We start from the raw sequence: 57,671 nt of genomic DNA, 5'->3' as shown, positions 1-57,671 counted from the left end.
TCATCGCCTGACGACATGGCGGCACTCCGGCGGCGAAACAGGTGCGGCAAGGCTGGCACCTCAGGCTTGGTTGAGGTCAAGCCGCATCCGCGGGCGCCGGCCTGGCCGGCGCCCGCGGGGCCGCCTCAGGCCACCGATTCGCTGCCCGGCGACACCGCCGCGCGCCAGGGGAACAGCAGGCCGGATACCACCTGCCAGGACACCGCCAGCGCGCCGAAGATGAACACCACGTCGCCGACGGTGCGTATCCAGCGCAGTGTTTGCAGAATGTCCTGCTGCATAAAGGCTTCGCTGCGGGCATACCACATGCCCTCGCTGACACTGGCGTGGAACTGGATCAGGCCGATCGGCAACAGGCTGGTGAACACCATCAGCACCAGGCCGCCATTGAGCAGCCAGAAACCGCTGCGCATCAGACGGTCATTGAATTGCAGTTGCGGGCGAATGTATCGCAGCACCAGCAGCACGAACCCCAGCGCCAGGAAACCGTACACACCGAACAGCGCGGAGTGGGCATGCACCGGCGTGGTATTCAGGCCCTGGATGTAATACAGCGAGATCGGCGGGTTGATCATGAAGCCGAACACGCCGGCGCCCAGCATGTTCCAGAACGCCACAGCGACAAAGCAGGCCAGCGGCCATTTCACCTGCGCCATCCAGGCGGCCCGCTCACGCAGCACACTGTGTTGCCAGGCTTCGTAGCCCAGCACCACCAGCGGCACCACTTCCAGCGCACTGAAGGTCGCGCCCACCGCCATCACCGGCGTGGTGGTGCCGGCAAAATACAGGTGGTGGAAGGTGCCGGGCACACCGCCGAGCAGGAACAGCGACGCCGATGCCAGGCTCGCCCCGGTGGCCACCGTGCGCGATACCAGCCCCATGTTGTAGAAAATGAAGGCCAGGGCCGTGGTGGCGAACACCTCGAAGAAACCTTCCACCCACAGATGCACGATCCACCAGCGCCAGTACTCCATGATCGACAGATGCGTGCGCTCGCCATAAAAGAAACCGGCGCCGTAGAACAGCCCGATCGCCACCACCGACGCCGTCAGCAGGGCCAGCAGGTGCTTGTCGCCGGGCTGGCGCATGGCCGGCACGATACCGCGCAGCATCAGCACCAGCCAGAACGCCACGCCGGTGAACTTGCCGATCTGCCAGAGACGGCCCAGGTCCACATATTCGTACCCCTGATGGCCGAGCCAGAAGTTCAGGTGCGGCGGCATGATCTGCGCGATGGCGAGGTAGTTGCCGATAAAGGAACCCACCACCACGACCACCAGCGCCCAGAACAGCACGTCCACGCCGAGTTTCTGGTATTTCGGGTCCTTGCCGCCGTTGATGATCGGTGCCAGGAACAGGCCGGCGGCCAGGAAGCCGGTGGCGATCCAGAACAGTGCGCTCTGGATATGCCAGGTGCGCAGCAGTGAATAGGGAAAATACGTGGACAGGTTAAAACCATAGAAGTGCTGCCCTTCGATGGTGTAGTGCGCTACCGCGCCGCCCAGAAAAACCTGGAAGGTAAACAGCGCCACCACCAGAAACAGGTACTTGCCGAGTGCGCGCTGGGAAGGCGTCAGCGACACCAGCGACAGCGGGTCTTGCGCCGGTGCCGGCGGATCCGCTTCGTCATGCCGGCGCAGGAACGCCCAGCCGAAAATCAGAAAACCGATGCCCGCCACCAGCAACACCACGCTGATGATCGACCAGACCACGTTTTCGGCGGTGGGTACGTTGTCGATCAATGGCTCGTGCGGCCAGTTGTTGGTGTAGGTGGCGCCGCTGTCCGGGCGCTCGGTGCCCGCGGCCCAGGCCGTCCAGAAGAAAAACTGCGTCAGCGCCTGCCGGCGGCTTTCGCTGGGCAGGGTGTTTTCTTTCATGGCGTAGCTTTGCCGCGTGCCGCGCAATTCGGGTGCGTTGCCGAACAGGTCGGCGTAATAGGCGGCCGTTTGCGCCATGGCCTGGGCGCGGCGTCCGGACACCACCAGCGTGCCGGTGGCCGCGTCATAGGTATTGGTCCGGTAGGCATCGCGCACCGCCTGCCGCAATATCACCTGCTGCTCGCTGTTCAATGCCTCATAGGGCTGGCCGTAGCGTTCCACGGCGGCCAGGTCCAGCCAGTGGACCAGTTCGCGGTGCAGCCAGTCGGCGCTCCAGTCCGGTGCCTGATAGGCGCCGTGCCCCCAGACCGAACCCAGTTGCATGCCGCCGGTGGATTGCCAGGCGCTCTGGCCGGACAGGATATCGTCCCGCGTCATCAGCAAGGTGCCGTCCCCGGTCACGACCCGCTCGGGAATCGGTGGAGCCTGGCGATATACCTCGGTACCGAAGTAGCCAAGCAGCGCGAACGTGACCGCCAGCACGGCAATCAGCGTCCACCAGAGTGTGCGGTAGTGGGCCATGATCGGGTCCTCTTTTGTTGATCCATGAACAGTGTTTCGGCAAGCGCCAGGAAGGCACAGAGAAAATACCCCCATAAACATGCATTATCAATACATGTTTTATTGCCGACCTCGCTTTTCACTGCTGCATGCACTCATCCGGGGTTGGTATTTCCAGTAAAGATGCATATAAAATGCATCTATCCATTAACCAGCATGCCGAAATGACACCGAGGCACCTTGTCATGGATCATGTTTTCCGTTCTTTGGCGCAATCGGTCACGACCCTTTTCGCGTTCCCGTTCCGCATCTTCTTTGTCTCCACCGCGCTGGCGGCCGCGGCGCTGGTGCCGCTGTGGTTATGGTGGCTGCTCGGTGGCGGCGGCGCGCCGGCCCTGCCGGCGCTGCTCTGGCATCAGCACGAGATGACGGTGGGCTTTCTCAATGCGGCGATCGCGGGTTTCCTGCTGACCGCCGTCTGCAACTGGACCGGCACGCCGCCGGTGGCCGGGCGCGCGCTGCTGGGCCTGTGGGCGTTGTGGCTCGGCGCCCGCCTGGGCCTGCTGTCCGGCCCCGCCTGGTACGGCGTGGCGGTGGCGATGGATCTCGCCTTTCTGCCGCTGGTGGCCCTGATCGTGGCACGGCGGGTATGGCGGGCACGGCAGCCCCGGCAGGCGTTGCCGATTGCCGTGCTGCTGGCGCTCTGGGGTCTGGATGCGGCTTTTCATGCCACCGGCGACGCGCGTTTTCTGCATGGGCTGGTGCTGCTCGCCGCCGTGCTGATCCTGGTCATCGGCGGGCGCATCACTCCGGCCTTCACCGCTAACTGGCTGCGTCAGCATGGCGACAGCCCGGACCGGGTGCGGCGCTACCTTCCGCTGGACATCGCCGGCCTGGGCGCGGGTGTGGCGGTGGTGGTGCTGGAGCTGACCGGCCAGGGCGGCCCGGCGGCCGGCGCCGTGGGGCTGCTGGCCGCGCTGGTGACGGGCGTGCGGCTGGCCGGCTGGGCCGGCTGGCGGGTGCGTCGGGAACCGCTGCTGTGGATCCTGCACCTGGGCCATGCCTGGCTGGTGCTCGGCTACATGCTGTGGGCTCTGGGCCGGCTTGGCGCGCCGGTGGCGCCCACGGCCTGGGTCCACGCGCTGGGCGCCGGTGCCATGGGCAGCATGATCCTCGGCGTCATCACACGGGTGTCGATGGGCCACACCGGCCGGCCGCTGCGCCTGCTGCCCGGCATGCTGTGGGGTTATCTGGCGATACTGGCCGCGGGCCTGCTGCGCGTGCTGGCGGGGCTGGGCGCGGTGCCCTGGCAGGGCAGCCTGTGGCTGGCGGCGGCGCTGTGGGTGCTGGCGTGGAGTGTGTTCCTGGTGCGCTATGTGCCGGTGCTCGCGGCGCCGCGTGCGGACGGGCGGCCCGGCTGAGGCGGGTTATTTCGCCGGCCGGGGCGTGGCGTCGGTGACCACCGGCAGCAGGTCGCGGCGCAGGGTGCGCTTGCGGCTGATCAGGTCGGCCAGGGTGTAGCTGTCGAGCACGTCGAGAAACGCCTCCAGCGCTTCGCTGAATGCCGTGCGCAACACACAGTGCGGCGTCAGCACGCAGGCATTGCGATCGCCAAAACATTCCACCAGGCTCATGCTCGCTTCCGTGTGGCGGATCACTTCACCGACATTGATCTCTGCCGGCTTGCGCGCCAGGCGCAGACCGCCGTGCTTGCCGCGCAGTGTTTCCACGTAACCCAACTGGCCGAGCTGGTGCACCACTTTGACGATGTGGTTGCGGGAAATACCGTAGCTTTCCGAGATGGCGCTGATGGTGCTGAGTTCTTCGGCCTGTATACCCAGGTAGATCAGCACGCGCAGGGAATAATCGCTGTATTGCGTCAGTTTCATGGCACCAGGCCCGTAGCGTGACCGGAAGGCGACAGTATAGCGGCACCGCCGGACGCTGGCGCGCCAACTACACGAGATGCGACAGCACAAACGCCGTGACGAATCCCGTTGCCGTGATCAGGCCCGCCGCGTTGTGCGTTGCATCAAACGCCTCGGGAATCATGGTGTCGGCGATCATCGCCAGCATGGCGCCCGCCGCCACCCCCTGCGCCACCGCCACATATTCCGGCGGCGCCGTATCGAACAGCGCATAACCCGCCAGCGACCCCATGCCGCACAGCAGCGCGATCACACTCCACAGGCCGAACACATACCGCTTCGACAGGCCGGAGCGTTTCATGCCCACCGCGCTGGACATGCCCTCCGGCACATTGGACAGGAAAATCGCGGCGACAATCGGCAGCGACACCGAGCCGCCATCCAGCAGGCTCAGGCCAATCACCATCGATTCCGGAATACCGTCAAAGACTGACCCCAGCGCGATGGCCAGCGCCGCCGCCCCTCCGGCACCAGCAACCCCGGCGGACCGCTTGCGATGTCGCGCACCGCTGGCGGCCAGCATCAGGGTACCGGCCGTGAATGCCACCGCACCCGCAAGAAAACCCGTCACCGACGGCAGCAACCCGCCACTGTGCAGCGCCTCCTCCATCAGTTCAAAGGCGATGGCGGACACCAGCACACCGGAACCGAACGCCATGACAGCAGCGGTGATCCTTGCCGAAGGCGAGGCAAACCAGCCCAGCAGCGCCCCCACCAGCAGAGAGCTGCCGGCCAGCAGGCCCCAGAGCAGTGCGGGAAGCATGTCCATGGGCTCTCCCTTGCACAGAAAAGTGGTTATACCCTCAACAATCCCCGAAATCCCCTTACCGCATAATACGACTGCGCGCCATTATGATAGACAAACACCGTGTCATAACGGCGGTCACAGAACAGCGCTCCGCCCTGTTTGCGTATCGCCTCGGGCGTCTGGATCCAGCTGGATGTCTTCGTGTCAAATTCGCCCAGCTTTTGCAGCGCCCGGTACTGCACCTCGGTGAGGAGCTCAACGCCCATGGCGGATGCCATATCCATGGCGTTGTTTTTCGGCTTGTGTTCCTTCCTGGTATCCATCGCTTCACGGTCGTAGCAGATGCTGCGCCGTCCCTTCGGGGTTTCGGCAGAACAATCGCAGAACAGGTATTCATCTGTCTTTTTGTCATAACCGATCACATCCGGCTCGCCGCCGGTGGATTCCATTTCATTGAGCGACACGAGCTTTTTTTCATTGCCTTTGAGCTTCGCTTCAATCTTTTCCCACTGAAGGCCTTTGTGCCGGCCCTTGTTTTTCTCGAAACGGGATGCCAGGACCGCCAGCAATGCTGTTTTTTGTTGTGCGTTCATGTCATTGCCTCATGATCATCGTTGCCACCGCCCTCGCGGCACATAGCAAAAGCCCGGCATCGCCGGGCTTTCGTTCACGCTGTGTCTTTCCAGATAAGGTCCAGTTCCCTGGCCGCCTTTACATCGTCCAGCCTTCGCACCGGCTGGGTATAGGGCGCACCTTTTAACAGGTCCGGATTCTCCTTTGCCTCGGCCAGGATCTTCACCATGGCGTCGACAAATTCATCCAGCGCTTCTTTGGTTTCGGTTTCCGTCGGCTCGATCAGGAAGCACTCCGGCACCAGCAGCGGGAAGTAGGTGGTGGGCGCGTGCTGGTTGTAGTCCAGCAGGCGCTTGGCGATATCCATCGCCGAGACGCCCAGTTCTTTCGCTTCTTTGGCGAAGGTGAGAATGAACTCGTGGCTGGCGCGGCGCTTGGGGTAGGCCGGTGTGCAACCGATGGCTTCCAGGCGCTTGAGCAGGTAGTTGGCCGCCAGGGTGGAGTATTCGCCGACGCGGATCATGCCTTCGCGGCCCAGCACGCGGGCGTAGAAGTAGGCGCGCAGCAGCACACCGGCATTGCCCATGAAGGCGGACAGGTGGCCGATGCTTTGTGGCAGGTCGTTCTGGTCCAGCCAGCGATACGTGTTGCCGTCTTTGCCAACGATCGGTGTCGGCAGGAACGGCGTCAGACGCTCGCTGACACCCACCGGGCCGGCACCGGGACCACCGCCGCCGTGCGGCGTGGCGAAGGTCTTGTGCAGGTTCATGTGGATGACGTCGAAGCCCATGTCGCCCGGCCGCACTTTGCCGAGAATCGCATTCAGGTTGGCGCCATCGTAATACAGCAGGCCGCCGGCTTCGTGCACGGTTTTCGCGATGGCGTCGATCTGTCGCTCGAACACACCGCAGGTGGACGGGTTGGTCATCATCAGGCCGGCGGTCTGCGGGCCGCAGGCGGCCTTGAGCGCTTCCAGGTCCACGTCGCCGTCTTTGTTCACCGGCACTTCGCGCACTTTGTAGCCGCACATGACCGCGGTGGCGGGGTTGGTGCCGTGGGCCGCTTCCGGGATCAGGATTTCGGTGCGGGCATCGTCGTTGCGGGCTTCGTGGTAGGCGCGGATCATCGCCACACCGGCGAACTCGCCCTGGGCGCCGGCCATCGGCGTGAGGGACACGCCTTTCATGCCGGTCACTTCTTTCAGGAATTCCTGCAGCTCGAACATGCAGGCCAGGAAACCCTGGCTGTGGCTTTCCGGGGCCAGCGGGTGGCGGCCGAGAAAGCCTGGCAGCATCGCCGCGCGGTTGGCGCCACGCGGGTTGTATTTCATGGTGCAGGAGCCGAGCGGGTAGAACTGCTTGTCGATGGCGAAGTTGCGCGTCGACAGATTGGTGTAGTGGCGCACCACCTGCAATTCGGACACTTCCGGCAGGCCCGGCTTCTGTTGGCGGCGCAGCGCGGCGGGAATGTCCGCCAGCGCCTCGGCGGGCAGGGCTTTCGGCGATTGGGCGCTGGCACGGCGGCCGGGGCGCGACAATTCGTAGATCAGTTGATGATTCAGTGTCTCGCTCATGCCAGCACCTCCTTCAGTGCCGCCGCGTAGGCATCAAGATCGGCCTCGACGCGGGTTTCGGTGGCGCAGATCAGCACACAGTCGGCCAGCTCGGGGTAATCCTGGCCGAGATCGTAACCGCCGAGAATATTGCGCTGCGCCAGCGCGGCCAGCACGTCGGCGGCCTTGCGCGGCAGGCGCAGCACCGCTTCGTGAAACACCGGCGCGCTGAAGACTTCGCTCACACCGTTGACCGCCGTCAGCTTGCTGACCAGCGCGCGTGTGTTGGCGTGGCAGTGCGCGGCGACGGCCTCCAGGCCATCCGGCCCGAGCAGCGAGGCGTAAATGGTGGCGGCGGTCATCGCCAGCCCCTGGTTGGTGCAGATGTTCGAGGTCGCCTTGGAGCGGCGGATATGCTGCTCACGCGCCTGCAAGGTGAGCGTAAAGCCCGGCTTGCCTTCCAGGTCGACGGTGCGGCCGATGATGCGCCCCGGCATCTGGCGGATGTGTTGCTGTTTGCAGCACATGAAACCGAAGTAAGGGCCGCCGGAGGACAACGGCACACCCAGCGGCTGGCCCTCGCCGACGACGATATCGGCACCCTGCGTGCCCCACTCGCCCGGCGGCGCCAGCAATGCCAGCGAGGTCGGGTTGGTGACGGCGATCACCAGCAGATTGTTGGCGTGCGCCCAGTCGGTCAGCGCATGCACATCTTCCAGTGCGCCGAAGAAGTTCGGTTGCTGGATCACCAGCGCGGCAAAATCTTCTCCCGCAAACGGCGCCAGGGCCTCGACGGCGGTCAGGCCGGCGGCGCTGTCGAACGGCACGGACACCAGCTCGACATTCTGGTTGGAGCAGATGGCGTCGGTGGCCTGGCGGTAACGCGGGTGCACGGTCTGCGGCACCAGCACACGGCTGGATTTTGATTTGCGGTTGGCCCGCAACGCCATCAGCACCGCTTCGGACAGGCCGGACGCGCCGTCGTACACGGAGGCATTGCTGGCGTCCATGCCGGTCAGGCGCGCCATCAGCGTCTGGTATTCGTAGATGGTCTGCAGCGTGCCCTGGCTCGCCTCGGCCTGGTACGGCGTGTAGGCGGTGTAGTATTCGCCGCGCGTGGCGATTTCCCATACCGCCGCCGGAATGTGGTGCTCGTAGGCACCGGCGCCGATAAAGCACAGTGCGCCGGCATCCTGGCGGGCGCGGGCGGCCATCAGGGCGGTGGCTTCCATTTCCGACAGGCCGTCGGGCAGGGCTTCGAGCTTGCCGGCCTTCAGGTGGGCGGGAATTTCATCGAACAGGTCCTCGATACTGTTGGCGCCAATGGCAGCCAGCATCGCCTGGACATCGTCCTCGGTATGGGGAATGTACGGCATATCGCTGTCTTCGCTGGGGTTCGGGGCTCACCCGCGCGAGGGCGGGTGAGCGGGCGGGCAATGCAGATCAGTCTTCGCTTTCAAGCTGCTCGCGGTATTCATCGGCGCTGAGCAGTTCATCCAGGTCGGCCTTGTCGTTGATGCGCAGGCGGAACAGCCAGCCGTCACCGTAGGGGTCCTGGTTGACCAGTTCCGGGGTGTCTTCCAGGGCGTCGTTGACGGCGACGATTTCGCCGGACACCGGGGCATAGATGTCAGAGGCCGCTTTGACGGATTCCACCACGCCGGCTTCGTCGCCGGTTTCCAGCTTCTGGCCCACTTCCGGCAGTTCCACGAACACCAGATCGCCCATGGCGTCCTGGGCGTGGTCACTGATACCCACATACGCGGTGCCGTCATCCTCAAGACGGATCCACTCGTGGCTGGCGGCGTAACGCAACTCCGGACGAATATCGCTCATGGCTGTTGTCCCTTGTAATCCCTGATGTTGATTAAACGGCTCGCAGCAGTTGCACAACTACTGCTGTGTGTAGACGGTCTTGCCATTGCGCACGAACGGCGGCCGCACGATCTGGACCGGCAGCCGTTTGTTGCGAATTTCCACCTCTGCCATGCCGGTGCTGCCGGCCGGCACACGGGCCAGTGCGATGGAGACGCCCAGGGTCGGCGAGAAGGTGCCGCTGGTGATCTCGCCTTCGCCGGCGCCGGTGATGACTTTCTGGTGCGCGCGCAGCACACCTTTTTCCTGCAGGATCAGGCCAACCTGCACGCTGTGGCCTGCGGCCTGTTGCTGCACCAGGGCGGCGCGGCCGATGAAGTCACGCTCGCCGTCAAAACTCAGTGTCCAGCCCATGCCGGCTTCGAGCGGACTGACCGCTTCGTCCATGTCGTTGCCGTAGAGATTCATGCCCGCTTCCAGGCGCAAGGTGTCACGTGCCCCCAGGCCGCAGGGGCGGATGCCCGCTTCCATCAGCTGCACCCACAGCACCACGGCGTCATCGCCTGGCAGGATGATTTCCACGCCGTCTTCGCCGGTGTAGCCGGTACGGGCGATCATCCAGTCGCCGTCTTCGGCAAAGGCGAACACTTTCAACTCGTTGATGATTTCGCCACGGCGGCCGTTGAGCAGGCCGGCCAGGGTCGCCCGGGCGGTCGGGCCCTGGATGGCCAGCATGGCCAGCTCCGCGCGCTCGGTGAGCGTCACCTCAAAACCTTCGGCCTGCAGCGTCATCCAGTTCAGGTCTTTTTCGCGGGTGCCGCAGTTCACCACCAGGCGGTAATCCTGCTCACGGCGGTAGACGATCAGGTCGTCGATCACGCCGCCGTCCGGGTTGAGCATGGCCGAATACAGCGCGCGGCCGACCGGTATACGGTCAACGTCGTTGGCCAGCAGGTGGCGCAGCCAGTCTCGGGCGCCGGGGCCGGCCACGTCCACCACGGTCATGTGCGATACATCGAACACCCCGGCGCTGTGGCGCACGGCATGGTGCTCTTCCAGCAGCGAGCCGTAGTGCACCGGCATGTCCCAGCCGCTGAAATCGACCATGCGGGCATTCTGGTCCAGGTGCCGGTCGTAAAGGGGGGTGCGGTGTCCCATGCGCGTTCCTGCGGCGACGTCATCAGTGCCGCGCATTCTACATGAGATGACGGGGGTGGTCATAGGCGGGGAGGCGACTGGCCGGACACCCGTGCCAGCCGGCCAGGGCCGGATGACACGGGGTTTTCAGGGCAGCTCAGCGTTTCACTGCTCCGGAGATGTAGTTCAGGTTGGTGCCGCCGGCCGGGATGATCAACTGCACCTCGGCGTCCAGAACGCCCAGCGCGCTCAGCTCCACGTTCAGCGGCACATCGAACTCGTTGAACTGCTCGATCTGCATACGGCCATCGTCGTAGAAAGTGATCGGCCCGCGCAGACTCAGGGCAAAGCCGTAGCTGCGCTGGTTGTGGGTCAGCGGGATCGCCAAGAGGTCGTTGATGGCGGGCGGTTGCGGCAGGCCGAGCAGGCCACCGAGCGTGCCGAGCAGGTTGTCGACGATGCCGAGCAGGTCGCCCAGCGGCGCCGGCAGGATCTTCACCATCGGGTTGAGCTGCGGCGAATCCAGGTACAGGTTCAGGCTGGTGGTGAATTCCGGCCCGTTATTGCCTTCGATGATCCAGCCCGGCACCAGCCCGTGCTCACCCTCCCCGCACGCTGCAATGGCAGCCGAGTGAGGCGGGTTTGGCGCGCCGCCGCTGCGCGCATCGCAGGTGGCGCGCATGCGCATGGTCTGCGGCCCGGTGCTGGCCGGGTCAGCCTCGCCGATGGCGGCGTCGGCATAGACCACCACGTTGGTGGTCTGCAGCGCGGTCGGGTACAGGTACACCAGCACGCCGCCATTGCTGACCACTTCCGGCGGCAGCGACGGGTCGGTCAGGTCCAGCTCATCCGGGCTGCGATAGCCGACGACATCGGCGTTCAGGGTACCGGTGAGGTAAATGTATTTGTCACGCGGACACTCTTCACCCGGCTCACAGCCTACTTCGGCGGCGGTGACCGCCCCGCCGGCACCGGTCACTTCCAGGCGGGCGCCATTGGCGGTCAGCACCGGGTTGTCCACGGCGTTGTCTTCATCCGGGTCACGCACAGTATTGCTGTTCACGTCAGCCGTGGGCAGGTTGCCCAGCGGCTGGCGCACCCAGCGGGTGGCCGGCGCGCCACGGAAGTAGATTTCCAGGTTCGGGCCGCCGCCATCCAGTGTCGGCGCCTGGGCAACCGTCTGGGCCAACACGCGGGTTTTCAGCGGCAGGCCGGCCTCGGAGCAGATCATGCTGCCAGGGGTGCAGGCGTTGCCCTGGATATTGCCGTTGGAGGCCAGCGTGTAGCGGTACAGCACGCCCTCTTCCCAGGGCGCATCCGGGATGAAGCGCATTTCACGCGCCCACAGGGCAAGGCGCCCCGGCACATCGCCCAGTGCGGTGCCATTTGCGTCCACGCGCTCCACACGCACGCTCTGGCCGAGCACAAAGCTGTCCTGGTTCATGACCTGCGAGAAGCGCACCTCGATGTCGCGGTTGGCTGGCATGGATGGCAGGCGCAGGCGATCATCGGTGGCCATGCCGCCAAGGCAATAACCGGCGTTGTCGTTGGCCAGGTCCCGCGCGGTGGTCACGCAGGGGAAGCCCGGGTAGGTGGTCAACGGCAACGGCGAGGCGGCCGGGCCCTCTGCATAGGTGGGCATGATGAACGACACCGTCTGCGCGTCCAGGGCGTTGCCGGCGAGATCGGTGATGGCGTTGCCCAGGGTCACGGCATAGGTGCGGCCGTAGTCCTGGTCGGTGCGAAGCACCAGCGCCACGCCATCCAGATAATGATCAAACGCCACCGGCACGCCGTCTTCGGTGACGGTGATCTGGCCGTCCAGGCTGTTCGGGTCCAGCGGCTCGTCAAAGTGCAGCACGATCGGGTCACCCGGGCGCTGCTTGTCGCTGTTCTCCTGGAACGGGCTGGCGCCGGGCATCCAGGATTGCAGTTGCGGCGGTGTGGTGTCCTCGGGCTGTGGCGGCGCGTTGAGCTGGTCGTCATACGCTTCCATGCGGAAGCTGAGTGTGCCGAAGGCGGTTTCCAGGCCCAGCACTTCGCTTTCCACCACCGTCAGCGCATCGGCCACCAGTACGCCATCCTCGACGATGGCCTGGCCGATCAGTTCCAGATGCAGCACATCCTGGTTGAACGCGGCGTTGGCCTGCGGCGTGGCCGTGGCAATGGCGATGTCCATGAACACCCGCAGTTGCCGGGGGGCGTCCTCGGCGGTGCTGTAGGGGTTCGGCAACAGGTAGCCGGTGGCATCGGAAACGAAACGCACCACCACCTCGCCAGAATCGAAACCGGCCGGGACGACGCCGCCGATATTGACTTCCAGCGCATCACCGGCCAGCAGGCTGCCGCGCGGAATACGCAGTGGCGTCGCATCGGGGAAATTCGGCACAAACGCCAGTTCGTTGTAGATGTCGCCCTGCTGTTGCGACTGGGTTTCGTCGCCGAGCAGGGTGGCGATCACCGGCACCAGATTGATGGTTTCGCCGGTGAGCTGTGACGGCTCGCCGGTGGCCGGCGCGCGCAGCACCATGGTTTCCCGTGGCGTGGTATCGCCCGGCAGGAAATGATAGGTGAAGCCACCATCGAACGGCGCCTGCAGTGCTGCGTCGTACAGGCTGGTGACATTGCCACTGAAGCGCAGTGTGTAGCGCGTGCCGGCGGTGAGATCCTCCAGTGGGTCGATGGTCAGGAAGCGCCCTTTGGCCAGCACGGTGGCCGGCACCAGGGTGCCGGCCGCATCTTCCAGCGCCAGGCTGTCACCGTAGACGATACTGGCGGTATCGATCGGCTGGCTGAACTGGAAGCGCAAGGTGGAGAAATCCAGCAGTGGCAGCGTATCGCCGTCCGGGAACATGCCCGTCAGGACAAACTGGTCACTGGAGACGCGCAGCGACTTCGGCCCCTTGTCGGCCAGGCGCGTGGTGAACTCGAAGCCGTTGCCGGGAATGCTGATCGGACCGGCCTCGCCCTGCAGGCCCGTCACATCCAGCCGGTAGGTGGTGCCGAACGCCAGCGGTGCCTGCGGGCGCACCACCAGGCTCTGGTCATCGCTGACCAGTTCCAGATCGATCGGTACGTCATCACCATCGCGGCTCAGGCGCACATTACTGTCGTCCAGGCTGTCGCCATTGACCACGGGTTTTGACAGACGCAGCACCAGCGGTGCGTGCACAGACACCCCGTCCTGGCCGGCGTCGGGATAGGTATAGAACAGCTCGCCGCCAGGATTGTTGCCGGGGAAGGTGACCCGTTGGGAACCGTCACCGCCACAGCCGGTCAGCCACAGGCCGGCCAACAGCAACGGCAGATAGCGCGTTATTGTTTTCATGATGCCGTCCTCCTCAGAACTTCAGCGTGACGGAGCCGGCAAATACATGCACGTCCCCGTCGGCGGTGATCGTTTCATACGGATTGTTCGGTTCACTGCTGCGGCTCAGGTCAAAATCACGGTCACGCAGCATGTGATACTGGTAGCCAAAATCCAGCCGCATGGGGAATGCGAGGATCGGCGGGTTCTTGATTTCCAGGCTGCCACCGAGGCCGAACACGTAACGGTCGTTGTCAAAGTAATTCACATCCAGTGACTCGCGGTTTTCCAGCGGTGACTTTTCGTAGGCCACGCCTGTGGTCACGGAGATGATGTCGGACACCTGATAGGTGATACCCAGGCGCGGGATCACGATGTCCTCGAATTGCATATTGGCCTGGTTCTTGATCGTATCGCGCTCAAACTCTTCTTCCAGACGCGACCAGCGCTGCACTTCCGCGGCCAGCGCGATGCGTGCGCGGCCCCAGTTGTACAACAGGCCGGCGCTGATGATTTCCGGCTGGAAGGAATCCAGCGTCTGGATCGCCAGGTCCAGCCCCGGCGGCGGGATGGTGCCGGGGATCACGGCGTTCGCGCTGACCTTGGTGCGAGTATTGGAATAGCCCTTGTAGACCAGCGCCGTTTCAATCGGGTCCATCCAGCAGGGGGTCTGCGAACAGAAGGTTTCACCCCAGCGAATGTTGATGCCGACAATCGGCCGCATCACCGGCTTGGCTTTCACTTTCAGGCTTTCGGCGCTGGTTTCGCCGGCCAGGGTGCTGCGCGTGCGCATGCTTGCATCTGCATGCAGCGTAACGCGCAGCGAGGCGCCCACATCAATACCGCGCCACACGTTCATGCCGGCCCCCACATTCAGGAACAGTGGCTGGCGGCCGTAATTGAAGAACTGGCCTTCATCGGAGGTCTCCGAGGTAAAGGCGAGCATCTCCTGGCCAAATTCTTCAATGCCGGCCATGAAGCCGAGATACAGCGGCTTGTCATATTTGGTGATGGAGGAGATATCTGTCTTCAGGCCGATCAATACCTGTTGCGAAGGCGTGTCATCCAGCACATCGCCGCCGCTGCGCACGGGCGGATTGCTGCCGCCCTGGCTTTCCACCCGCAGTTCATGTTCGGCATGGAACAGGCCGCCGGTCAGTTCGCCGCGCTGGTCACGCGCCAGGTAGGCCGGGTTGTAGTAGGTCGCCGACACCTGGGTATTGAACATCGACATTGCCTGCGCGGACGCAATGTCCATCGGCAGGATGCCATAGGTGGTAGCCGTGTTGCCCATGTTCGCCACGGCCGGGACAACGGCACCCAGCAGCAGGCTCGCACAAGCGATGGTGGTCAGTGGTTGAGCAGCGCGGCGCACGGTGCCACGGCGGACGGATTCAATGGCTGACATCGGAGTCACTCCCTCTCGTTATTATCTGCCGCGCCATCTGTCGCAGGTATCGGCACAGAGCGAGTGCCGAAATCAGAGCGCGGTTGTGAGGGAGACTGACACGCCGTGCACGCCTGTTCAGCGGCAGATTATTAACCCCTGTCGCTTTCGTGTAAGGCCGTGCAATGAATTGTAATAACGCCAGCCGAATGGCCGGCGCTGTACTGGGAGTTTGGTATGGCAGGGAGTATCACGGCATCATTCGCTGGCATGAGTGTGCACGCCGGAATGTAACGGCTCCTTCCCCGGCACGCCGGAAAAGGAGCCGTCAGTTACATGGGTGTTACTGTTTCACCGGAGCACTGATGTAGGTCAGGTTCACACCGCCTTCCGGGATGCGCAGGTTCACACTGGCGGCGCCGCCGGCAATGCTCACGTTGATCGGCAATCCACCCAGGCTGACCTGTTCGATCTGCATGCGGCCGTCTTCCAGGAAGGTGATCGGCCCACTCAGACTCAAGCCGTCCAGCGGATAGCTCTTGAGGTTGTGCGACAAGCCCAGCGGCGGATGCAGGTATGGCGCATCCAGGTACAGGTCCAGCGATGTTTCGAACACCGGGCCCGTTGGGCCAGTACGAATCCAGCCGGGAATCGGCCGGGTGCGTTCGCCATTGTCATCCGGCGCGTAGCGCAACCGCATGACCTGCGGGCCGGTGGGAATTTCCTGCGAAATACCCAGGATAGTGGCGAACGTGCGAAGCGAAGAGGTCATCAGCAGCGTCGGATAGATATTCACCGCGATCGCGCCTTCTGCCTCATCCCAGCCCAGGATGTCCACATCCAGCGCCCCGGTGAGATAAATGAACTTCTCGCCCGGGCAGGTCTGCGGTGTGTTGCCAATACCCGAGAAGCCACAGCCGACGTTGACCTTGCCGACCAGGCCACCGCCGGACACTTCCAGTACCTGTGTGGCGTTCGCCGGTGTCGGGAAAACACCGCTGCCCGGCGGTTCTTCCACGGCGCCCTGCTCGCCGTCATCCAGCACAAAGTTGGCGTTCACATCGGCGGTCGGCAGGTTGGACAGTGTCTGCATTACGCTGTCAGTGACAGCCGTGCCACGGAAGTACACCTGCATCGGTGGCCCGCCGGCCAGAGCATCATTCTCGCGCAACATGGCCGTCTGCAGCGGGGCATTGAACACCGAACAGATGGCATTGGTGCCGCAGGTCGGCGAGCTATCGGAGGCCAGCACATACCGATACAGAACGCCCTCTTCCCATGCGCTGTCCGGCTCAAAGGTCACACCCCGCTCGGCAACGGACAGTGTGCCGGGCACCACGTCTTCACACACGCCACTGTTGTTCACCCGCTCGACCCGGAAGGTGCCGGTGTCACAGCTTTCGCCCAGCGTGATGCTGTCTGCATCCATGGATTGCGAGAAACGTACGCGGATGGCGCGGTTGGCGGGCAGCGAGGTGACCGGCAGGGCGTCACCGGCGGTGCCGGCTTCCTTGGTCACACAGGTGCCCTGGATATCATTGGCCAGGTCGGCGCTGCCACTTTCGATGGCACAGGGGAAGCCCGGATAGGCCGTCAGGGCAAACGGCGCGCGATCGCCGTTACCGATATAGGTGTCGGTACGGAAGGTGAGTGTTTCCGGCGCCAGGGTGTTGCCGGCCAGATCAGCGATCTGGTCACTCAGGGTGATTTCGTAATCGGTGTTATAGGCCAGGCCGCCCTGCGGGCGCAGCACCACGGAGGCACCGTCCAGGTACCAGCTCACGTCATCTGTGGCCGCGCCATTGATGCTGACACCGATGGCGCCTTCCAGCGTGGCAGGATCCAGGGCTTCACTGAAATTCAGAATCATCGGGTCGCCGCCTTTCACCTGGCGAAGACGATCCCCCGGCACCCAGGACTGCAGCGTCGGTGGTTCACTGTCGATCTCCGGCGCTGGCGCATTACCCTGATCGGCATACGCCTCCAGACGGAACGACAGCACGCCCCAGGCCTGCTCCAGACCCAGCACTTCCGGCTCGACCACACCGATGGCGTTGATCACCAACACGCCGTCTTCCACGATGGCGGTGCCGGCCAGTTCCAGGTGCAACAGGTCCTGGCTCAGTGCGCCATTGGCTTCCGGATTTTCTGCCGTCATCGCCACATCCATGAACAATTGCACATGGCGCGGGGAATCTTCCGCTTGCGTGTAGCGGTTCGGCAGCAGGAAACCGCTGGCGTCGGAGACGAAGCGCACACTGATTTCGCCGGTCTCAAATCCCGCCGGCACCTGGCCGGCGATGTCCACCGTTACCGAGGAACCACGCAGCAGCGATCCACGCGGCACACGCAGCGGCGTCACGTCCGGAAAGTTCGGCACGAACGCCAGCTCTGCATGCACGTCGCCCTGTTGCTGCGAGCTGGATTCATCCCCCAGCAGCAACGCATTCACCGGCACGCTGTTGATAGGGGCGCCGGTCAATGGCGAAAGAATGGTGCCGTCCTGCGAATCTGCGGCGCGTTGCACCAGAATTTCACGCGGCGCAGAATCCTTCGGCGTCCAGCTCAGGCTGGTTTCGGTGAACGGCTCATCGAACACGTTGCGCAACCCTGCACCGGCGGTGAATTGGTAGGTTTCACCCGGTGTCAGGTCTGCTGTCGGGTCCAGCGTCAGGTAGTGTCCTTTTACCAGGACCGCCGCCGGCACAAGCGTGCCGTCGCCATCGGTCAGCGACACCGTGTCGCCGTAACGCACACTCGCACGCGCCAGTGGCTGGCTGAACTGCACACGGAAGCTGGAGAAATCCATCACCGGCAGTACATCACCATCGGGAATAACCCGATTGATCACAAAGCCGCCGCTGTCATCCGGCGTCACCGTCATCGCGTCACGTCCGCCACGGATAGCCGCCCGGGTACGGAAATGGATGCCCTCCGCCGGTACGCGTGCCTCGCCTGCGCTGGTGTTCAACGTGCCAAGCACGATGCGATAGGCCGCCGCCGGATCGAGCGGGTTCAGCGGCGTCAGCACCAGGCTGCGTCCGTCGTCCACGGTGTCGGCGGTGAATGCCACGGGTTGATCCGCCGCGTCCAGAATCTGTACGGCATCACCCGGCGCGGTGTCGGTCAGTGCGTCCGAGAAACGCAGTGCCACCGGCGCGCGGGTGGACACTTCCTGTTGCGTGTCATAGGGAAAGCTGTATTCCAGCCGGGCATGGTCCCAGTTGTCTGTGCTGGTGCGCTGCGTGCTGCCGCCACCACAGGCGCTGACCAGCAATGTTGCCGCGAGCAACGCGGCGCAGCGTATGCTGTGCTTTGTCATAACAGGCTCCTCGATGCGCGCCATCAGAATTTCAGCGTGATGGAACCGCTGAACACGTGGACTTCGCCATCGGCGGTCACGGTTTCATACGGGTTGGTCGTCACGTTCGGGTCACTGGAGACCAGATCGAAGTCACGGTCGCGCAGATGGTGGTACTGGTAGCCCACATCCAGGCGTACCGGATAGGCCAGAATCGGTGCGTTCTTGAATTCGGCGCTGACACCCAGGCCGACGACAAGACGGTCGTTATCGAGATAATTCACATCCAGCGAGCGGTCGCTTTTCAGTGCTGATTTCTCATACGCCACACCTGTGGTGACGGAGAAAATATCATTCACCTGGAACTCGGCACCCAGACGCGGAATAAAGATATCGCGGAACGACAGGTTGGCCTGGTCTTTCAATGTGTCACGCTCGAATTCGTCTTCCAGCCGCGACCAGCGCTGTATTTCGCCGGTAAAGCCGACCCGCGCGCGCCCGAAACGGTACTGCACACCGGCGGCAATGATTTCCGGCTGGAAGGAATCCAGCGTCTTGATCGCCAGCGTCAGGCCCGGCGACGGAATGGTGCCGGGAATGACGGTGTTGGCTTTGACGCTGGTGTGCGTATTGGAGTAACCGCGATAGGAAAACGCAGTTTCCAGATTGTCGAGCCAGCAATCCGTTTGCGAACACAGGGTTTCACCCCAGTTGATGTTGACGCCGACAATCGGGCGGAACACGGGCTTGGCCTCCACCGACAGCGCTTCATACTGGGTGTTGCCCGCCAGATCAGTGCGCGCGCTCAGGTCAGCAGAGGAATGCAGGGTGACGCGTGCCGACACACCCACATCGATACCGCGCCAGAGCTGCATGGCGCCGCCGATATTCAGGAACAGTGGCTGGCGCCCGTAGTTGAAGAACTGGCCTTCCTGCGACGTCTGCGAATTGAAGGCCATCATTTCCTTGCCGTACTTTTCCACACCCGCCATGAAACCGAGATACAACGGCCGGTCGTAACGCGTCAGCGAGGTGAGGTTGGTTTTCATGCCGATCAGCACCTGCTGTGAGGGATCGTCCTCCAGCACATCACCGCCGGCACGGACTATCGGCTGCGGACCGCCCTGGCTGTTCACCCGCAATTCGTGATCAGCGTGAAATAGGCCGCCAGTCAGCTCGCCGCGCGTGTCGGCGGCAAGGTAGGCCGGGTTGTAATACGTGGCAGACACCTGACTGTTGAACAGGGAAAGTGCCTGAGCGGAAGCGATATCGGTAGGAAGAACGCCGTAGGTGGTGGCGGTATTACCCATGTTGGCCTGGGCTGTGATCATGACGCTCAACAACAAACCACCCGTACAGCAGGCCAGACGGCCATATCGACGTGATGCAGACATGCGTACTGCTCCTGATAATTGTTATTCGATGGTGACCGGATGTAATCGGAACCACCCCGACACCCCGGAAATGTGATCGGGGTGTGAAGGTTCAGGAGCGTGGCAGAGGCAGGCGCGCACGTCTGCGGTGCTTTGTTAAATAGCGTATCTGCCATGTAACGGGAGAGTAAGAATCTGTAAAACAGCGAATCAGTGCACGCGCGTTCGCCGCATCAGCAAATAAACGGGTAATAAGCCGGCCAGGATCAGGCTCAGGGAGGGCAGTGCCGCGCGGGCCCACTCGCCCTCGGCGGTCATCTCATAAATCCGCACCGACAGCGTGTCCCAGCCGAACGGACGCAGCAGCAGCGTGGCGGGCATTTCTTTCATCACATCAATCAGCACCAGCAGCAACGCGGTCAGCACACCAGGCGTCAGCAGCGGCAGATAAATGCGTCGTACGGTCTCTGCCGGGCTGGCACCGAGGGTCCGCGCGGCATCGATCAGGCGCGGGCGCACCCGCTCGAATGCGGTTTCCACCGGCCCGAAGGCCACCGCCAGAAAACGCACCACATACGCCATCTGCAACGCCAGCAGGCCGCCCATCAGCACCTGCCCGACACCGAAAGTCTGTGTGAGAAAACGATCTATCGCGGCAAAACTGAGCACAATGCCCACCGCCAGCACCGACCCCGGCATCGCGTAGCCCACTGTGGCGCCCCGCACCGCCACATGCAGCAGCCGGTGCTGGCGCGTGCGGCGCACATAGCCCAGCAACAGCGCCAGCGTCACCGTTACCAGCGCCGCGCCGCTGCCCAGTACCAGCGTGCGCCAGATCAGGCCCCAATAGCGCGCATCCAGATCACGCCAGGCGCTGTCGAACACCCAGTACACCAGCCGCCCGACAGGCAGGGCGAACGCCAGCAGGAACACACTGCCGGCAAATAATGTCAGCAGCCAGGGAATGAAGCCGCGTGGACGCACGCGATGCGCCTGGCGTGCGCCCTGTGGCTCAAACCGTGCGCGGCCACGACCCATCCGCTCCAGCGCCAGGGTCAGCAAGACGAACACCAGCAACAGCGACGCCAGCTGCGCCGCCGCGTTGAGGTTGAACAGGCCATACCAGCTCTTATAGATCGCGGTGGTAAAGGTGTCGTAGTTGAACACCGCCACCGCGCCAAAATCCGCCAGCGTTTCCATCAGCGCCAGCGCCAGACCCGCCGCGATCGCCGGCCGCGCCATCGGCAGTGCCACACGCCAGAACGCCGCATAGGGGCCAAGCCCGAGAATGCGCGCCTGTTCCATCAAGGTACGGCCCTGCGCCATGAAGGCGGTGCGGGCAAGCATGTAGACGTAGGGATAGAACACCAGCGACAGCGTCAGGATCACCAGCCAGGGACGCCGGGCGCTGCCGCCGCTGAACGCCGGCACCGCCTCGCGCAGAAAGCGCTGCACCGGGCCGGCATAGTCAAAGGTATCCAGCGCCACGAACGCCAGCACATAGGCGGGCACAGCCAACGGCAGGAACAGCGCCCAATCGAAAAAACGCCGCCCGGGAAATTCCAGCGCCGACACCATCCACGCCAGGCTGATACCCAGCAGCAGCACGCCGGCACTCACGCCGACCACCAGCAGCAGGGTGTTCAGCACCAGGTCCGTGAGCACCGTCTGTGCCAGGTGCTGCCATACCTCTGATTCGTCCCCGAGCCAGGACAGCGCCAGCACCAGGATCGGCATCAGCACTGCTGCCGCCACAGCCAGCACCGCGAGCACCGGCAGGTCCGGGCGCCGCAGCCGGCGCGGACGGGTTTGCGCGAGCAGGCCCATTAACGCGGGCGCTCCCGGCAATGTAACGGCAGGCAGGGCAGGGCGGTCATTGCGGGTGAGGGTTCCTGTTGCGCAGCAACGGGCGCCCGAGGGCGCCCGTGCAGCAGGGGTTCATTGAACGTGCGGGCCGCCTCAGCGATAGCCGGCGCGGTCCATCAGTTTCACGGCTTCCACCTGACGGCGGCCGGCCACTTCCACATTCAGGTCATCGGCGCGGAATTCACCCCAGGCGGCCACGGCCGGCGCCGGGCTGACGTCCGGGTTCACCGGGAATTCCATGTTGCCGTCGGCCAGCACGCGCTGCGAGGCTTCCTGCGACATCCACACCAGCAGGGCTTTCGCCTCTTCCGGGTGCGGCGCATGGGCGGTGACACCGGCGCCGGAGATATTAACATGCATGCCGCTCTCGCCTTCGCCCTGGTTGGCCCAGAACAGTTTCAGCGGCATGTCGGGATTGTCGCGCTGCATGCGGCCGAAATAGTAGGTGTTGACGATGCCCACGTCACACTGGCCCGCAACAATGGCTTCCATCACGGCGTTGTCATTGGCGAACACATCCGTGGCCAGGTTATCCACCCAGCCCCGGACGATTTCCTCGGTGCGCGCCTCACCCAGGCGCTCGATCATGGTCGCCACCAGCGACTGGTTGTAGACCTTCTTCGAGGTGCGCAGGCACAGCCGGCCGCGCCACTGTTCATCCGCCAGCGCTTCGTAAGTGGACAATTCGTCCGGGTTCACCCGCTCGGTGGAATAGACAATGGTGCGCGCCCGCACCGACAGGCCGTACCAGCGGTCCTGCGAGTCACGCAGGTTGGCCGGCACCGAGGCTTTCAGGGTGTCGTCATGCACCGGTTGCAACAGGCCACGCTCGGCGGCCTGCCAGAGGTTGCCGGCGTCCACGGTGATCAGCATGTCCGCCGGGCTGTTGCTGCCCTCGGCTTCCAGGCGCGTCAGCAGGGCTGCATCGTTGTCGGTGATATAGCTCACCTTGATGCCGGTGTCCGCTGTGAAGGCATCGAACACGGGTTTCACCAGATGGTCGCCGCGAGAGGTGTAGACCACCACTTCGCGCGTGTCGTCCGGCTCACTGCACGCACTGATCGCCAGCGCGGCAAGCGCCAGCATTCCACCTTTCAGCCATGGACTCATGAAGCGATCTCCTGGGGGATGTCACAGAAATGAAATTCATTCAAGAATGATTCGCATTATCCGGGGGAGAGGCCGCACATGCAAGGCAAGCCGGTGAGGGTTTCCATGCCATGCGATAAGTACTGTAGGTGCCGAACGGCATCAAGAGATGCCCGCAGGATTGAAACCCGGTTATTTCCCCAGCAGTCGACGGCGCGCCTCCTCGTGCGCCACCCCCTTGCCTGCCGCGATGTCCTGCTCTGCCCTGTATATATCTTCCAGCAACGCCAGCCGTTCCTGCATCGCCGCAAACTCGTGGGCACCCAACAACACCGCGACACCCCTGCCATGTTGCGTCAGCACCAGAGGCCGCCCGGTCTCCTGGACTTGCTTTACGAAGCCCGCTACCCCTGCCCGGAACTCGGATAAAGAGCGAATATCCTCATCAATCCTGAAATCAGCCATGACGCCATTCCGCACAATATTAAGTACAACGAAAAGTACATATAAACGCAGAAGGATCAACCTCGCAGGGTTTCTCTGTCACGGAGTGTGCAATGCAGCGTTCAATCCACCCCAACGGTCAGCGCCCGTCCGGATCGCCTCCACCGCGCCACTGCGGCTATTGCGCCGGTACAACCAGCCCGGCTCACCCGACAAGGCCCGTGCCGCCACCACCGAACCATCCGGCATCGTCACCTTGGTGCCCGCAGTGAGATAAAGGCCCGCCTCCACGATGCATTCGTCACCCAGGGAAATGCCCGTGCCGGCATTGGCGCCCAGCAGGCAGCGCTCGCCAATGCGGGTGCGGTTTTTCCCGCCCCCGGACAGCGTGCCCATGATCGACGCGCCGGCGCCAATGTCCGAGTGCGCCCCCACCACCACACCGGCAGTGATACGCCCTTCGACCATCGACGGCCCCAGCGTACCGGCATTGAAGTTGACGAAGCCCTCATGCATCACCGTCGTCCCCGGCGCCAGATGTGCACCAAGCCGCACCCGCTCGGCGTCTGCGATGCGCACGCCAGGCGGCACGACGTAATCCGTCATGCGCGGGAACTTGTCGATGGAGGAGACCTGCACGGTCGCATGGTGCTGCGCCAGCGCCTCACGCAATGCCTCGACACGCTCCGGCAGCACCGGGCCCGCCGAGGTCCAGGCGACGTTGGTCAGCAACCCGAACAGACCCTCAAGATTGATGTCGTTGGGCTTGGCCTGGCATTCGGACAACAGGTGTAACCGCAACCAGGCGTCTTCGGTTGAAGCAGGGGGCTGGTCGTATTCCGGCAGCGGCAGTTCCACGTCATCGGCAGTGATCAACCCCACTTTTTCCGCCAGGCAGCCGCGCGCACGGCGACCGGTTTGTGGAAACCAGACATCCAGCGTCTGCCCTGTTTCGCTATCGCGGTAGCGATGCCCTATTCGTTGCATCATCCCTGGCTCCTGTCTGTATCCTGCACAACTGCCTGAATAACGTCATGGAAATGAACATCAGGGCAGCCCACCCCAGCACCACCAAGAGGCAGTCAGGCCAACATAGAGATCTTGCTGGTTAATTTCTCACTAAAGCTTGAAAACCGCAGTGGGCTTGCCATTCCGACAGGCTTCTGCCGGGACGGCAGCATGATGCCAACTCTCGCCGTAATCATCAGAATAGATCACGTGATGTTCTGCCTGATCCAAACGATAAATGTAAAGCAGAACCAGCCCTTCGTTCAGCCAGCACACATCGTCAATATACTCATCTGTTGGTGTGCTCGCCTCGCCAGCGCCACCTTTTCTGCCAACAAACACCACCTTGTTTTCGCGGCTAATCAGTAACAGGTTCGCATCGGGGGATTCATGCACATGCTCCCAGTAATCTTCCGACCTGCCTTTAGTGTCATGGGTCTCCCAGGATTCGCCACCATCGAACGACAGTTTCATTCGCAAGGTATCCTCGGCAAGAAACACGATTGTGGCGTGAGCGGCAGACATCCACACATCCCCCCAGCCCACTGGGTCTGCATCAGGCCAGACAAGTGTTTGAGCTACTGTCAACTTGCCGTTCTCCGGCCACACCCGAATGAGGTTGCCGTCCCAATCCGCCCCAAGACATATATCGGCACACTCCAGACCCCGATACAGCTCGGGCACCTGCGCCGTCACCCAGCTGGTGCCGCCGTCACTGCTGAAGTAAGCGCTTTCAGCACCCGCCAGCCACAGATTCCGGGAAGCAGTCTTGAAAAAACGAGTTCCTTGCAATGACGGCAAACGCTTCCAGGTTGCACCGTCGTCATCGGAAAGATAGACACCTTCCCCGGCAGCGAGCAGAACCCCCGCACTTGCCGGGACGATATCCAGGATTTCACCCACATCCGTGTCAATGGTTTCCCAACCGGTCCGGTCCGAACCTTTGATCAAAATATTGGATTGAATCGGCATCTTTCCGATGTGCCGTCCATTTATCTCGACACCAGGAGATAGCCAGGGCTCGACAGCATATCGGGTAACACGCCATTGCATCCCGTTATCGTCCGTATAGGCCGTAACCACGCCGCCAAAAAACCAGATGCGTCCGTCATCCTTTTCACTGTGCACCAATCCCGGGGAAGCCAGCCAGGCGTCATCAAGCGGGAAAGAAGATTGGCCAGCCATCAGCGCAGCAGATAAATCCTGAAATGGTAGTGATACAGAGTCCTTATCGCCGAAATACTCGACCACCTCTTCCGGCAAGGTTATTTCACTACATTCTGTCCTCGCGCGAAGAAGCGGCAACCCGACCTGGAAACATCGAAAGAGCCATCCCTGTCCGTCATGTTGCAAAAGCTCATCACCCTTAGTCAGGCCAGAGCGCCAGACCTTGGCCCACAACGGCACCATATCTTCCGAGAACATGACATCCTTAACGCAGTAATCATAGCTATTGGCCTGTGTGCCAATCCGTATTTCCTGCCAGGTGTGTGCGCCGTCTTTCGTCACGTAAAATCTGCAATCCGCAATCAGGGCACCGTGCCCGAGATCGCCCGACATCTGCGCCATCGTCAACCAGACATCGTCCTGCGACGGAAAAATATGCTGCCGGCTCCAGTTTTCTCCACCATCCATGGTACGGTAGACGTTTGCCTCGCCATCAAACACCAGGCCATTCTTTCCTTCCGGACCGAAGCGTACATGCTTGATCGTCCTGACAGCAGGCAGGCCTGAAAGCTGCTGCGTATGGCCATCGTCTTCGCTGGAGTACAGCAGGCTGATCTCTTCCTGCCTGTAGACAAGCCAGAGTTTTCCACCCGTAGGATAGACCCGTAGCGGCACAGCATTACTTTCCAGCCGCTCTTGTGGTGGCACAAACTGAAATGGCCTGCCTGATGCGGAGAGAGGCGTCTCCGTAGAAGGCTCGTCTTCGAGGTCGCCGCAGGCAGCCAACAGCCCCATGAAGAAGGCTCCGGCCGCGCAAAAGGCGGTCTTGCAAAGATTCATCCCTGACATAACTCTTTCCCTTTCCCAACCCAAGAAACGAATACGCCCTTGCCAGCCCCTAGCGCCGCGCCAGCGCCGGCATATCACCGCTACGCCCCAGCGCCTGCTGCGCCAGAAGCCGTTTCACCGGCGCCGCCCGGTTGACGAGGTTCATACCAACGTTGCGCAGCAACCGCACTTCCAGCGACGGCTGCTCGAACAGCACTTTGAAACCGCGCAGGGCATTGAGCATCAGCGCGTTGTGGCCGCGCCGCCGACGCTGGTAACGGGCGAGGGCGGCGGGATGGTAAAAGGGCAGGCCGCGCTCACGGGCGCGGGTGAATTCTTCCGCCAGCACAGCGGCATCGAGCATGCCAAGGTTGATGCCCTGGCCGGCGAGGGGGTGCACCACATGGGCCGCATCGCCGATCAGCGCGGCGCCGTCGCGCACGTAGTCGCTGGCATGCAGCTCGCGGATCGGAAAAGCCGCACGCGGGCCGAGCATGCGCAGTGCACCGCGACAGCCCTGGCTGGCCTGGGTCAGAGCCTCATTGAAGGCGTCCTCCCCCAGCGCCATCAGTCGTTCGGCTTCCGCCGCCCACACCGACCAGACGATGGAACACTGGTGGCCATCACCGAACAGCGGCAGCAGCGCCAGCGGGCCGGTATGGATAAAGCGCTGTCGGGCACAGCCGTCATGGGGCAGCGCCATCTGCACCGTGCCGACGATGGCTACGTGGCCGGTATCCTGGTGTGCGCCGGGGATGCCCAGCGTGTCGCGCACGCCGGAGCGGGCGCCGTCGGCACCGACCAGCATCGGCGCGCTGAAAACCCTGCCGTCCGCCAGCATGACCTGCCAGAGATCCTGCTCGCGGCGTATGTTCTGCACAGGTGCGCCAGTGAGCCATTGCACATCGCCAGCAGCCGTCACGGCCTGGTATTGCGCGGCCACCACCGCGTCGTTTTCGACGATCCAGCCCAGGGCCTCGGCGCCGACTTCAGCGGCATTGAAATGCACTTCGCCGGTGCCGTCGCCATCCCAGACCTGCATGTCCTGATAGGGCTGCACTCGCGCCGGCGGCAACATGGCCCAGGCACCGGTGCGCGCCAGCATCTGCTGGCTGGCTTCAGTCAGGGCGGACACGCGTGGGCGGCCCAGACCGTCCGGCATGATCGGGGTCGTGGCGGCATCCAGCAGCGTGACGCGCCAGCCGCTGCCGATCAGTGCACCGGCCAGCAAGCCGCCGGCCATGCCGCCACCGATGATCAGAATGTCCCGTTCGGTATTACTGGCCATGTGCCAATCCCATCGCTCGGGCCGCGAAGGCGCTGCGCAGCCCCGGCCACAGATCCAGTGCCACCAGCCCCAGCTGGCGGGTGTGTGCGAACGGCCCGAAACGTACCCGGAACAGCTCCGGTACCCAGCGCGACGCCTGGCTGACCAGCGCCTGGTCAGCAGTACGAGCCGTCACGTAGCGATTCAACACCGACAGGTCGCCCGGCGCATTGATCCCGCCCAGGGTGTGCGCCAGCAGCGCCAGATCGCGCAACGTCAGGTTGAAACCCTGCCCGGCCACCGGGTGCAGGCTGTGGGCGGCATTGCCCACTACCACGGCATGCGGAACGGCCTGGGCGCTGGCGTGCGTCAGCACCAACGGATAACGCTGGCGTTCGCCCATGTGCGTGAAGGCGCCGAGGCGGTCTTCGCCGAAGGCGTCATGCAACGCGTCGAGAAACGCGTCCTGCGGCAGCGCCGCCAGCCGGTCGATGTGCGCACGCGTGCCGGTCCAGACCAGCGCCATGCGCTCGCCAGTCAGCGGCAGCAGCGCCAGCGGGCCGGTGTCGAGGAACCGCTCCCAGGCGATGCCCTGGTGCGGGCGGCTGAGGCCGATATTGGCGATCAGGGCGTCGTGGCCGGTGTCGTCATGGTGGGCCGGGATGCCGAGCCATTCGCGCACCCGGGAGTGGGCGCCGTCCGCCGCCACCAGCAGGTCACAGGTGAGCTCCCGGTCCGGCAGGGCGACCTGATAGCCTGACGTCAGCCGCCGCACACTTTGCACCTGCATCGGTGCAATCACCTCAATCCCCTGGTCAGCCGCCGCCGCATCCAGCAGCACCCGGCCCAGCCAGCGGTTCTCCACCACGGCGCCGAGCCGGGGCAGCTTTTCTTCCGCCGCGACCATGCGGGCGTGACCCAGCCGGCCCCGGCGGGACACATCGACGATATCAATGGCCGCCGCCTGGGCCAGCAGCGGTGCCACCAGGCCCAGACGTTCAAGAATATTCAGGCTGCCGGCGGACAGCGCCGTGCTGCGTGCATCGAAACTCGGCGTCAGCGGGTCGCCATTGTCGGCCAGTGTCACGGCTTCAATCAGGGTGACACCAGGCTGGCCGTGATGACGCAGCAACAGTGCGAGCGCCAGGCCGGCCATGCCGCCGCCAACGATGATCACCGGGCTGTGCGAGGGAGTGCTCATGCGCTCTGACGCGCCTCGTTCATCAGGGCTTCGATATCGGCCACGTCTTTCGGGACGTCGCGGGTCAGCACATCAAAGCCGTCGCGCGTCACGGCGACATCGTCCTCGATACGGGTGCCGATACCACGCCAGCGTACGTCGACGCTGGTGTCATCCGGCGCGATGTACAGGCCCGGCTCGACCGTGACAACCATGCCCGGCTCCAGCACGCGCCACTGGTCATGCACCTTGTAGTCACCAACATCGTGCACATCCAGCCCCAGCCAGTGGCCGGTGCGGTGCATGAAGAAGGGCCGGTAGGCTTCTGTTTCGATCAGTTCGTTGACTTCACCTTTCAACAGGCCGAGGTCCACCAGCCCCTGCGTCAGCACTTTCAACGCAGCTTCGTGGAAAGCGTTCCAGTGGTTGCCTGGCTTGACGGCGTTGATGGCTTCGTACTGCGAGGCCAGCACCACTTCGTACAGCGCCTGCTGCTCGCGGCTGAAACGGCCATTGACCGGGAACGTGCGGGTAATATCGCTGGCGTAGCTGTGGTATTCGCAACCGGCGTCGACCAGTACCAGGTCGCCGTCGCGCAGTTTCTCGCTGTTCTCGATGTAGTGCAGGATGCAGCCGTTGGCGCCGCCACCGACAATTGACGGATAGGCCGGCGAGCGCGCCCCGTGCAGCATGAATTCGTGCAGGTATTCGGCTTCAAGCTGGTATTCGTACATGCCCGGCCGCACGGCACGCATGGCACGCACATGGGCACCGGCAGCAATTTCACCGGCGCGGCGCATCACTTTCAGCTCGGCCGCGCTTTTATACAGACGCATGTCGTGCAGCAGATGTGTCAGCGCCAGGAATTCGCCCGGCGGGTGCGCGCCCGTGCGCACGCGGGCGCGGATACTGTTGACCCAGCCCATTACCTGACGATCAAACTCCGGATCACGGCCCAGGTCGTAATAAACGCGCTCGCGGCCTTCTATCAGGCCCGGCAGGATTTCGTCGATATCGCTGATCGGGAAAGCATCGTCGGCACCGTATTTTTCCACGGCACCTTCCGGCCCGGCACGATAGCCATTCCAGATTTCCATGGCGCGGTCGCGCTCGCGGCAGAACAGCACGAACTCGCCGTGCTCGCGACCGGGGATCAGCGCCATCACCGCCGCCGGCTCGGGGAAACCGGACAGATACCAGAAGTCACTGTCCTGGCGGTAGGGGTGCTCCACGTCCCGGTTGCGGGTACGCTCCGGCGCGGCCGACAGAATGGCAATACTGTTATCTTCCATCTGCGCCATCAGCGTACGGCGCCGACGGGCGAATTCCTGACGCGTTATCGACATGCTGGCTCCACTTTCAATGCTGTACCGGGGGCTTGCCCTGTGGCGCGCTGGCGGCGCGGTGGGTCAGCGCCAGCTCCGTAAACACCATCATCGCCGCCATGCGGCAGTGCTCGGCCACTTGCTCGAACATCGCTTCCTCTTCATCGCTGCTGTCTTCCGGCAGGCCCACCTGGCTGATGGCGGCGATGTCCGACAGTGCTTCCTGCAAGCCCGGCGCCAGGTCGACATCGCGGGTGCCGGCACTGCCGGTGCCGAAGCCCACCAGGAACCCTTCGCACCACTGTGCGAGCGCCGCCACGCGATTGCCCAGCTCTTCGTCATCTTCCGGCAACAGCAGCGCCAGTTCCATGTCTTCGCCGGTATAGGCCTCGCGCGCCAGATCGCGCACCGCCAGCAACGCCTCACTGGCCGCTGCCGGCCACTGGCCTGTCATTTCTGTGTGGGCAGCCAGGACGCCGAGCAGTTCGGCGTCCTGGCTGCCGAGACCGGTGCTCAGCAGGCCGCAGATGACGCCATGCAGTTCCGAGGGGCTGTGTCGCACCCCGGCCGTGGCCAGCGCATCGGCCAGCGGTTCGAAATACTCTGCGGTGGTTGCGGGCATGGGAAAGGTTCCATCAATCGGGTGAGAAGGCCGCGAATCGGGGCGCGTTGACCCTGTCTGGGGCTCTCTCTATAGTACAAGCGGGTTTCAGGGCCTGTTAAGGAACCTCTGAATAATTCCCCGGTGGTTCTGCGGGCGCTACAGCATGCAGTAGCAAGGCGCGGCGCGCCGGCAATGGCCGTAGCCCTTGTCAAGCGACGCAACGCGGCTAATGCGTGCTGTAGCGCCCGCCCTGCGGGGCTTTCCGGGCGGCACCTGCTCCGCGTTGCGACTTCTCGACGTAGCCCGCTATGCCTTCGAAGTCGCGCCTTGATCAGGTGCCGCCCGGAAAGCCAGAACCACCGGGGAATTATTCAGAGGTTCCTAAACGCTTTCGCCCGGCCGCTACAGGCCAGGCTGGCAGCCTCCGGGGACGGGGCTTACCTTAGGTGAACTGTGCGCATTTTGCCATGAAATCGGACGAACAATTACGGCAACTGGAAGCCCGCGTGGAAGAGCTGCTGGGCATCAGTGCCCGCTTGCGCGAAGAGAACCAGACCCTGCATACCCGCGAGTTGCGGCTGATGGAAGAGCGCGCCCAGCTGCTGAAGAAAAACGATGTGGCCAAGGCCAAGGTCGAGGCCATCATCTCCCGCCTGAAATCCCTGGAGCAGGAATAATGAACGACAGCGCCTCGGTGGTCGTGCACCTGCTGGAAAAGGAATATCGCGTGGCCTGCCCGCCGGGCGAGCGCGAAAACCTGATTCGCGCGGCACGTTTTCTTGACGACCGCATGCGCGAAGTCCGCGACGCCAACGTGGTTGGCCTGGAACGCATCGCCGTGATGGCCGCCCTGAACCTGTCACATGAATTGCTGCAGACCTCCACCGCGCTGGACAACCGCACTGACACCAGCGACCGGCTGTCACGCCTGCTGCGCAAAGTGGACGATGAAATCAGCGCCCACCAGCGGCTGCGTGACACACAGGCCTGACGCCGGCACGTATAACCTCCCGCGCGTCAACGTCAAGCGTTTTCGCGTGTAAAAAGGCCTCTTTCATACCCTGTTCATCCCTCGTAGACGCCCCCGGGAAGCTGATATAATCCTTCTCGTGTTCCCTGGTGTGCTCGCCAGCAAGGCGATGTCCCTGAGCCGATGCTTTAAACCCTGGGGGCGAATACGGTGGTGCTGTGTGCATGTCCGTTGCGACGGAAAGCCTGAAGCATCGCATGACGCCTCCGCCTTGAACCGCAGGGTTCAAGGGCCAAGCCACAGCAGCGGCACAATCGGGGAGCACCTCTTCTTTCGTCATCCTGACTTCACGGAATATTCCGGTGTCCGACTCTGATCAGGATTTCCTTGCCCGTCGCCGCACCCTGCGCCGCAGCCTGCGCGCCCGGCGCCGGGCATTGTCAGCGGGCCAGCGACGGCAGGCCAGCCAGCGCCTGGGCCGCCATCTCGCCGCGCACCCGTCGCTGCGTCACGCACGCCGCATCGCCCTGTATCTGCCCAATGACGGTGAAATTGACCCGGGCAGCCTGCTGCAATACCGGCGCGGCCACCGATGGCAGTTCTTTCTGCCGGTGCTGGATCCGGTCTATCCCGGCCTGCTGCGTTTCGCTCCCTGGCGCCCGGGGCAACCCATGGCACGCAACCGCTTCGGCATTCCCGAACCGGCCCTGCGCGGCAGACGACCTGCGGAATGGACGCTGGATGTAATTCTGATGCCACTGGTAGCCTTCGACGACGCCGGGCAGCGTCTGGGGATGGGGGGCGGCTTCTATGACCGCACGCTGGCAAAACTCAAGGCACGGCCGCGCCACCCGCAACTGCTGGGCACGGCCTATCAGTTCCAGCGCGTCGAACGCCTGGAAGCGGCAGAGTGGGATATTCCGATGGACAGCGTGGTAACGGACTGAGACCGCTGGCTGTATCGCTCAGCGGCTCACATCAACCGTTTTAACCCCGGCACTGGCGGCCATCTGGTCCAGGCGCGCCTCATTTCCCCCATAAGTCAGGCTGCTGACGAGAACGCCCAGCCCGAAAATCACTGCCAACAGTACTAATGCATCCGGTTTTTTCTTCATTTCCTGTAACTCTTCTTCCCCAGCCAGATCCAAAGATCTCTGCAACGGCCAATGTAATGACAACAGGCGCCACGCAAGTTCCCTCGCATGGCCCGAAACCTGATACCGAAGCGGCATCAGCAAAAAAGGTGGAAAGCAACGAAAGTGCCACATTACCGACTTGTGACGGACCAAGCCGGAACGAGTTCAAAAAATGAACAATTGGGCACCAAAAGTCAATGGGTTATCTGTAAACGCTGAGGATTCACTTTATCCATGCACCATAACTGTACATACGTTCAGCTAAGGAAAAGGCGGTAGGCCGGGTTATCCGATTCCTCGACCATGGGGTAGGGAACTGCCTGAAGATCCTTCTTGAGCAACTTGCGCTCGCCTTTGGGCACCTGGAAGCCGACCAGCACTCGCCCGTAGGCGGCACCATGGTTGCGGTAGTGGAACAGACTGATATTCCAGCGCCCACCCAGCGACATCAGAAACTTCAGCAGGGCGCCGGGCCGCTCCGGGAATTCCACCCGGTACAGCGCTTCACTGGTATCGGTCACCGGCGTATGGCCACCGACCATGTAGCGGATATGCAGCTTGGCCATTTCGTTCTGGGTCATGTCCAGCACCGGATACCCTTTTTCCTCCAGCGCCTCGATCAGTGATGGCAGATCGTCGGTGCCGGGGCGAATCTGCACGCCGACAAACACGGTGGCCGCGGAGGCATCGCGGTAACGGTAATTGAATTCGGTGATCGCGCGCCGCCCGAGGGTCTGGCAGAACTGACGGAAGCTGCCCGGGCGTTCGGGAATGGTCACCGCCAGGATGGCTTCGCGCTGCTCACCCAACTCGGCACGTTCGGCGATATGCCGCAGACGGTCGAAGTTCACGTTGGCGCCACTGTGCACAGCCACCAGCGTCTGTCCCTGCACATCATTCGCCTGCACCCATTTCTTCAGGCCGGCCAGCGCCAGGGCGCCGGCCGGTTCGGCAATCGAGCGGGTATCCTCGAAGGAATCCTTGATGGCCGCGCAGATTTCATCCGTCGTGCAGGTGATCACTTCATCGACGCACTGGCGCAGTACGCGAAAGGTTTCCTTGCCGATCTGGCGGACCGCCACACCATCGGCAAACAGGCCCACTTCCGGCAGTTCAACCCGGCGCTTTTTCTCCATCGCAGCCTTCAGGCAGGCAGCATCTTCCGGCTCCACCGCAATGATGCGCACTTCCGGTCGCACATATTTGATGTAGGCCGCCACGCCGGCAGCCAGGCCGCCGCCGCCCACCGGCAGGAACACGGCATCCAGCGGGGCGGTCTGCTGGCGCAGGATTTCCATGCCGATGGTGCCCTGGCCGGCGATCACGTCCGGATCGTCGTAGGGGTGCACGAAGGTGAGCTGCTCTTTCTCCTGCAACTCACGCGCATGGGCCAGCGCTTCATCAAAGCTGTCTCCAAACAGCACCGCCTTGCCGCCGTGCTCGCGCACGGAACGCACCTTGATGTCGGGCGTGGTGCGCGGCATCACGATCACCGCCTTCAGCCCCAGCGCCTTGGCGGCCAGCGCCACACCCTGGGCATGGTTGCCGGCCGAGGCACAGATGACGCCACGCTCGCGGGCCTCCGGCGACAGCCGCGAGATCATGTTGTAAGCGCCGCGCAGCTTGAACGAGAACACCGGCTGCAGATCCTCGCGCTTGAGCAGCACGCGGTTGCCGATGCGGCGGGAAATCAGCGGCGCATCGTCCAGCGGGCTCTCGATGGCCACGTCGTAGACGCGGGCCTGGAGGATCTTCTTGACGTAACGGTCAGGCATCGGGGACTCAGTCAGCAGCGGTTGGCAGGCGGAAAGCGACAATGGTACGGGGGCGCCGCGTCAGCGTCCACGCTCCCGCCAGCCCCGGCAGTGCCGCGAGCCAGCATTGAGGCTGCTTGTTATACTGCCTGCCCCGGTTTGCACAGCACAGGACGCATCATGGACCAGAACGCTATGAAGAAGGCCGCAGCAGTTGCCGCGCTGGCCTATATCGAACCCGGCACCGTGGTCGGCGTCGGCACCGGCAGTACCGCCAACTACTTCATTGATGCCCTCGCCACCCTGAAGGATCGCATCCGTGGCGCCGTGGCCAGTTCGGACGCCACCGCCGAGCGCCTGCGCCAACACGGCATCGAGGTGCTGGAGCTGAACAGTGTCGATGCACTGCCGGTGTACGTGGACGGCGCCGACGAGGTGAACCCGCACCGCGAGATGATCAAGGGCGGCGGCGGCGCACTGACGCGCGAGAAGATCGTGGCGGCCGTGGCCGATCAGTTCATCTGTATAGCCGATGGCAGCAAGCGCGTGGAGCGCCTGGGTGCCTTCCCGCTGCCGGTGGAAGTGATCCCGATGGCGCGCTCCTACGTCGCCCGCCGGCTGGCCGGCCTGGGCGGGCAACCGAAGTACCGCGAAGGGTTTGTCACCGACAACGGCAACATCATCCTCGATGTGCACAACCTGGATATGTCGCGGCCGCTGAAGCTGGAAGAACAGCTCAACAACATTACCGGCGTGGTCACCAACGGGCTGTTCGCGCTGCGGCCGGCGGACGTGGTGTTGCTGGGCACGGCGCAGGGCGTGGAGCGGTACTGACAGGGTGTTGAAAAAGTATCTTTGAGTGCCGCTCTGCTACGGCCGGTCATACTCACAGAGCAGTGCCTGCACGGTGCCAGGCGAAATACGCACGTCGCTGAGGTGGGTCACGTAGTGGCTTCCCTCAGCGGCGCAGAGGGCTTCACCAATCGCGACTTCTGTTTCGGACAATGAATCCGGCAGGACGCGGTAGTGGTCACCGTCTTTCAGGAAGCGCTGATTGACCACATGCGGATTGGCCTCTCGGTCATAGATCAGCACGGTGCGCTGCACCACGACACGACCTTCTTCCGTCTGGTGTTCGGTCACGCGCAGGATAGCGGGGTTGTTGCCGTCCGAAGATACCTCTGTTTCCGCCTGTGCAACGGCACTGGCCGCCAGCATCAGTATTACCATGGCACGCATGGAAGACCTCCCTGGTCTGTCAGCGCACCGGGCCATCAGGCCACTGATGTGCGCACTGCAAGAAAATTCCCCAGCTTCACCACCAGCCTGTCGCCGCTGGCCAGTGGTCCGACACCCGCCGGGGTGCCGGTGTAGACCAGATCGCCCGGCAGCAGGGTGAAGTGCCGGCTGATCTCTGCCACCAGCGGAAAGATCGGGAACAGCATCTGGCCGCTGTGGCCATGCTGGCGCACGTCGTCGTTCACTTCCAGCATGATGCTGAGGTTCTGGCGGGTGGAGACGCCGCGCGCCTCGACAAACCCCGACACCGGTGCGGCGCCGTCGAAGGCCTTGGCCTTTTCCCACGGCTGGGCTTTCTCTTTCAATGCGTTCTGCACATCACGCAACGTCAGGTCCAGGCCGACGCCATAGCCGGCAATCGCCGCATGCGCCTCGTCCACCGAAGCACGGGTCAGTGGCGCACCGATCAGCACGACGATTTCCACTTCGTGATGCACGGCACCCCGATCCTGCGGCAGCACCAGCGGCTCATTCAAATCGCACAGCGCGGTGGCCGGCTTGATGAACAGCAGCGGCTCGGTCGGCACTTCGTTGCCCAGCTCGCGGGCGTGTTCTGCATAGTTGCGGCCCACGCAGACGGCCTTGCCTACCGGCAGCCCGATTTCACTGCCATCAATCCACTTGTGTACGTACATCATTTTTTCTCTTGCCGAATCAGTCGAGCAGTTTGCCGGGGTTCATGATGCCGTTCGGATCAAACAGCGCTTTCACGGCGCGCATGTACCCGATTTCTTCCGGCGAGCGGGAATATTGCAGATACGGCTTCTTGGTCATGCCGACGCCGTGTTCGGCAGAAATCGAGCCGTTATATTGCTGTACGATCTCGAACACCCATTTGGATACGTTATTGCAGCGGGAAAAGAATTCCTCTTTCGGCAGGTCCGCAGGCTTCAGGATATTCAGGTGCATGTTGCCGTCGCCGATATGCCCGAACCAGACGATCTCGAAATCCGGGTACTCGCGCTGCACCACGCCATCGACTTCCTGCACAAACGCGGGCACCTTGCTGACCATCACGGAGATATCGTTCTTGTATGGTGTGTGCGGGGCAATGCTTTCGGAAATACGCTCGCGCAGTTGCCACAACTGTTCCAGTTGCGTCAGCGACTGGCTCATCACGCCATCGACCACCCAGCCCTGTTCCACGCAGTGCTCGAACACCGCCATGGCCTGGTCGCCAGCAGCTTCGGACAACTGCTCGAATTCCAGCAGGCAGTAGAACGGCGCCTCGGTGTCGAACGGGCGCGGCACACCATGCGCCAGCACATGGCGCATGGCCTTATCAGAAAAGAATTCAAACGCGGTCAGGTCGATCTGCTGCTGGAAGGCGTGCAGCACGTTCATCACCTCGCTGAAGCCGGGCACGCCCAGCACCAGCACCGCCAGGTCTTTCGGCTGGCGCGCCAGTTTCACGGTGGCCTCGACAACAAACCCCAGCGTCCCTTCCGAGCCGATAAACAGATGACGGAAGTCATAGCCGGTGGCGTTCTTGATCAGGCCCTTGTTCAGCTCCAGCAGGTCGCCCTTGCCGGTCACCACTCTCAGGCCGGTGATCCAGTCGCGGGTCATGCCGTAGCGAATCACTTTGATACCACCGGCGTTGGTGCCAATGTTGCCGCCGATCTGCGACGAGCCGGCGGAGGCGAAATCCACCGGATAGAACAGCCCCTGCTGCTCGGCATATTCCTGCAGTTGCTGGGTGACCACCCCCGGCTGCACGGTGACGGCCCGGTCATAGGGATCAAACGCCAGCACCTTGTTCATGCGATCAAAGGCCACCACGGCTTCGCCACTGGCCGCCACGGCGCCCGCCGACAGCCCGGTGCGGCCACCGGAGGGCACCAGCGCGACATGATGTTCATTCGCCAGCCGCACGATCTGCTGCACTTCCTCGACGGTTTCCGGCAGCAATACGACCGCCGGCGCCGGCGCCCACACCTTGGTCCAGTCCACGCCGTAGCGCTGGCAACTGTCGGCGTCGGTCAGGCAGCGGTTGTCACCCAGCAGGGGGCGGAACAGGTCTGCGACAGCGGTCTGGCTCATGCGATGCATCTCTCCGGGTGTTCGTTTTCGGGTACCGCCGGGCTGGCATGGGCGCCCCGGCGAACGGGGCGCGGGGACTGGTCTTACCGGGGGCGCGCTATGGTACCATACGCGCCCCTTTGACAGGTTACCGGGACTTCACCATGGCCAGAACTTCTCTCGAGAAGGACAAGATCCGCATTCTGCTGCTGGAAGGCATCCACGAATCCGCCGTGGCGACCCTGAAGAACAGTGGCTACAGCAACATCGAGCTGCTCAAGGGTGCGCTGACCGGCGACGAGCTGAAAGACAAGGTGCGCGATGCCCATTTTGTCGGCATCCGTTCGCGCACCCAGCTCACCGCAGATGTGATCGAATCCGCCGAGAAGCTGATGGCCATCGGCTGTTTCTGTATCGGCACCAACCAGGTGGACCTGGAAGCCGCTCTCAAGCTGGGCATTCCGGTGTTCAATGCGCCGTACTCCAACACCCGTTCGGTGGCCGAGCTGGTGATCGCCGAGGCGATCATGCTGATGCGCGGCGTGCCGGAGCGGAACGCGTCCTGCCATCGCGGCGGCTGGCTGAAATCCGCCAAGGACAGCTTTGAAGTGCGCGGCAAGAACCTCGGCATCGTCGGCTACGGCAACATCGGTGCCCAGGTCAGCGTGCTGGCCGAGTCGATGGGCATGAAGGTGTACTTCTATGATGTGGTCACCAAGCTGCCGCTGGGCAACGCCACCCAGGTACACAGCCTGGATGAGCTGCTCGGCATGAGCGATGTGGTCAGCCTGCATGTACCGGATACCGCCGGCACCCGCTGGATGATCAAGGAAGCCCAGATCCGGGCCATGAAGCCGAAGAGCTACCTGATCAACGCAGCCCGCGGCAAGGTGGTCGAGATCGACGCGCTGTGTGCCGCACTGAAAGACGGCCACCTGCTGGGTGCCGCCATCGACGTGTTCCCGGAAGAGCCGAAGTCCAACGACGACGAGTTTATCTCGCCGCTGCGCGAGTTCGACAACGTGATCCTGACCCCGCATGTCGGCGGCTCGACCCAGGAAGCCCAGGAAAACATCGGCTCCGAAGTGGCCGAGAAGCTGGTGCGCTACTCCGACAACGGCTCCACCCTGTCCGCCGTGAACTTCCCGGAAGTGTCGCTGCCTTCGCACCCGAACATGCACCGTCTGCTGCACATCCACAAGAACGTGCCCGGCGTGCTCAGCCAGATCAACCAGGTGTTCTCGGAAAACGGCATCAACATCGCGGCCCAGTTCCTGCAGACCAACGCCGAGATCGGCTATGTGGTGATTGATGTGAACGCAGACTACAGCCAGCTCGCGCTGGAAAAACTGCGCAATATCGACGGCACCATCCGCACCCGCGTCCTGTTCTGATCCGTTCCATGACCGGTCGACGCAAGGATGCCTCGACAGTGGGCCGGTTGAACGCTACCTTGAGCGTTCGACCGGCCAACTGCCTGCCCATGACAAGGACGCTGTTTCGCTTCCCGCTGCTGCTTGCCGCCACGCTGCTGACTGGCTGCGCCACCAATTCCCTGTTCAACCCGTATCCCAACCAGGCTGCCGACTGGAAACAGGCCGCCGCCGTGGGCCAGCCCGAGGCGGCCTTCAGCCGGCTGGAAAAAGGCACCCAGGGCGGCGACCGGCTGCTGTACCTGCAGGAGCGCGCCCGCGTGGCGCAGATCACCGACCTGCCCGCCGACAGCCAGCAGACTTTCAGCCAGGTCATCACCCTGTACGATGAACAGGACGAGCAGGCCCGCATCCGGCTCTCCAGCGCCGGCGGTGGCCTGGGCGCCCTGATGGTGAACGACAACGCGCTGCCCTATCGCGGTTACGAGTACGAGCGCATCGCCGTGCATGGCCTGCAGGCGATGAACTACTGGCAACAGGGTGATATTGAAGGCGCCGCTGTGGAATTCCGCCGCGTGACGCTGGAACAGCAGGTAGCCGAACAGCGCCACGAACGGGAAATCGGCCGCGCCGAGGACGAAGCCGCCGGCGCACCCACCATGGATGACTTCGACAGCCAGTTCGCCGGCCTCAATACCGCCGCCGCCACCGTGCGCAGCAGCATCCAGAACCCCTACTTCTATTACCTGGCCGGCGTGTTCCGCGAAGGCACCGGCAACTACAACGACGCGCTGGTCGACTTCAAGAAAGCCTACGAGATCATGCCGGAGATGCCGCTGTTGCAGGCCGACATCGAGCGGGTCAGCGCCTTGCAGCGCGGCCGTCGCGGCAGCGATGGCACCGGCCAGGTCGTGATCGCCTACGAGCAGGGCTATATTCCGCCGCGCCAGGAGATCAGCCTGCCGATCCCGACCATCCACGGCTATTTCGCGGTGTCCTTCCCGACCTATGGCGCCGACATGGTGGTGCCCAGGCCCCTGCAGGTCAGCGCTGAGGGCAAAAGCGCCCAGACAGCGGTGATCACCCGTTTCGACGGCATGGCCGCGCGGGCATTGAAGGAACAGATTCCCGCCATGCTGGTCCGACAGACATTGCGCGCCGCCGCCAAATACGGCGCCCAGAAGAAAGCCAACGACGAACTTGGCCTGCTCGGCGCCCTGACCACCCAGATCTACAACCTGGTGTCCGAGCGGGCCGACCTGCGCAGCTGGCTGACCCTGCCGGCGAACGCACAGATTGCCCGCCTGACCCTGTCCCCCGGCACGCATGCGCTTGCGTTGTCTGGCCTCGGGGGCAGTGCTAACGTGGAAATCCCCGTCACCCAGGGCGGCACCACCTTGGTACGGGTGATCGACACGGGCCAGCTGCACATTACTGTCATGCCCGTTCTGGAGGAACGCTGATGAAACGCTACGCCCTGCTATGGACCCTGCTGGTGACCGCCCTGCTGGCCGGCTGTGCCATGAACCCCGACGACGGCCTGTCCGATGAAGACCGGGCCGTGCTGCGCTACGACAGCGCTTCACTGGACGGTGCCTTTGAGCTGCTGGAAGTGAACCGTGCCACCAGCGGCGACATCGTGCGCGCCCAGGTGCATCTGCGGAACAAGTCATCGTTCTCGGTGGATTACCAGTACAAGTTCCGCTGGTACGACCGCAACGGCTTCGAGATTGCCCCGGAAGGCGAGCCATGGCGTCCGCAACGCGCCTCCGGCAAGGCCGAAGTGCGTCTGCAGGCGGTGGCACCCAATGCCGCCGTGGCACGCTTTGAACTGTGGCTGCGTGAAGAATAAGCCAACCCGATTTTATTCAAGGAGAGTTTGTCGATGCGTGTATTGATGATGGCCCTGCTGGGCGCCGCCCTGCTGATCAGCGGCTGTACCCGGGTGCAATACGGCGATGCCACCGCCACCGAAACCGTGACCGTGGACTTCGGCTCCACCGACCTGCAGATGATTGCCTCGCAGATGGTCGATGACCTGATGACCTTCCCGCCGGTGGTGCAGCTCACCGCCCAGCGTCGTCCGGTGGCGTTTGTGGACCGCGTGCAGAACCGCACCGTGGAACACATCGATACCGAATCCGTGACCGACAGCATCCGCGCCAAGCTGATCCAGTCCGGCAAGTTCCGCTTCGTTGACATGACCGTGGTCGAGCGGGTGCGTCAACAGATGGACTTCCAGACCCAGAGCGGCATGGTCGACCCGGCAACTGCGGTGACCATGGGCCGCCAGATTGGCGCCGAGTTCATGATCTATGGCGCGCTGACCAGCATCGTCAAGCGCGACAGCAGCACCAAGGATGTGTACTACAAGTTCACCCTGAACATGATGAACCTGGAAACCGGCATCATCGAATGGTCCAGCGAGAAAGAAATCCGCAAGACCCGTTCCCGCAGCCTGTTCGGGCTGTAACGCCTGCGGCCCGGCGGCCACGCCGGGCCCGTTTGCGCAGCAAGAGGATGGCACCATGCGCACCCTGTATCGTTTCCTGATTTCCGCTGTTGTTTTCGCACTGCTGTTTTCCCAGCACAGCCACGCCGCCACCGAGACCGTCACCCGCGAAGCCACCGGCTTTGGCAGCACGCCACAGACTGCCGTTGCCAATGCGCTGGTGGAGGCGGCCCGCCAGGGACTGGGCGTGACCGTGACGCTGGACCCGGATTTCCGCAGCCAGACCTACGAATGGGTGGTGAGCCAGCAAATCGCCACCGGTACCTGGCGCAGCGAGCCGGAAGCCCGCCTGCCGACGCTGGCGCCCGTGCAGGGCTATCGCGTGCTTGATACCAAACAGGTCAACGAAGACCTGTGGCAGGCGCGCGTGGAAGCGCGGCTGCTCACGCACAAGTCCATCGGCCCGGACCGCAGCGCATTGCCGTCACTGGTGATCGGCACCCTGCGCACCAGCGGCAGCAGCTATGACCTGGGCCGGCCGATCCCGCCGGCCACAGTGCGCAGCAATCTGCGCAACGCGCTGGTCACCAGCTTCGCCGACAGCGGCCGCTTGCGCATTCTCGACCGCGATTACAGCGCCGACGTGGCCGGCGAGCGCGCCGTCAGCGCCAGCAGCCTGATGCCGGAAGAACAGGTCCGCCTGGGCCGCCAGCAGGGTGCGGATCTGGTGCTGGTGGGCGACATCGAATCGTTCCAGCTCGGCCGCCCCGGCCGCAGCTACTATGGCGCGCAATTCAACACGCTTGAGCCCGTCATCCGCATCCAGTACCGGCTGCTGGAAACCGCCACGGGCGGCGTACTGCGCGCCGGCACCTTCAATTACACCGAAGCACCGGGCACGCTGCGCAGCAAACTGCGCGAGGCCGACATCGACCCGGACCGTGAGCCGGAACGTATCGGCGAATTCCTGTACCCGGACGTGGCCCGCGCGCTGACCGGCGAAGTGATGGATGCGCTGTACCCGGTGCGCGTGCTGAGCGTGCAGGGTGATCGCGTCTACATCACCCAGGGCAGCGGCCGCCTGAGCACAGGCCAGCAACTCACCGTGCACCAGCTCGACGGCGAAATGAAAGATCCCGACACCGGCCTGGCCATTCGCCTGGAAACCCCGGCCCTGGCCACGCTGCGTGTCACGGACGTGCAGCAGGACTACGCCGTGGCGGAACTGGTGGACGGTGATCGCGGCAGCCTGAACGAGCAGGCCGTGGTGCGGAATGTGCCGGCAGATACCCGCCGCCCGAGCGGGCCCGGCCGACCGATGACACCTGGTTCGTCCGAAGCCCCGATCAGCTGGGATTGACCAGCGCCCACCCTCCCTCTTCTTTTCAGGGGGAGGGTGTTGTTATTTCCCCGCTGCGTTGTCTCTCAGCTCCTGCATTCGCCGCGCCGTTTCTTCATCACTCTCGCGCAGCTGATCATCCGCCCGCCGCGATGCCTCGTCCCTGCGGCGCTGGTAGGCCTCAGAGCGCTGCGCGTCACGCTGCTGCAACTGCTGCTGGCGTTGCCCGCCCTGATCCAGCAATCGCTGCTGGCGTTGCCGTGACGCGTCCTGTGTTGCCTCACTGCGCTGGCGCGCCTGCTCCCGCGCCTGCTCGGCATTGCGATCAGGTTGATAGAGGGGGCGGGGTGACAAGCTGCCCTGCGCCAACGCGCAAATCGGAGCCAGAGGCAGCGCCAGCAGCAGAACATTCAGCAGGAATGGTTTCATCTCTCACCTCCACATTATCCCGAGCATAACGCAGGCAATCCTGTGGGGCGTGAATGAACGGCGCCGGCAGGGCCGGCGCCGTTGCCTCGTCAGAAGCGGTAGGTGAAGCCGAGCGACATGGCATCCATATCCACATCACTGGCGTCCAGCAGGCGGGCGTATTCCAGGTTCAGGGACAGCGCCTGATCCAGATCAAAATCCACACCGATGCCGTAGCCAAAATCGTCTTCGTTATCCGAGCCCAGCCGCGGATCGGTTTTCACCTTTGTGTAGCCGCCGAGCAGATAGGGCGTGAACTGGCTTTCGTTGGCCAGCGCCAGTTTTGCGTACAGGCCGTAGTAATGGTCCAGTTCCACTTTCACACCGTTGACGCGGTCATCGCCTACGCCGAAACCGGCGCGCGCTTCCAGCGCCAGAAACTGATTGAACTCCACACCCAGGCGGCCACTGAAGACATCGAACTCGGCTTCATCGCCACCGCCGTCCACTTCGGCAAAATTATACTGCGCACCGAAATAAGGGCGGGCTTCCTGTGCCTGGGCAATCCCGGCGAACGTCAGTGCGCCGGCTGTACCTGCAATCATCATCCACGTTTTCATCGTCTGGTCCTTCCTTATCTGAACTGAAACCGTTGCCGCCTTCCTGGCGCTTGTTATGGCGTTGCTTCAAGCGTGCTGGGGCGCTGGGCGCTTTCATCGTAAGCGCGTGATGGTGGCGTTGCGTTCTCACCGAGATTACGTTCCGCCACCGTCTTGCGGGTCTCGTAACCGCGCTCGGCAATGTACTCGCGCGCGTCGTCGGAACGGGTACGCTCATTGGCTGCATTGACAGCGGCCTGCACGCGTTCCAGGCGGTCCTCCCGGGTTGTTTCGGTATTGGCCACCGCACCGAGGCTGAGTGACAGCCCCAGGGCGAGCGCCAGCGTGATGTTCAGGCGGTTATTCATCAGTGGTCCCTCCGGCTGGCTTGATGTCCTGTTGGCCACTCGCAGGCTGTTGAAAAACAGCCTGTGCTGACGGCTCAATCAAGCCATCAGCATAATCAAGCGCTTGTTGCGCCTGGTTGTGCGTGCCCACCTTTGTGGACCTGCGCCGCAAAGGTGGCTTGAAAAAGCTTTTTCAACGCCCTGCTAGAGTACTGCACGGGCTGTCAGCGATGCGTCAGGCGGCTTGTAAAACAATCGAAAATCCGGAAACGTCAGCCGAGATGGTTGTCGAGGATGCGGTTGACCTGCGCGCGAATATCCGGGTGCTCGTTGGCGAGCTGATGGCGGGCGCCCTTGAGGATGTGGACCTCGGGCTGATTGAATTTGTCTTCGATGATGGACAGGTTATGACGCCAGTCCACGGTTTCGTCCATGTCACCCTGGATGATCACCGGGCTGATGCGCACAGCACTGGCACGCTCAAAACCCGGCACCCATTTTTTCAACGCACCCACCCAGCGTGACGACAGCGCACGATGCTGCAGTGGGTCCAGATGCTCCAGAAAATGCAGAAAGTCCGGATCATTGGAATTCACTGTAAAGACGCGGCGGATGTAATCGCGAAACGGGCTGACCAGGCTGTGCAGCAATTTGCCGGAACGCCAGGCCATCGGCCTGACCAGCGGTGCGAGCAGAATCACTTTCTCGAACGGCGCCGGTTCCTCGCCACCACCACCGCTCACCAGGTAATCCATGATGATCGCGCCACCGGTACTCTGTGCCAACGCATGCCAGGGGCGGGGAAACTGGTTCTGCTCATGGGCCAGGCACTGGCTCAGCACCTCGCGGTACACCAGAAAATCCTCAATCGCCGCACGCGGCCCGGAGGACAGTCCGTGGCCAGGCAGATCATAGGCCAACACCGCGTAATTCAGCTCCAGCAAGTGCCCGATAACATGCCGGTACAGGCCGACATGGTCGAAATAGCCGTGCAGCACCAGCACCGTGCCGCGCGCCTTCGGCGGCATCCAGGCATGAATGGCAAGGGTGTGGTTCGCCGCCTCAAAGTATCCGAACCCGTGCAACAGGCCGGGGAAACGGCCCGCAAAGTCGATGCCGTAATACTCGGCATAACGCCGCGCCTCGCCGCTGATTTGCTGCGGCGTTTTCCAGTCCAGTGGCTGCCAGGCCTGCTGGATGAGCTGGGCGTTGAAGGGAGGCGGGTTCATGGGCGATAGCATAACCATGCCGGCCGGGGGGCGAAAGCGGGCGAGCCGGCAGCCCGGAAAAAGCAAAGCCTCTCACGGGAGAGGCTTTGCGAGACAGCCGGTGGCGTCAGTTGACGCGCGGGTCCAGCTCGCCTTTTTCGTAGCGGATGAACATCTCTTCCAGCGACAGCGCCTTGATCTTGCTGGCGTTGCCTGCGGTGCCGAAGGCTTCGTAGCGGGCCAGGCAGATCTCTTTCATCGCCTTGGTGGCCACCGCCAGGTATTTGCGCGGGTCGAACTCGGACGTGTTCTGCGCCAGGAAGCGGCGGATGGCGCCGGTGCTGGCCAGGCGCAAGTCGGTGTCGATGTTGACCTTGCGCACACCGTGCTTGATGCCTTCCTGGATTTCTTCCACCGGCACGCCGTAGGTTTCCGGGATTTCGCCGCCGAATTCGTTGATCACTTTCAGCCATTCCTGCGGCACGGAAGACGAACCGTGCATCACCAGATGGGTATCCGGGATGCGCGCATGGATCGCCTTGATGCGGTCGATGGCCAGGATATCGCCGGTCGGCGGGCGGGTGAACTTGTAGGCGCCGTGACTGGTGCCGATGGCAATCGCGAGGGCGTCCACTTTGGTCGCTTTCACGAAATCAGCCGCTTCTTCCGGATCGGTCAGCATCTGGCTGTGGTCCAGGGTGCCTTCGGCGCCGATACCGTCTTCTTCACCGGCCTGGCCGGTTTCCAGCGACCCCAGACAACCCAGCTCGCCTTCCACGGACACGCCGCAGGCGTGGGCCATGGCCACAGCGGTCTGCGTGACGCGCACGTTGTAGTCGTAGTCCATCGGCGTCTTGCCGTCTTCGCCCAGCGAGCCGTCCATCATCACCGAGGAAAAACCGAGCTGGATGGAACGCTGGCACACCGCCGGGCTGGTGCCGTGATCCTGGTGCATGACCACCGGGATATGCGGAAACTCTTCCACGGCCGCCAGGATCAGGTGGCGCAGGAACGGCGCGCCGGCGTATTTGCGGGCACCGGCGGACGCCTGCACGATCACCGGGGAATCGGTCTCATCGGCCGCTTCCATGATGGCGCGCATCTGTTCCAGGTTGTTGACGTTGAAGGCCGGTACGCCATAACCGTATTCGGCGGCGTGATCCAGCAACTGACGCAGGCTGATGAGTGCCATATCTGTCCCCTGTCTCCGTTCGGGCGGTAGTCTCTACCGCATGGGTGTTCTGTATAGCGTCTGACGTCTGACGCAGAAAATCAGTCTTTCGCGCGTTCTTCGAGTACCGCCACGGCCGGCAACGTCTTGCCTTCCAGAAATTCCAGGAAGGCGCCGCCGCCCGTTGAAATATAGGATACCTTGTCGGCAATGCCGTACTTGTCCACGGCCGCCAGCGTATCGCCACCGCCGGCAATAGAGAAGGCATCGCTCTCGGCAATCGCCTCGGCCATTTCCTGGGTGCCGCCGCCGAACTGCTCGAACTCGAACACGCCCACCGGACCGTTCCAGACGATGGTGCGCGCTTCTTTCATCAGCGCGGCGAAGACGTGCGCGGTCTTCGGGCCGACGTCGAGAATCATGTCGTCCTCGGCGACGTCGTCCACGCTTTTCACCGTCGCTTCCGCCTCGGCGGAAAATTCCTTCGCCACCACCACATCCACCGGCAGCGGGATATGTACTTTTTCGGCGATCTTTTGCGCCGACGGAATCAGGTCGTGCTCGCACAGTGATTTACCCACCGGCTTGCCCGCCGCCGCCAGGAAGGTGTTGGCGATACCGCCGCCGACGATCAGCTGGTCCACTTTATCGGCCAGCGATTCCAGCACTTCCAGCTTGGTGGAGACCTTGGCGCCCCCGACGATGGCCACCAGCGGTTTTTCCGGGTTTTTCAGTGCCTGACCCAGCGCATCCAGCTCGGCCGCCAGCAGCGGGCCGGCGCAGGCGACCGGGGCGAACCTGGCCACACCGTGGGTCGACGCCTGGGCGCGGTGTGCGGTGCCGAAGGCATCCATCACGAAGATATCGCACAGCGCCGCCATTTTTTTCGACAGTGCTTCGTCGTCTTTCTTTTCGCCCTGGTTGAAGCGGACGTTCTCGCACAGCACCAGCTCGCCCGGTGCCACGTCCACGCCTTCCAGCCAGTCGCGCACCAGCGGTACATTGCGCTCCAGCAGCATGCCCAGGTGTTCAGCCACCGGCTTCAGCGAGGCGGCTTCATCAAACACGCCCTCTTCCGGGCGGCCCAGGTGCGACAGCAGCATGACCCGCGCGCCGGCATCCAGCGCGTGGCGAATGGTCGGCAACGACGCACGGATGCGGGCGTCGCTGGTGACTTTGCCGTCTTTCACCGGCACGTTGAGATCTTCGCGGATCAGTACCCGTTTGCCTTTCAGATCCAGATCCGTCATGCGAAGAATGGACATCGTTGTGTACCTCAAGTATCGCGTGTTCGTTCGTTGCACCGTGCCGCCGGCAAGCCGGAGGCCGTTGTTGATTGGTCGGACGTCGGACGTCGGACGTCGGACGCTTGGAGCAGTTGGCGTCAGACGTCAGACTGATTCCTGCTCCGCCATCCAGCTCACCAGGTCCAGCAGCCGGTTGGCATAGCCCCATTCGTTGTCGTACCAGGCCACCACCCGCACCATGTCGCCCTGCACGCGGGTCTGGGTGGCGTCGAAAATCACCGATTCGCTGCGGTGGTTGAAGTCCACACTGACCAGCGGCTCGGCATTGTAGCCGATCAGCCAGGGCACTTCGTCAACGCGCCGGATGAACAGCTCGTTGAGCTGCGGCACCGAGGGCGTTCTGGTCAGCCGCAGCGTCAGGTCCACCATCGCCACGTTCAGTGTCGGCACCCGGATCGAGTCGCCGCTGACGCGCCCGTTCAGGCGCGGCAGTATCTGCTGCACCGCGCCGATGGCGCTCGACGTGGTAGGCACGATGTTCTGTGCCGCCGCCCGGCCGCGGCGCGGATCGCGGTGCACATGATCCAGCAGGCTCTGGTCCGAGGTATAGGCGTGGACCTCTTTCATCAGCACCTGTTCCACACCGAACGCCTCGTCCAGCGCGGCCAGCAGCGGCGCGATGGCGTGCGTGGTACAGGACGCTGCCGACAGCACCCGCTGCCCCGGCTGGAGCTGTGTGTGGTTGATACCGTAGACCAGCATGGCGTCGGCGTGATCAAAGGGCACGGCACCGATGATGACCCGTTCCGCCCCCGCCGACAGGTGCCGGGCCGCTTCATCGTGCGCCCGGAACACCCCGGTGCATTCCAGCACCAGCGCCGCCTCCAGCGCCCGCCAGGGCAGCGCCGCCGGCTCGGCTTCCGAGAGCAGGCGCGCCCGGTGTTCGCCCAGCAGCAGTTGCGGACCGTCGGCACCCTGCTCCAGCGCCACCGGCACCCGACAGGGGCCGTGCGTGCTGTCGAAACGGCTGAGGTAGTACAGGTCTTCCGGGCGCCCGAGATCGTTCACCGCCACCAGCGTGAAAGGCGCCCGCCAGCCGCCCGCCTCGCGCTCCAGCAGGGCACGGACAAAAGAGCGGCCGATACGGCCGTAGCCGTTGAGCGCCACGCGCATAGGGTTATCCAATCAGCTCGGCCACAGCCTGCTGTACCGCCTCGGCGGTAATGTTGAAGTGTTTGAACAGGTCACCTGCCGGGGCCGAGGCGCCGAAGGTGTGCATGCCCACAATGCGGCCATCCAGGCCCACAAAGCGATACCAGTAATCCGCGATGCCCGCTTCCACGGCCACGCGATTGCGCACGGCCGCCGGCAGTACGGCTTCCTGATAGGCCGCGTCCTGGGCCAGGAAGGTGTCCACGCTCGGCAGGGACACCACGCGCACATTGCGGCCCTGCTCACCCAGCGCGGCGGCAGCCTGCATGGCCAGCTCCACTTCCGAGCCGGTGGCAATGATGATCGCCTCCGGTGTGCCGGTGCCGGTCTGGTGCAGCACGTAGCCGCCACGGGCCACATTGGCCAGGGTGGCGTCGTCACGCTGCATGCAGGGCAGTCCCTGGCGGCTGAAGACCAGTGCGGTGGGGCCGTCCTGGCGCTCGATGGCCGCCTTCCAGGCCACGGCGGATTCCACCGTGTCGCAGGGGCGCCAGGTGCTGACATTCGGGGTCAGGCGCAGGTTGGCCAGCTGCTCCACCGGCTGGTGCGTCGGGCCGTCTTCACCCAGGCCGATGGAATCGTGGGTATAGACCAGCATGGTGGGCTGCTTCATCAGCGCCGCCATGCGCACCGCGTTGCGGGCGTATTCCATGAACATCAGAAAGGTGCCGCCATAGGGGCGCACGCCGCCGTGCAGCTGCATGCCGTTCATGATCGCGGTCATGCCGAATTCGCGCACACCGTAATGAACGTAGTTGCCGCTGGCATCGGTGCCGGTGACCGATTTGCAGCCCTTCCAGAAGGTGTTGTTGGAGCCGCCCAGGTCGGCCGAACCGCCGATCAGCTCCGGCACCAGCGGGCCGTAGGCATCCAGTGCGTTCTGGCTGGCCTTGCGGGTGGCCACCTTTTCCATCTTCTGCTGGCACTCGCGAATAAAGGCATCGGCCTTGTCGCTGAAGTCCGCCGGTAACTCACCGCTCAGGCGGCGCTTGAGTTCGCCCGCCAGATCAGGGTGCGACTGGGCGTAAGCGCTCACCAGCTCGTTCCATTCGCCCTCAGCCTGAGCGCCCGCGTCCCGGGCATTCCAGGCCGCATAAATGTGGTCCGGCACCTCAAACGGGCCGTGCGGCCAGTTCAGTGCCTGGCGGGTCAGGGCGATTTCGTCATTGCCGAGGGCAGCGCCGTGGCTTTCTTCCTTGCCCTGCTTGTTCGGGGAGCCGAAGCCGATGATGGTCTTGCAGCAGATCAGTGTCGGCTGGGTCGTGTTCTTGCGGGCATTTTCCACCGCCGCCTGCACTTCCAGGGCGTCGTGGCCGTTCACATTCGGGATCACATGCCAGCCGTAGGCGCGGAAGCGCTCCACCGTGTCGTCGGTGAACCAGCCTTCCACTTCACCGTCGATGGAAATGCCGTTGTCATCATAGAAGGCGATCAGCTTGCCCAGGCCCAGGGTGCCGGCCAGGGACGACACTTCGTGGGAAATGCCCTCCATCATGCAGCCATCACCCAGGAAACAGTAGGTAAAGTGATCAACCACCGGAAAGCCGTCCCGGTTGAAATGGCTCGCCAGCATCTTCTCGGCCAGCGCCATGCCGACCGCATTGGCAATCCCCTGGCCCAGCGGGCCAGTGGTGGTTTCCACGCCCACGCACTCTTCGTGCTCCGGGTGGCCGGCGGTGGGGCTGTGCAACTGACGGAAGTTCTTCAGGTCGTCGAGGGACAGGTCATAGCCAGTCAGGTGCAGCAGGCTGTAGAGCAGCATCGAGCCGTGGCCGTTGGAGAGCACGAACCGGTCGCGATTCGGCCAGTGCGGGTTGGCCGGGTTGTGCTTCAGAAAGCCCCGCCAGAGCACTTCGGCGATATCCGCCATGCCCATGGGCGCCCCGGGATGGCCTGAATTGGCCTGCTGCACGGCGTCCATGCTTAGGGCACGAATGGCATTGGCGAGTTCGCGTGAAGCCAGCGAATGGGCGGACATGGGGCGTTCTCCTGACCTGGGAATCAACAACGGCGCCTCCCTTGGGGGTGGGCGCCGGTATAAAGGGGCGGTATTGTCGCTTAGGTGGGGGTTGGCGGCAAATAGGGCAGCTCAGCAGGGAGCGGGACAATGCGCCGGCTTACAACTGACCAAAAGATCAGTCCCCCTAATTCCTATTGCAAAAACATGCCGCCTTAATATAAATCACTTATTAAGAGTTTAGGCGGGATGCGGCGCGAGCCATAAAACAGCAACTTCTTATGCGCCGCCAGACCCCAAGCATCCTACGGAAGAAAAGCAATTAAAATAATAATCAAACGCCACCGGGAAGGCATGATGACCAGATACGAATTGGTAAAGGGGTCCTACAACACGAAAAAACTTGGCAACGGATTCCTAGTTGTATCCGATACGGGAGATTATGCATTTTTATCCGGCCAGGAACTGGATAGCCTTGAAAAAAACCCACTAATTTTAAGCAACCCGATCAGGGCAGACCTTCAGTCAAAGTTCATTCTGAGATCCAAGAATCAGAGCGGGAGCGAGTGGCTTCACCAATGTCGACAGGCAGAGCGGTCTCAAACCACTAAAGACGGCCCCAGCCTACATATGTTGGTCGTGACACTCCAATGCGCACATTCATGCCAGTACTGCCAAGTAAGCCGGTCGCTGGAGGAGCACGGCTGTTCAATGAGCCGGGCAATGCTGGAAAAAGCATGCGCCAATATATTTGACAGCCAAAATGAAACCATAACCGTTGAATTTCAAGGTGGCGATCCACTCCTACGCTTTGAACTTGTTCAGTACGCAATTGAAAAAATAAAATACATCAATGAAAGTCACAACAAGAGAATACGGTTTGTTGTAGCAAGTACATTACATCAGCTCACACAAGGAATGTGCGAGTTCTTTAGGGAAAATAACGTTTATCTTTCAACCAGCATTGATGGCCCTCCTTCGCTTCACAACAAGAACCGCCCAACCCCGGAAAGAACAGCGCATGAAAAGACTGTCCTCGGCATTCAAATGGCCAGGGAGATTATCGGAGAAGAAAGCGTTTCCGCCCTGATGACCACCACCAGATCATCACTTTCATTTCCCAACGAGATTGTGGACGAATATGTTCATCTTGGAATGCCCGAAGTATTTATCAGGCCATTAAGCATCTATGGCTTCGCCAAGAAAAACATTAAGCACATAGGATACAGCTTGGCCGAATTCATGGAGTTCTACAAAGCGTGCCTGGAGAGAGTTCTCTACTGGAACAGGCAAGGCAACCACATAAGAGAAGTCTATGCTTCCATCATTTTGAATAAGCTTCTGTCTCCGTTTGACGCAGGCTATGTGGATCTTCAAAGACCAACCGGGGCGGGACTTTCGGCAATAGCCTACAATTATGATGGCTATATTTATCCCGGCGATGAGGCCAGGATGCTGGTTGAAACCGGGGATCATGGTTTACGCCTTGGGGCGATAGGCACACCGATATCGGAACTTCTGAACTCCGATCTCCAAATCAACCTCGTAAGGGCTAGCCTGAACGATGAGAAAGATGAATGTGGTTCGTGTGCATACAAACCTTTTTGCGCCCCGAACCCGATAGACGCTTACGCTCAGCACGGCAACCTCTATGCAAGGCCATCCGAAACTGAGCATTGCCAGAAACACACCTTGCTGTTCGATTATTTTTTCAACCGGATAAAGCATGCTTCCACTTGGGAAATGGACATTTTCTATAACTGGGCAATGCCTTTCTAGGTCATACCATGAGACGAATCCAAACAGACATTGAAACCGCCAACTGGATGAAACCTCACCGGGTGGTCCAGCGTGATGACTTGGCAAACGAATGGTCACCGGAACTATTCTACCTTGTCATATCGAGGAATGGCACCGACATAGATTTTGTACGACAAATATTCAAAAAAGGCGTGCGCAATCTAGGATGGATTGCAGACCACCCGAACCTCGTGGACGGCGATATTATAGCGCCAACAAAGGCGCTATCTGGCCACCCCGTTCTTTATCGCGAAGTAGATATGCACCATGGATTCCAAATAACTAATCGCTGCAATAGCTGGTGCCTGATGTGCTCTCAACCACCCACAAAGTCAGACGACCAGTGGATGATAGAAGAGGTACTGGATACCGTTAAAGCAATCCGGAAAATGCCAAATGTTATCGGCCTCAGCGGCGGCGAGCCACTGCTTGAACCTCGCGGACTGAAAGAAATTGTCAACCAGATAAACTTGAAGAGCAGTGAAACTCACATTGAGGTATTGACCAACGGACGCCTGCTCAGCAAACCTGACATTGAGGAGACAATTTTCGACAGGAAAATATCAAACGTCTCCTGGCTAGTTCCATTGTATGGCCATGCGGACTTCCTGCACGATTATATTGTTCAATCCTATGGAGCCTTCGAAGAAACCATAAAGGGATTATTGGTTTTGCAAAAGAATTGTCAGCCCATTCAACTTAGAATCGTTCTGACGAAACCCGTCCTTGAAAATCTTGTACCATTATGTCATTTCATAGGCAAAAACCTTCCATTTGTCAGGGAGGTGGCAATAATAGGGTGCGAGCCCATAGGCTTCGCTCTCGCAAATAGAGACATCTGTGAGCTAAGAATCGAAGACTGGTCAGAAACCATCCTCTCAGCAGTCAACGAACTTGAGAGGCATAACCTTACAAGCATACTAATGAATATCCCGTTATGCCTTCTTCCCAGAAGACTATGGCAGTACGCACACAGAAGCATATCGGACTGGAAGAATTCATACGTAGATGAATGCAGGGGTTGTCTTGAAAGAGAATCGTGCAGCGGTCTTTTCTCATGGCATGAAAAAGGCTGGAAGCCTGGAAAACTTATTCCAATAATGGAGGAAAAGTGATGTCAAAATTCATAAAAAATATCTCCCTTTTCCTTGCGGGAACCCCAATTTTCTTGAACCCTAACTTATCTAGCGGGCTCGAATCTGAAGGAGCTCATCTTGATAACGCAGGAATGCCCGCATCGATAACACTAAAACCTCTTCATGAAGCCATGGAAAACCTTTTCGCTGCGCATCGCTCACATTCAAGCCACCGATCCCACTCCAGTCACCGATCTCATTCTTCTCATTCATCACATTACTCTGGATATAACAGCCGCAGCGCACCATCACCTTCCTATAGCACACCGACCACACCACCACCCAGTGCTAGCGGGCCGGCATCCTCCTTTTCTTCGGGTTCTACACAAACGCCCTCATCCGCCCTGAACAATCTCAGTCAAAGCGAAAAACTGCGCATTCAAATCATGAGGGTTCAAATCCAGCTGAACGCTATAGGCCTCTATAACGGCTCCATTGACGGGATTCTTGGTCAGCAAACCCAAAACGCCCTCAAACTTTTCCAGCGCATCAAGGAATTGCCTGAATCGGGCATGATGACAGATGCGACGTTACAAGCCCTTGGTGTATCTCCTGTCAATTAGACGCCGAACACGATAATTTCCAAGCCGTGCAAAGCTCCTTATCAGAATAGTCTTTGCCCGCCAGCTCACACCCACTGTGTGAATGAATTTTTGAAAACGAGCAAGACCAAGAACCTAATCAGGCCAGCGCGACCTTTCTCGTCCAAGAAATTTTTTTCTGTAATCAGGGTCTCTCTTAGCACATACAATCTCCCGAATCTGATCATCACTAAGTCCATCATACAGCTGCTCCAAATGCCGATAACCAAACTCCAGCAGATCATCCGCCACACGCGTCATTGGCTTGCCGACGGCTTTTGCCAGATGGTAAAGCCTCGGCGAATGCTTACTTATTCTTGGGACTGTACATGTTAAGTTCCTCCATGATTTGCCGCGTTGCTCCGAATTCGGAGCAACGATTATCTATAACCATGAAAGAATCAAGCTCCGATTTCGGAGCAAACGGATATGAATCTTCTCGGACCCAGAATCAAAACATTGAGAGAAGAACAGGGACTGACTCAAGGCGAGCTGGTGACCCGCTGTCATCTGATCGGCTGGGATATCAGCCGAGGCACACTGGCCAAAATTGAAGCTCAGGTCAGACGTATCACCGACGATGAAGTGCCGCTGATAGCGAAGGCGCTCAAAGTGAATATCGAGGAATTATATTCCTGAGAGGCGAGACCCTCTGCTATTACACTCTTGTCACGGCAGCGCTACCGCAAGGGACACAAGCATGGCACCCGGCACAACCCTATTTGACACATCCTGGCGCGACGCCACGATCCGCTCCGGCATAGCCGCGCCAGACAGGCTGCGTGATGAATTACTGCTGGCTTATGCCGAACCACAGCGCGCCTACCACACACATCAACATCTCGCTGAATGCCTGACACTGGCCACGCAGCACCTTTCTCTGGCACCGGACGCGGGGCAATTGTTGTTCGCCCTCTGGTTCCATGACGCCGTCTACGAAGTCACTCGACACGACAATGAACAGCGCAGCGCAGAATGGGCGCGCCGGGCGCTGGCCGAAGCGGGTGCGTGCGAGTCAGACCAGGAAGCTGTGTACCGGCTGATCATGGTGACGCGGCACCACAATCTCGCACAGCAGGACGATGAAAAGCTGCTGGTGGATATTGATCTGTCGATTCTCGGTGCCGAGCCAGCACGCTTTGAGGAAAGTAACCGACAGCTCCGACAGGAATACCAGTGGGTGCCAACGCCACTCTATATTCAGAAGCGTCGGGAAATTCTTGAATCTTTCATGGCCCGTCCGCAGATTTATAACACCCGGCCCTTCCAGGAAACACGGGAAGCGCAGGCGCGGGAGAACCTGCGAAAGGCGATTGATGCACTCGATGCCGGTGATGAGGGGTGACAGATATCAAGTTGTCTCAATAATTGTTGCGTTGGGTCCACTACAGCCCCAGCACCTGCTCCGCCGCAGCCAATGGCCCGAGCGGCATAAAATCCAGTTGCCCATCCAGCATCAAATGACTGAGGCCATGCACCAACCCCCAGGCCCGTAATGTCGCCGCATCAACATCAACGGCCTCAGCTTGGGCATCCTTCGCCGTCGCAACGCCTCTGCGCAATGCCTGATATGCCTCAGCCGCCGCCGCCCGCAGTTCCGCATCATCTCTGTCCGCAAGGTGCGCCCCAAACATCAGGCGGAACAGTGCGGGGTTCTCCCAGGCGAAGCGAAGATAAGCCCGACCAGACAAAGACAGCATCTGACCCGGCGGTGCGTCGCGTGCGGCCCGTTGTTGCGCTGTCTGCAACTGACGGAAACCTTCCGCCGCCAGAGCCACCAGCAAGGAACCCTTATCCGAGAAGTGTCGATACGCTGCGTTTGGCGTGACACCTACCCGGCGAGCGAGCGCCCGCAGGCTGATATCGCCCTGCGGGCTTTCGGCCAACAGCAACAATCCCTCAGTAATCAGGCTTTCTCGCAGGCGACCATGGTGATAACCACCCATATTCCTCACTCACAATGTTGACACCGTGAACATCGAGCCGCAAACTCATGTTCACAGCGTATACTTTTACACTCAGGCAGGACACCATGATGACACTTCACTGGATAGCCGCCACCCTGGCGCTATTGCTGGGAGCCTGGCAATTGGCCCGGCCAAAGGGCGGACTCTGGCATCGACGGCTTGGCTGGGCCTGGGTCATTGCGATGGCCATCACCGCCCTGTCCTCCTTTGGCATCTACAGTGCAATGCCGCTATTCGGGACTTTCGGCCCCATTCACCTGCTCTCGCTCTGGACGTTGATCTGCCTTGTCATCGCGGTCATCGCGGCGCGGCGAAAGCAACTGGGGGTACATCGTGGCTTTGTGGTGGGTGCCTATCTGGGATTACTTGGGGCAGGGATTGGCGCTTTCGCACCAGGCCGGCTTCTCGGGAATCTGGTCTTCTAGCCCATGGGCAGATGATTCCAGCTGACGCTCGGCGGTTTTATGAGTCTCCCTGCAGGGCGTCACCAGAATGGGCACGGGCAAGGCCACTTGTAATCACTTCTTGTCGCCACTTATGGCCACTTTCGCCCATATCACGACAACACTGCCGCATACCGCGTACTCCGCCCCCCACCCGGCAATTTCACCAGACACCCTCTGGCCACCAGATCCGACAAATGCCGCGTGGCCGTCGCCTTACTCACTTTGGCTACCTTCTGGTATTGCGAAGCACTGATCCCGTTCTCGAAACCCCTGGCCCCGCCATCCAGCAACCTGTTCAGCACTTTTATCTGCTCAGGCGACAAGCCAGCATCGCCAAAACGCTGCCAAAAGCGTGTCTTGCCCAACGTACGATCAATGCACTCGATGGAAGCATCAAGAGCAGCTTCCAACGTATCCAGAAACCACAGCACCCAGACCGTGATATCCGGCGTGCCTCGCTGGCTTTGTTCCAGCACGCGATAGTAATCACCGCGCCGTTCAAGAATCGCCACCGACATGGCGTAAAGCCGGATACTGCGGTCATCGGTCTGGGCAAGCGCCATATCGGTCAGGGCGCGGGTGAGGCGGCCGTTGCCGTCATCGAAGGGATGCAGGGTGACAAACCAGAAATGCGTGATGGCCGCGCGCAGTAGCGGGTCCAGTGTGGCGTCGTCGGCACTGTGATTGAACCAGTCGACAAACCCGTCCAGCAGCGCCGGCAGGGTGTCGCGAGGGGGTGCCTCGAAATGCACTGTCGGGCGGTCCAGGCGCCCGGAAACCACCTGCATCGGCGCTTCGCCACGCAGCGCGCCCACATTGATGTGCGACAGCAGGGTATTCGGCTCCGGAAACAGCCACTCATGCCACTGGCACAATCGGGCGCAGGACAGCGGCTCTCTGCGGTGATGGATGGCATCGAACATGATCCGGGCGAGCCCTTCCGAGCGCGCCGTCACCGGGTATTGGGTGC

General features: G+C 62.1%; 53 protein-coding genes and 1 other RNA gene (2 of these 54 running past the window's edge). 17 read left to right on the top strand and 37 right to left on the bottom strand.

Annotation, left to right across the window (positions count from 1 at the left end):
- Positions 1–17, bottom strand: partial view of a YybH family protein gene (locus S7S_RS01065; RefSeq protein ID WP_008736117.1) — the 5' end (the start) only. The gene continues 400 nt to the left of window position 1, outside the view; 17 of the gene's 417 nt are visible here — the first part of the coding sequence; the start codon lies at positions 15–17; its stop codon lies off the left edge, out of view.
- Positions 18–125: 108 nt separating this feature from the next.
- Entirely contained in the window at positions 126–2,399 is a 2,274-nt protein-coding gene (locus S7S_RS01060; protein ID WP_008736114.1) for a nitric-oxide reductase large subunit, read from the bottom strand.
- 224 nt (positions 2,400–2,623) lie between these two features.
- On the opposite strand from S7S_RS01060, the gene S7S_RS01055 reads away from it, so the two are divergent.
- A complete protein-coding gene (locus tag S7S_RS01055; protein WP_041025841.1) occupies positions 2,624–3,799 on the top strand; it encodes an NnrS family protein in 1,176 nt (391 codons plus the stop codon).
- A 6-nt stretch (positions 3,800–3,805) separates the two neighbouring features.
- Here the strand turns inward: S7S_RS01055 and S7S_RS01050 are convergent, their stop codons facing one another.
- The 20 genes from S7S_RS01050 to S7S_RS00955 form a co-directional block, all read right to left on the bottom strand.
- Positions 3,806–4,267 carry an RrF2 family transcriptional regulator gene (locus S7S_RS01050; protein WP_008736111.1) on the bottom strand — a complete coding sequence of 154 codons (462 nt, stop codon included), beginning with the start codon at positions 4,265–4,267 and terminating at the stop codon, positions 3,806–3,808.
- Between the two features lie 67 nt (positions 4,268–4,334).
- Entirely contained in the window at positions 4,335–5,075 is a 741-nt protein-coding gene (locus S7S_RS01045; RefSeq protein WP_008736109.1) for a ZIP family metal transporter, read from the bottom strand.
- A gap of 26 nt (positions 5,076–5,101) precedes the next feature.
- Entirely contained in the window at positions 5,102–5,647 is a 546-nt protein-coding gene (locus S7S_RS01040) for a DUF4256 domain-containing protein (RefSeq protein WP_008736108.1), read from the bottom strand.
- Between the two features lie 74 nt (positions 5,648–5,721).
- Complete coding sequence (gene gcvPB, locus S7S_RS01035) at positions 5,722–7,200, bottom strand: aminomethyl-transferring glycine dehydrogenase subunit GcvPB (RefSeq protein ID WP_008736106.1); 1,479 nt, start codon at positions 7,198–7,200, stop codon at positions 5,722–5,724.
- Positions 7,197–8,555, bottom strand: coding sequence for an aminomethyl-transferring glycine dehydrogenase subunit GcvPA (gene gcvPA / locus S7S_RS01030; RefSeq protein WP_008736104.1), 1,359 nt, complete (start codon positions 8,553–8,555; stop codon positions 7,197–7,199). Before gcvPA ends, gcvPB begins: the two co-directional genes overlap by 4 nt.
- A gap of 67 nt (positions 8,556–8,622) precedes the next feature.
- Positions 8,623–9,015, bottom strand: a complete 393-nt coding sequence (gcvH, locus tag S7S_RS01025; RefSeq protein WP_008736102.1) for a glycine cleavage system protein GcvH — start codon at positions 9,013–9,015, stop codon at positions 8,623–8,625.
- A gap of 57 nt (positions 9,016–9,072) precedes the next feature.
- A complete protein-coding gene (gene gcvT, locus S7S_RS01020) occupies positions 9,073–10,152 on the bottom strand; it encodes a glycine cleavage system aminomethyltransferase GcvT (protein ID WP_008736099.1) in 1,080 nt (359 codons plus the stop codon).
- 136 nt (positions 10,153–10,288) lie between these two features.
- Positions 10,289–13,459: an Ig-like domain-containing domain gene (locus S7S_RS01015; protein ID WP_008736097.1), complete on the bottom strand. Its 3,171-nt coding sequence runs from the start codon at positions 13,457–13,459 to the stop codon at positions 10,289–10,291.
- 13 nt (positions 13,460–13,472) lie between these two features.
- Entirely contained in the window at positions 13,473–14,846 is a 1,374-nt protein-coding gene (locus tag S7S_RS01010) for an outer membrane protein transport protein (protein WP_008736095.1), read from the bottom strand.
- Between the two features lie 322 nt (positions 14,847–15,168).
- Positions 15,169–18,147: an Ig-like domain-containing domain gene (locus S7S_RS01005; protein WP_008736093.1), complete on the bottom strand. Its 2,979-nt coding sequence runs from the start codon at positions 18,145–18,147 to the stop codon at positions 15,169–15,171.
- A gap of 23 nt (positions 18,148–18,170) precedes the next feature.
- Entirely contained in the window at positions 18,171–19,457 is a 1,287-nt protein-coding gene (locus S7S_RS01000) for an OmpP1/FadL family transporter (protein ID WP_008736091.1), read from the bottom strand.
- A gap of 252 nt (positions 19,458–19,709) precedes the next feature.
- Complete coding sequence (locus S7S_RS00995) at positions 19,710–21,326, bottom strand: ABC transporter permease (RefSeq protein ID WP_008736089.1); 1,617 nt, start codon at positions 21,324–21,326, stop codon at positions 19,710–19,712.
- A gap of 132 nt (positions 21,327–21,458) precedes the next feature.
- Complete coding sequence (locus S7S_RS00990; protein WP_035204342.1) at positions 21,459–22,475, bottom strand: extracellular solute-binding protein; 1,017 nt, start codon at positions 22,473–22,475, stop codon at positions 21,459–21,461.
- Between the two features lie 171 nt (positions 22,476–22,646).
- The gene (locus tag S7S_RS00985; protein ID WP_008736085.1) at positions 22,647–22,919 is read right to left on the bottom strand and encodes a type II toxin-antitoxin system Phd/YefM family antitoxin; all 273 of its coding nucleotides are present in this window, start codon (positions 22,917–22,919) and stop codon (positions 22,647–22,649) included.
- 78 nt (positions 22,920–22,997) lie between these two features.
- A complete protein-coding gene (locus S7S_RS00980; RefSeq protein ID WP_008736083.1) occupies positions 22,998–23,888 on the bottom strand; it encodes a DapH/DapD/GlmU-related protein in 891 nt (296 codons plus the stop codon).
- A 129-nt stretch (positions 23,889–24,017) separates the two neighbouring features.
- A complete protein-coding gene (locus S7S_RS00975; protein ID WP_041025840.1) occupies positions 24,018–25,922 on the bottom strand; it encodes a WD40/YVTN/BNR-like repeat-containing protein in 1,905 nt (634 codons plus the stop codon).
- A gap of 49 nt (positions 25,923–25,971) precedes the next feature.
- Positions 25,972–27,189, bottom strand: coding sequence for a UbiH/UbiF/VisC/COQ6 family ubiquinone biosynthesis hydroxylase (locus S7S_RS00970; protein ID WP_008736079.1), 1,218 nt, complete (start codon positions 27,187–27,189; stop codon positions 25,972–25,974).
- A complete protein-coding gene (locus S7S_RS00965) occupies positions 27,179–28,369 on the bottom strand; it encodes an FAD-dependent monooxygenase (RefSeq protein WP_008736077.1) in 1,191 nt (396 codons plus the stop codon). Before S7S_RS00965 ends, S7S_RS00970 begins: the two co-directional genes overlap by 11 nt.
- Positions 28,366–29,694, bottom strand: a complete 1,329-nt coding sequence (gene pepP, locus S7S_RS00960) for a Xaa-Pro aminopeptidase (RefSeq protein ID WP_008736075.1) — start codon at positions 29,692–29,694, stop codon at positions 28,366–28,368. Before pepP ends, S7S_RS00965 begins: the two co-directional genes overlap by 4 nt.
- Before the next feature lie 13 nt (positions 29,695–29,707).
- Complete coding sequence (locus tag S7S_RS00955; protein ID WP_008736073.1) at positions 29,708–30,295, bottom strand: UPF0149 family protein; 588 nt, start codon at positions 30,293–30,295, stop codon at positions 29,708–29,710.
- A gap of 449 nt (positions 30,296–30,744) precedes the next feature.
- Between S7S_RS00955 and S7S_RS00950 the strand changes: the two genes are divergently transcribed.
- The 4 genes from S7S_RS00950 (at position 30,745) to S7S_RS00940 (ending at position 32,194) form a co-directional block, all read left to right on the top strand.
- Positions 30,745–30,954: a TIGR02449 family protein gene (locus tag S7S_RS00950; protein WP_035206007.1), complete on the top strand. Its 210-nt coding sequence runs from the start codon at positions 30,745–30,747 to the stop codon at positions 30,952–30,954.
- Positions 30,954–31,268: a cell division protein ZapA gene (locus tag S7S_RS00945; RefSeq protein WP_008740138.1), complete on the top strand. Its 315-nt coding sequence runs from the start codon at positions 30,954–30,956 to the stop codon at positions 31,266–31,268. Before S7S_RS00950 ends, S7S_RS00945 begins: the two co-directional genes overlap by 1 nt.
- Before the next feature lie 119 nt (positions 31,269–31,387).
- Positions 31,388–31,572, top strand: a non-coding RNA gene (ssrS, locus tag S7S_RS19030) — 6S RNA.
- 37 nt (positions 31,573–31,609) lie between these two features.
- The gene (locus S7S_RS00940; protein WP_008740136.1) at positions 31,610–32,194 is read left to right on the top strand and encodes a 5-formyltetrahydrofolate cyclo-ligase; all 585 of its coding nucleotides are present in this window, start codon (positions 31,610–31,612) and stop codon (positions 32,192–32,194) included.
- Between the two features lie 18 nt (positions 32,195–32,212).
- On the opposite strand, the gene S7S_RS19765 is transcribed toward S7S_RS00940, so the two are convergent.
- Together S7S_RS19765 and ilvA are read right to left on the bottom strand one after the other, a co-directional pair.
- Positions 32,213–32,362, bottom strand: a complete 150-nt coding sequence (locus S7S_RS19765) for a hypothetical protein (RefSeq protein ID WP_169745540.1) — start codon at positions 32,360–32,362, stop codon at positions 32,213–32,215.
- Between the two features lie 278 nt (positions 32,363–32,640).
- Positions 32,641–34,158 carry a threonine ammonia-lyase, biosynthetic gene (gene ilvA / locus S7S_RS00935; protein WP_008740134.1) on the bottom strand — a complete coding sequence of 506 codons (1,518 nt, stop codon included), beginning with the start codon at positions 34,156–34,158 and terminating at the stop codon, positions 32,641–32,643.
- A 159-nt stretch (positions 34,159–34,317) separates the two neighbouring features.
- Here ilvA and rpiA point away from each other — a divergent pair, with 159 nt between their 5' ends.
- A complete protein-coding gene (gene rpiA, locus S7S_RS00930) occupies positions 34,318–34,971 on the top strand; it encodes a ribose-5-phosphate isomerase RpiA (RefSeq protein ID WP_008740126.1) in 654 nt (217 codons plus the stop codon).
- Positions 34,972–35,007: 36 nt separating this feature from the next.
- Here the strand turns inward: rpiA and S7S_RS00925 are convergent, their stop codons facing one another.
- From S7S_RS00925 to S7S_RS00915, 3 genes are read right to left on the bottom strand one after another with little or no spacing between them, the layout of a single operon-like run.
- On the bottom strand, positions 35,008–35,376 hold the full coding sequence (locus S7S_RS00925; protein ID WP_008740125.1) for a hypothetical protein: 369 nt from the start codon (positions 35,374–35,376) through the stop codon (positions 35,008–35,010).
- A 35-nt stretch (positions 35,377–35,411) separates the two neighbouring features.
- Positions 35,412–36,074 carry a fumarylacetoacetate hydrolase family protein gene (locus S7S_RS00920; RefSeq protein ID WP_238582919.1) on the bottom strand — a complete coding sequence of 221 codons (663 nt, stop codon included), beginning with the start codon at positions 36,072–36,074 and terminating at the stop codon, positions 35,412–35,414.
- Between the two features lie 16 nt (positions 36,075–36,090).
- Complete coding sequence (locus tag S7S_RS00915; RefSeq protein WP_082027593.1) at positions 36,091–37,488, bottom strand: FAD-binding oxidoreductase; 1,398 nt, start codon at positions 37,486–37,488, stop codon at positions 36,091–36,093.
- A gap of 134 nt (positions 37,489–37,622) precedes the next feature.
- On the opposite strand from S7S_RS00915, the gene serA reads away from it, so the two are divergent.
- The 5 genes from serA (at position 37,623) to S7S_RS00890 (ending at position 42,643) form a co-directional block, all read left to right on the top strand.
- Positions 37,623–38,852: a phosphoglycerate dehydrogenase gene (serA, locus tag S7S_RS00910; RefSeq protein ID WP_008740122.1), complete on the top strand. Its 1,230-nt coding sequence runs from the start codon at positions 37,623–37,625 to the stop codon at positions 38,850–38,852.
- Positions 38,853–38,941: 89 nt separating this feature from the next.
- Complete coding sequence (locus S7S_RS00905) at positions 38,942–40,294, top strand: COG3014 family protein (RefSeq protein WP_008740121.1); 1,353 nt, start codon at positions 38,942–38,944, stop codon at positions 40,292–40,294.
- Complete coding sequence (locus tag S7S_RS00900) at positions 40,294–40,683, top strand: YcfL family putative periplasmic lipoprotein (RefSeq protein ID WP_008740119.1); 390 nt, start codon at positions 40,294–40,296, stop codon at positions 40,681–40,683. The genes S7S_RS00905 and S7S_RS00900 overlap by 1 nt, the downstream gene beginning before the upstream one ends.
- Before the next feature lie 33 nt (positions 40,684–40,716).
- Positions 40,717–41,304: a penicillin-binding protein activator LpoB gene (lpoB, locus tag S7S_RS00895; RefSeq protein ID WP_008740118.1), complete on the top strand. Its 588-nt coding sequence runs from the start codon at positions 40,717–40,719 to the stop codon at positions 41,302–41,304.
- 55 nt (positions 41,305–41,359) lie between these two features.
- On the top strand, positions 41,360–42,643 hold the full coding sequence (locus S7S_RS00890) for a CsgG/HfaB family protein (protein WP_008740117.1): 1,284 nt from the start codon (positions 41,360–41,362) through the stop codon (positions 42,641–42,643).
- Between the two features lie 42 nt (positions 42,644–42,685).
- Here S7S_RS00890 and S7S_RS00885 read toward each other — a convergent pair whose 3' ends face one another.
- The 8 genes from S7S_RS00885 to tkt all read right to left on the bottom strand — a co-directional run bounded on the left by S7S_RS00885 (position 42,686) and on the right by tkt (position 50,792).
- The gene (locus S7S_RS00885; RefSeq protein ID WP_008740116.1) at positions 42,686–43,051 is read right to left on the bottom strand and encodes a hypothetical protein; all 366 of its coding nucleotides are present in this window, start codon (positions 43,049–43,051) and stop codon (positions 42,686–42,688) included.
- An 89-nt stretch (positions 43,052–43,140) separates the two neighbouring features.
- On the bottom strand, positions 43,141–43,650 hold the full coding sequence (locus S7S_RS00880; RefSeq protein ID WP_008740115.1) for a porin family protein: 510 nt from the start codon (positions 43,648–43,650) through the stop codon (positions 43,141–43,143).
- 53 nt (positions 43,651–43,703) lie between these two features.
- Positions 43,704–43,997 (bottom strand): hypothetical protein, encoded by a 294-nt coding sequence (locus S7S_RS00875; RefSeq protein ID WP_008740114.1) that lies wholly within the window; start codon positions 43,995–43,997, stop codon positions 43,704–43,706.
- Positions 43,998–44,248: 251 nt separating this feature from the next.
- Positions 44,249–45,205: an alpha/beta hydrolase gene (locus tag S7S_RS00870; RefSeq protein WP_008740113.1), complete on the bottom strand. Its 957-nt coding sequence runs from the start codon at positions 45,203–45,205 to the stop codon at positions 44,249–44,251.
- 106 nt (positions 45,206–45,311) lie between these two features.
- Positions 45,312–46,376, bottom strand: coding sequence for a class II fructose-bisphosphate aldolase (gene fba, locus S7S_RS00865; protein WP_008740112.1), 1,065 nt, complete (start codon positions 46,374–46,376; stop codon positions 45,312–45,314).
- An 80-nt stretch (positions 46,377–46,456) separates the two neighbouring features.
- Complete coding sequence (locus S7S_RS00860; RefSeq protein ID WP_008740111.1) at positions 46,457–47,620, bottom strand: phosphoglycerate kinase; 1,164 nt, start codon at positions 47,618–47,620, stop codon at positions 46,457–46,459.
- Positions 47,621–47,746: 126 nt separating this feature from the next.
- Complete coding sequence (locus S7S_RS00855) at positions 47,747–48,775, bottom strand: type I glyceraldehyde-3-phosphate dehydrogenase (RefSeq protein WP_008740110.1); 1,029 nt, start codon at positions 48,773–48,775, stop codon at positions 47,747–47,749.
- Between the two features lie 4 nt (positions 48,776–48,779).
- Positions 48,780–50,792, bottom strand: coding sequence for a transketolase (gene tkt / locus S7S_RS00850; RefSeq protein ID WP_008740108.1), 2,013 nt, complete (start codon positions 50,790–50,792; stop codon positions 48,780–48,782).
- A 333-nt stretch (positions 50,793–51,125) separates the two neighbouring features.
- Here tkt and hxsB point away from each other — a divergent pair, with 333 nt between their 5' ends.
- The 5 genes from hxsB to S7S_RS00820 all read left to right on the top strand — a co-directional run bounded on the left by hxsB (position 51,126) and on the right by S7S_RS00820 (position 55,633).
- The gene (gene hxsB / locus S7S_RS00845; RefSeq protein ID WP_041025839.1) at positions 51,126–52,550 is read left to right on the top strand and encodes a His-Xaa-Ser system radical SAM maturase HxsB; all 1,425 of its coding nucleotides are present in this window, start codon (positions 51,126–51,128) and stop codon (positions 52,548–52,550) included.
- A gap of 8 nt (positions 52,551–52,558) precedes the next feature.
- Complete coding sequence (gene hxsC / locus S7S_RS19025) at positions 52,559–53,686, top strand: His-Xaa-Ser system radical SAM maturase HxsC (protein WP_008740106.1); 1,128 nt, start codon at positions 52,559–52,561, stop codon at positions 53,684–53,686.
- Positions 53,686–54,270 (top strand): His-Xaa-Ser repeat protein HxsA, encoded by a 585-nt coding sequence (hxsA, locus tag S7S_RS19020; RefSeq protein WP_082027592.1) that lies wholly within the window; start codon positions 53,686–53,688, stop codon positions 54,268–54,270. Before hxsC ends, hxsA begins: the two co-directional genes overlap by 1 nt.
- Before the next feature lie 447 nt (positions 54,271–54,717).
- Positions 54,718–54,927, top strand: a complete 210-nt coding sequence (locus tag S7S_RS00825; protein WP_035205979.1) for a helix-turn-helix domain-containing protein — start codon at positions 54,718–54,720, stop codon at positions 54,925–54,927.
- A gap of 61 nt (positions 54,928–54,988) precedes the next feature.
- The gene (locus S7S_RS00820; protein ID WP_008740102.1) at positions 54,989–55,633 is read left to right on the top strand and encodes an HD domain-containing protein; all 645 of its coding nucleotides are present in this window, start codon (positions 54,989–54,991) and stop codon (positions 55,631–55,633) included.
- A 40-nt stretch (positions 55,634–55,673) separates the two neighbouring features.
- Here S7S_RS00820 and S7S_RS00815 read toward each other — a convergent pair whose 3' ends face one another.
- Positions 55,674–56,234, bottom strand: coding sequence for a TetR/AcrR family transcriptional regulator (locus S7S_RS00815; protein WP_008740101.1), 561 nt, complete (start codon positions 56,232–56,234; stop codon positions 55,674–55,676).
- Between the two features lie 86 nt (positions 56,235–56,320).
- Here S7S_RS00815 and S7S_RS00810 point away from each other — a divergent pair, with 86 nt between their 5' ends.
- A complete protein-coding gene (locus S7S_RS00810; protein ID WP_035206005.1) occupies positions 56,321–56,680 on the top strand; it encodes a DUF2306 domain-containing protein in 360 nt (119 codons plus the stop codon).
- A 131-nt stretch (positions 56,681–56,811) separates the two neighbouring features.
- On the opposite strand, the gene S7S_RS00805 is transcribed toward S7S_RS00810, so the two are convergent.
- A protein-coding gene (locus S7S_RS00805) for a Fic family protein (protein ID WP_035205976.1) crosses the window boundary here: on the bottom strand, positions 56,812–57,671 show its 3' portion. It continues 259 nt past the right edge of the window; 860 of the gene's 1,119 nt are visible here — the last part of the coding sequence; its start codon lies off the right edge, out of view; the stop codon is at positions 56,812–56,814.

The sequence above is a fragment of the Isoalcanivorax pacificus W11-5 genome (assembly GCF_000299335.2).
Lineage (GTDB): Bacteria > Pseudomonadota > Gammaproteobacteria > Pseudomonadales > Alcanivoracaceae > Isoalcanivorax > Isoalcanivorax pacificus.
Note: the sequence above shows the minus strand (reverse complement) of the source record. Positions and strands in the feature narration are given on the sequence as shown.

Coding starts and splice junctions, on each gene's coding strand:
- S7S_RS01060 (WP_008736114.1), bottom strand. CDS start 2,399: ATGGCCCACTACCGCACACTCTGGTGGACGCTGATTGCCGTGCTGGCG.
- S7S_RS01055 (WP_041025841.1), top strand. CDS start 2,624: ATGGATCATGTTTTCCGTTCTTTGGCGCAATCGGTCACGACCCTTTTC.
- S7S_RS01050 (WP_008736111.1), bottom strand. CDS start 4,267: ATGAAACTGACGCAATACAGCGATTATTCCCTGCGCGTGCTGATCTAC.
- S7S_RS01045 (WP_008736109.1), bottom strand. CDS start 5,075: ATGGACATGCTTCCCGCACTGCTCTGGGGCCTGCTGGCCGGCAGCTCT.
- S7S_RS01040 (WP_008736108.1), bottom strand. CDS start 5,647: ATGAACGCACAACAAAAAACAGCATTGCTGGCGGTCCTGGCATCCCGT.
- gcvPB (WP_008736106.1), bottom strand. CDS start 7,200: ATGAGCGAGACACTGAATCATCAACTGATCTACGAATTGTCGCGCCCC.
- gcvPA (WP_008736104.1), bottom strand. CDS start 8,555: ATGCCGTACATTCCCCATACCGAGGACGATGTCCAGGCGATGCTGGCT.
- gcvH (WP_008736102.1), bottom strand. CDS start 9,015: ATGAGCGATATTCGTCCGGAGTTGCGTTACGCCGCCAGCCACGAGTGG.
- gcvT (WP_008736099.1), bottom strand. CDS start 10,152: ATGGGACACCGCACCCCCCTTTACGACCGGCACCTGGACCAGAATGCC.
- S7S_RS01015 (WP_008736097.1), bottom strand. CDS start 13,459: ATGAAAACAATAACGCGCTATCTGCCGTTGCTGTTGGCCGGCCTGTGG.
- S7S_RS01010 (WP_008736095.1), bottom strand. CDS start 14,846: ATGTCAGCCATTGAATCCGTCCGCCGTGGCACCGTGCGCCGCGCTGCT.
- S7S_RS01005 (WP_008736093.1), bottom strand. CDS start 18,147: ATGACAAAGCACAGCATACGCTGCGCCGCGTTGCTCGCGGCAACATTG.
- S7S_RS01000 (WP_008736091.1), bottom strand. CDS start 19,457: ATGATCACAGCCCAGGCCAACATGGGTAATACCGCCACCACCTACGGC.
- S7S_RS00995 (WP_008736089.1), bottom strand. CDS start 21,326: ATGGGCCTGCTCGCGCAAACCCGTCCGCGCCGGCTGCGGCGCCCGGAC.
- S7S_RS00990 (WP_035204342.1), bottom strand. CDS start 22,475: ATGAGTCCATGGCTGAAAGGTGGAATGCTGGCGCTTGCCGCGCTGGCG.
- S7S_RS00985 (WP_008736085.1), bottom strand. CDS start 22,919: ATGGCTGATTTCAGGATTGATGAGGATATTCGCTCTTTATCCGAGTTC.
- S7S_RS00980 (WP_008736083.1), bottom strand. CDS start 23,888: ATGATGCAACGAATAGGGCATCGCTACCGCGATAGCGAAACAGGGCAG.
- S7S_RS00975 (WP_041025840.1), bottom strand. CDS start 25,922: ATGTCAGGGATGAATCTTTGCAAGACCGCCTTTTGCGCGGCCGGAGCC.
- S7S_RS00970 (WP_008736079.1), bottom strand. CDS start 27,189: ATGGCCAGTAATACCGAACGGGACATTCTGATCATCGGTGGCGGCATG.
- S7S_RS00965 (WP_008736077.1), bottom strand. CDS start 28,369: ATGAGCACTCCCTCGCACAGCCCGGTGATCATCGTTGGCGGCGGCATG.
- pepP (WP_008736075.1), bottom strand. CDS start 29,694: ATGTCGATAACGCGTCAGGAATTCGCCCGTCGGCGCCGTACGCTGATG.
- S7S_RS00955 (WP_008736073.1), bottom strand. CDS start 30,295: ATGCCCGCAACCACCGCAGAGTATTTCGAACCGCTGGCCGATGCGCTG.
- S7S_RS00950 (WP_035206007.1), top strand. CDS start 30,745: ATGAAATCGGACGAACAATTACGGCAACTGGAAGCCCGCGTGGAAGAG.
- S7S_RS00945 (WP_008740138.1), top strand. CDS start 30,954: ATGAACGACAGCGCCTCGGTGGTCGTGCACCTGCTGGAAAAGGAATAT.
- S7S_RS19765 (WP_169745540.1), bottom strand. CDS start 32,362: ATGAAGAAAAAACCGGATGCATTAGTACTGTTGGCAGTGATTTTCGGG.
- ilvA (WP_008740134.1), bottom strand. CDS start 34,158: ATGCCTGACCGTTACGTCAAGAAGATCCTCCAGGCCCGCGTCTACGAC.
- rpiA (WP_008740126.1), top strand. CDS start 34,318: ATGGACCAGAACGCTATGAAGAAGGCCGCAGCAGTTGCCGCGCTGGCC.
- S7S_RS00925 (WP_008740125.1), bottom strand. CDS start 35,376: ATGCGTGCCATGGTAATACTGATGCTGGCGGCCAGTGCCGTTGCACAG.
- S7S_RS00920 (WP_238582919.1), bottom strand. CDS start 36,074: ATGATGTACGTACACAAGTGGATTGATGGCAGTGAAATCGGGCTGCCG.
- S7S_RS00915 (WP_082027593.1), bottom strand. CDS start 37,488: ATGCATCGCATGAGCCAGACCGCTGTCGCAGACCTGTTCCGCCCCCTG.
- serA (WP_008740122.1), top strand. CDS start 37,623: ATGGCCAGAACTTCTCTCGAGAAGGACAAGATCCGCATTCTGCTGCTG.
- S7S_RS00905 (WP_008740121.1), top strand. CDS start 38,942: ATGACAAGGACGCTGTTTCGCTTCCCGCTGCTGCTTGCCGCCACGCTG.
- S7S_RS00900 (WP_008740119.1), top strand. CDS start 40,294: ATGAAACGCTACGCCCTGCTATGGACCCTGCTGGTGACCGCCCTGCTG.
- lpoB (WP_008740118.1), top strand. CDS start 40,717: ATGCGTGTATTGATGATGGCCCTGCTGGGCGCCGCCCTGCTGATCAGC.
- S7S_RS00890 (WP_008740117.1), top strand. CDS start 41,360: ATGCGCACCCTGTATCGTTTCCTGATTTCCGCTGTTGTTTTCGCACTG.
- S7S_RS00885 (WP_008740116.1), bottom strand. CDS start 43,051: ATGAAACCATTCCTGCTGAATGTTCTGCTGCTGGCGCTGCCTCTGGCT.
- S7S_RS00880 (WP_008740115.1), bottom strand. CDS start 43,650: ATGAAAACGTGGATGATGATTGCAGGTACAGCCGGCGCACTGACGTTC.
- S7S_RS00875 (WP_008740114.1), bottom strand. CDS start 43,997: ATGAATAACCGCCTGAACATCACGCTGGCGCTCGCCCTGGGGCTGTCA.
- S7S_RS00870 (WP_008740113.1), bottom strand. CDS start 45,205: ATGAACCCGCCTCCCTTCAACGCCCAGCTCATCCAGCAGGCCTGGCAG.
- fba (WP_008740112.1), bottom strand. CDS start 46,376: ATGGCACTCATCAGCCTGCGTCAGTTGCTGGATCACGCCGCCGAATAC.
- S7S_RS00860 (WP_008740111.1), bottom strand. CDS start 47,620: ATGTCCATTCTTCGCATGACGGATCTGGATCTGAAAGGCAAACGGGTA.
- S7S_RS00855 (WP_008740110.1), bottom strand. CDS start 48,775: ATGCGCGTGGCGCTCAACGGCTACGGCCGTATCGGCCGCTCTTTTGTC.
- tkt (WP_008740108.1), bottom strand. CDS start 50,792: ATGTCCGCCCATTCGCTGGCTTCACGCGAACTCGCCAATGCCATTCGT.
- hxsB (WP_041025839.1), top strand. CDS start 51,126: ATGATGACCAGATACGAATTGGTAAAGGGGTCCTACAACACGAAAAAA.
- hxsC (WP_008740106.1), top strand. CDS start 52,559: ATGAGACGAATCCAAACAGACATTGAAACCGCCAACTGGATGAAACCT.
- hxsA (WP_082027592.1), top strand. CDS start 53,686: ATGTCAAAATTCATAAAAAATATCTCCCTTTTCCTTGCGGGAACCCCA.
- S7S_RS00825 (WP_035205979.1), top strand. CDS start 54,718: ATGAATCTTCTCGGACCCAGAATCAAAACATTGAGAGAAGAACAGGGA.
- S7S_RS00820 (WP_008740102.1), top strand. CDS start 54,989: ATGGCACCCGGCACAACCCTATTTGACACATCCTGGCGCGACGCCACG.
- S7S_RS00815 (WP_008740101.1), bottom strand. CDS start 56,234: ATGGGTGGTTATCACCATGGTCGCCTGCGAGAAAGCCTGATTACTGAG.
- S7S_RS00810 (WP_035206005.1), top strand. CDS start 56,321: ATGATGACACTTCACTGGATAGCCGCCACCCTGGCGCTATTGCTGGGA.